Genomic DNA, 57,671 nt, shown 5'->3' on the forward strand with positions numbered 1-57,671 from the left:
ATTGGTAAGACATATTTCAGTATGCAAGATTCTATGAAGCAGGAACCCTGTGACTTTAGTCATGGGAGGTTCAGGTATCTTAAATGAGAATAATATTGTAAAACTAGGAGGTAAAAAATGAAAAGCATCAAAACATCAAGTACAAAAGAAAAGATAGATGAAAAGGTTTTAAGAGAGCAAGTAAGTTCTATAATAGAAGATATAAGAAGAAATAAGGATGTTGCACTTAGAAAATACAATGATAAGTTTGATAAAAATACAAGATATGAATTTAGAATTACTAAAGAAGAGATAAAAGAAGCTTATAAACATGTAGATAATGAATTTATAAATAATCTGAAGATTGCTGCTGAAAATATAAGAGAATTTGCTAAAGCTCAAAAATCAAGTTTTGAAAATTCTTTTGAAAAAGAAATTTATCCAGGTGTAATCTTAGGTCAAACTAATATTCCAATAGAATCATGTCTTGCATATGTTCCAGGTGGGCAATATCCATTATTTTCAACAGCACTTATGCTTATAATACCTGCAAAAGTTGCAGGTGTAAAAAGAATAGTAGCATGTTCGCCAACTATGAAAAGTACTGAAGATATAAATCCTAAAACATTGGTAGCTATGGACATAGCAGGGGCTGATGAAATATATGCAACTGGAGGTGTCCAAGCTATAGCAGCATTTACATATGGTACAGAAAAGATTAATCCAGTTGACATAATTGTAGGACCAGGAAATAAATTTGTAACTGAAGCTAAAAGACAGTGTTATGGTCAAGTGGGAATTGATTTTGTAGCTGGTCCAAGTGAAGTTCTTATAATAGCTGATGAAACTTCAAATCCAGTTTATATTGCAGCTGATTTATTAGCACAATGTGAGCATGATTTAAATGCAAGAGGTATATTATTGACAAATAGCTTAGAAATAGCAAATGAAGTTGAGAAAAATATAAAAATTATGTTAGAAGATTTGCCAACAAAGGATATAGCATCTAGTTCATGGGAGAATAATGGAGAGATAATTTTAGTTGATGATATTGAGGAAGCCATTAAAATAAGTAATTTTTATGCACCAGAACATTTAGAAGTTGCAGTAGAGAAGTATGATGAGATTTGTGATAAATTAATTAACTATGGTTCTCTATTTATTGGAAATCTTTCTGCAGAAGTATTTGGTGACTATGTTTCAGGTACAAATCATACATTACCAACACTTAAAGCATCAAGATACACAGGTGGTGTTTGGGTTGGTACATTTATAAAAACTTGTACAAAGCAGATATTGAATGAAAAGGCTATAAAAGCGTTAGCTCCTGTTGCAGAAAAGTTAGCAAAAGAAGAGGGACTGTATGCTCATGCAAAGGCAGCTGAAGTTAGGTTTAAAAAATAGATTTTAAAAGACCTGTTTTTTAATTAGCTATTTCAATAGAAACGTCATTTCATAATAATTTTGGATTATATTGAAATGGCTTTTTTATTGAAAATTTATTGACAAACTTGTATTACAGATATTATACTAAACTTAATAAATAAAGTTTATAAAGTAAGGTGTTGTTTATGAAAAATATAGTTGGAAAGCCACAAACGATAAAAAAAGTAAATGAAGATTTAATAAAAAACATTATAAAAAATGAAGGTCCTATAACGAAGCCAGAAATTTCAAGTATTACTGAATTGAGTTTAGCTACAGTTAATAAAATTGTAGAACAATTAGCTTTAAAAAATGAGGTCAAAGTACGTGGATTAAGTGAGTCTACTGGAGGAAGAAGAGCACAATTATTTGAAATAAATGCAAATTTGGAACACATAATAGCTTTATATTATTATAGAAATAGCTGTATAGGAGTAGTTGCAAATTTATTAGGGGAGATAACTTATCAAGAGGAATTTGACATAAGAATGGATACCTATGAAAACGTTAACCAAGATACTTTTTTTGTTATAGATACTTTAATAGAAAAGGTAAGAGAAAACAGTATAAGAGCTATTGGGATTGGAGTTCCAGGAGTTGTAAAAAATGGTGTGGTTAAGAATATACCAACTATAAAAAGTTGGGAAGGTATAAACCTAGAGACTTTAATAAAGAGTAAATACAATACTAAAGTATTTATAGAAAATGATACAAATATTACTACTATTGGAATTTACCAAAAACAGTATAAAGATGAATATAAAAATATGGCTCTTATGTATTTAGAAGATGGTATTGGTTCAGGGATAGTTATAAATGGCGAGTTATATTTAGGTTCCACAAATTTTGCTGGAGAATTAAGTTATTTAAATATGGAGTTTAATAAGTATAATTATGAAAACTTAAATATTGAAGATTATATTTTAAGTTTAAGAAAAAGATATTTGGAGAGCAAGGATAATAATTTTAAAAAAGAAGTCTTATCAATAATATCAAATTTTGTAAGAACTCTTGTATGTGTCTTAAATCCACAAGCTATGATTATACAATGCAGTATATTAACTGAGGCTGATATGGAATTTATAGAGAAAGATGTAAGTAAGAGTGTGGGAGAAGAAAATTTCCCTAAATTAATAAAAGTAGAGTCACTGAGAGAAGGAAGTATAAATGGAGTAATTAGTATGTGTTTAAAAGAAACTGACTATCAATATTCCTTGTCTAATAAAAAAGGAGGATATTAATGTGAGATATTTGATTTCAATAGATGGAGGAGGAACAAAAACAAAATTTTGTGTAAGTGATTTAGATGGAAACATACTTAAAGAGTACACTACTGGTTCAACTAATTACAAGTCAGTTGGAATACAAAAAACATATGAAAATATTAATAATGGGTTTGAGAAAATATTAAAAGATTTGCATATTAATTATGATGATATTGAGTACACTGTATTTGGGATATCAGGATGTGATTCTCCTAATGATTATAAAATTATAATGGATGAAATATTAAAAATTGGACTTAATAAAGAAAAAATGTATCTAGTAAATGATGCAGTGTTAGCCTTTTATGCACAAACTGATACTCCTGGTTTAGTAATTGTAGCTGGGACAGGTTCGATTGTATTAGGAATTAGAGAAGATGGAGAAATATATAGAGTTGGTGGATGGGGATATAATTTTAGTGATTTGGGTTCTGGATATGATATAGGAAGAAAATTATTAAAGAAGGTCTTACTTTATTGTGATGAGTGTCATGAGTATAGTGATTTATTTAATTGTGTCTTATATTTCTTTAATGCAGATAGCTTTGAAAAACTTACATATATGATTACTGAAATAAATAACAATGTTGAAATAGCAAATTTAGCTTCATTAGTGATTGATTGCGCTGAACAAGGAGATAAATTAGCTATTGAAATATTAAGAGAGTCATCAATTGAATTATCTAAATTAGCTCAAGTAATATTAAGTAAAATCTATAATTCAATGAAAAAGGATAAAAATGAAATAAATATAGTCTTGTCTGGTGGAACATTAAACAGAACTATATATGCTCAAATGTTAATGAATAATTTAAAAGCAGAAAACATAGATAAAAAATTAAACTTTATACTTCAAGAAAATCAGCCTGTATATGGAGGTATAAGACTTGCTATGGCATTAGCTGATAGGAGGGTCAAACATGGATAGAAAAAAAGTGATAGTACAAATTTTTACAGGTGGATTTAAAAATAAAGAAATAAAATTTAATGATATAAAATGTAAGCTATTAGAATTGATGGAATATATTGATGTAGAAAAGGTTATCATGGGTTGGAATGTAGATAAAGAGTTATATATAAAAACTAAAAAATTGTTAAATAAATATAGTGTTGAATTATATCTTTGGTTACCATGCTTTTCGGAAATAGGATTGCTTGAAAAAAGTAATTTACTAATTGATTATACTGGAAAAGAAGTTAAGGGATATACTTTACAAGAAGATGAGAACTTTGAATTTTATTGTCCAAATAATAAGGAAAATATAGAAAATGTAAAGAAAATATATAGTACTTATTTTAGTGAAATTGAATTTGATGGAATTTTTCTAGATAAGATAAGGTATGGTTCTTTTTCGAATAAGTTAAATGGTGTTTTTAATTGTTTTTGTAAAGATTGTTTAAATATATATGAAAAAAATAATATAGATAAAAAGTCATTAATAATAGAAATGAATAATGTATCTAATAAAGTGATAAGTAATAAAGATACTCCATTTGGCATAACAGAATACATTAATGGAAAATACAAATTTAAAAATAAAATATGGGAAAATTTTTTCGAAATAAAAAATCAAAGTATATACAATGCATTAGTAGATATAAGTAGTTATTTTAAAGATAAAGGATTGAAAATAGGCATAGATACTTTTTCTCCCTTTATTTCTTACTTTACAGGTCAAGATTTAGAAAGGCTACAAGAGGTAGCTGATTTTATAAAACCAATGATGTATAGAATTACAAAAGCTCCAGCAGGTTTACCATTTGAATTTGAAAAACTTATTGATGAATCTGTACAGGAAAATAAAGAGATTGTAAAACAAAAATTCTTAGATATTTTAGGGATTACAGAGTATGAAGGGGATGTATATCCCATAAAATTTGTACTAGAAGAAATAAATTTTATGACAAAAAATCTTACTAAAGATATATATGTAGGCATTGAAATTAATAAAAAAGAAATTATAGCTCCTGTTACACCTAAATATATAAGTGAAAATATTTTAAATATAAATAAGACAGCAGTAAAAGGATATGTTTTATCTTGGGACTTGTTATCAGCACCAAAAGAAAATATTGATGAAATTATAAAATGGTTTAGGAATTAGTGGGGTGATATAGTGAGTAAAATATTAGAAATGCAACAAATATTTAAAAGTTTTGGAAAAGTAGATGTTTTAAATGGTATAGATTTCGAATTAGAAAAGGGAGAAGTAAGAGCTCTTTTGGGAGCTAATGGTGCAGGAAAATCTACACTTATTAAAATTTTAGGAGGAGTTCATGCTCAAACTAGAGGTAAAGTAATCCTAAAGGGTAAAGAAATTATGTTTAAAAATCCACATCATTCTAAAGAAAATGGTATTAGTATAATTTATCAAGAATTAAGTTTAATACCAACACTTACAGTTATAGAAAACGTTTTTCTTGGTAGGGAAACTTTAAAGGGAATTGTGTTTTTAAATAAGAAAGATATGCTAGAAGAATATATGAAGATTTGTGAAGATTTTGATTTTAATATAGACCCACATATAGTAGTGTCCAATCTGAGCGTAGCAAATCAACAAATGGTTGAGATAATGAAAGCAGTTTCATGTAATTCTGAAATTATCATAATGGATGAGCCAACAACATCACTTACTAATAATGAAAAAGAAGGACTGTTTAAAATAATAAACAGATTAAAATCTAAAGGTAAAACTATAGTTTATATTTCTCATATATTAGAGGAAGTGTTTAAGGTATGTGATAGTACAAGTATAATGAAAAATGGAGTTATGATTGGAACTTATGATGTAAAAGATTTAAATAAATTAAAAATAACTCAACTTATGACAGGTGATGATAATCACAAACTTATTGAGAAAAAGGATTATACATTTGCAAAGTATGAAGAACCCCCAGTACTAGAAGTTGAGAATATAAGTTGGTCTAATAAAATAAAAGATGTTTCATTTAAAGTTTATAGAGGTGAAGTTGTAGGTCTTGCAGGTCTTGTAGGTTCAAGAAGAACTGAAATAATAAATTTGATATTTGGGATAGAGAATAAAGATAGTGGAGATATATTTATTAATGGTAAAAAAGTAGATATAACATCTCCTAAAATTGCTATAAAGAATAAAATAGGATTGATTCCTGAAGATAGAAAAAATCTGGGGTTAATTTTAGAGCAGGCTATATATACTAATTCAGCATCAGTACAAATTGACAAATTTAAGAAACTATTGTTTATAGATAGAAATAGAGAAATTGAATTTTCTAAAAAAGGAGTTAAAGAACTAGGAATAAAAATTAGTGATGTAAAACAAGAGGTAAAGGAACTTAGTGGTGGAAACCAACAAAAAGTAGTAGTTTCTAAATGGCTGGACAAAGATTTAGATTTAATAATATATGATGAACCGACAAAAGGAATAGATATTGCTGCGAAAGAAGATATTTTTAATACAATAAAGGAATTTTCAAGTAAAGGAATAGGAGTAATATTTATATCTTCTGATTTAGAAGAAGTAATAAGAGTAAGTGATAGAATTTTAGTAACTAGAGAAGGTTCTATTGTAGATGATTTAAAAAATGAAAATATAAAGGTTCAAGACATAATGAACAGTATATTTAATGTATAAAAAATGAAAATGGAGGACTGAGATGAAAAAGGCTTTTGAGAAATTGAATTTAAGAGATTATGGAGTATTGCTAGGTTTTTTGGCTTTATGTATAGCCATAAGCATTGCAACTCCATCATTTTTAGGTAAGCAAAATATACTTAATCTTTTACGACAATCTTCTATAATTGGAATAATTTCAGCAGGTATGACTTTTGTTATAATATCTGGCAACTTTGATATATCAGTTGGAGCAGTAGCAGCTCTTGCAGGTGCTATAACAATGAAATTTGCAACTGGTGGAACTAACTTGCTTGTATCTATGTTTTTAGGTATAGCAATTTGTGCAGTAATAGGATTAATCAATGGGATAGTAGTTGCCAAGATAAATGTACCATCGTTAATAGCCACTATGGCTATGGTCACTATTGTAAGAGGATTACTATTGATGCTTACAGGAGGATATCCAATTACTGAAAATATACCAATACTTGATTACATTGGAAATGGATACTTGTTTAATATACCAATACCAGTAGTAATTTTCTTTATAGTAGTGTTAGTTTCATTTATTGTACTTAATAAAACTAAGTTTGGTAGATATGTTTATTCTGTAGGGGGAAATCAAGAAGCAAGTAAACTTAATGGTATAAATGTAGATTCTCATAAAATAAAAGTATTTATTATTAATGCTATACTTGCAGGGATAGCTGGTATTGTACTAACTGGAAGACTTGGGACTGCAACTGCAATTGCAGGTGAAGGGTATGATATGGATGCAATTGCATCTGTAGTAATAGGAGGTACATCAGTAGCAGGAGGCTCTGGCTCTGTACTTAAAACTGTTATAGGTGTGTTACTTATGAGTGTTATAAACAACAGTTTTAACCTTCTTGGAATAGATGTATATTTCCAATACATATTTAAAGGATTAATAATTTTAGCAGCAGTTGGATTTGATTCTTATAGCAAGAAGAAGCTTGCTTCAAGATAAAAAATAAGGAGGGATTTTTTTATGAAAAAATTAATGAAACATTTAGCATTGTTGCTATCACTTGTTATGATATTTGGTTTGGTTGGTTGTTCAAATGGTGGTGACAAAGAAAAAAATGGAGAAAAGAAAATAGCAGTATTACTACCAGGTTCAACGGGTTACTTTGTAGCAACTAAACAAGGTATAGATGCAAAATCTAAAGAATTAGGTGTAAATGTAGAATATGCAGATGCTCAATGGGATGCTAGTAAACAATTGTCACAAGCTGAAGATTTTATGGCTAAAGGTGTAGATATGATTGCATTGTGTGGAGTTGATTCTGCTGTGAGCGAGAGAATAGTTAAAGCTGCTAATGATTCAGAGGTTCCTATAATAGCATTTACAAATTCTATAGGAAGTAACCCAACAGGAGAATTTAAAGGTTTAGTTACATATATAGGACAAAATGAGGAAGAGACAGGAGCTTTAACAGGTAAAATTGCTAAAAACTTGTTAGGAGAAGCTGGTGGAAAAGCTGTGTTAATAGAAGGTGTTCCAGGGACTACTCCACAAGTATTAAGAAAAAAAGGTCTTGAAAAAGAATTAAAAGATAGCAATATACAAATAATTTATAATCAAACTTCAAATTGGGAAAAAGAACAAGCTTTAAAAGTAACAGAAGACTTAATTCAAAAGAAAACTGATTTTAATGTTATAATATGCCAAGACGATAACTCTGCTACAGGAGCAGGACAAGCCTTAAAGGATGCTGGTCTTAAAGATAAAGTTAAAGTTATAGGTTTGGGTGGAAGTAAAGATGGATTAAAAGCTATAACTGATGGATTAATAGATGGAACAACATATATGTCTGCAGTGGAAGAAGGAGCATTAGTTGTAGAAAAAGCATCTAAGATTTTAAAAGGTGAAAAAGTAGAACCTGTTACACAAATTAAGCAAGTTGAAGTTAACAAGGATAACATTTCAGAATTTAAAGGTGAGTGGTAAAAGATAGTAAATAAAATTTGTAGAGTTACTTTATATAGTTTCTAAAGTAACTCTTTTTTTGTGGACTTAGTTATAGATTGTTGGATAGTATTTCTAAACAAATAAAAAATTAATATAAACAAAGACTTAATTATACTAAATTATAAGTCAAATTAATATAAACTTTTGTAAAAAAGGAAAACGTCTGAGGTGTTGGAATGACTGTGTTATATACATAGGTTGAAAAAAACATGAAAAAACATAAAAAAATTGTTGAAAAAAACATAAAAATTTTGTATAATTAAAGATTCGAAAAGTGCGGTATACAAAGCCATTTCTTTTGTATATAATATATATAAATTAAGAAAAAGGAAGGGATATGTATGGCCAGGCGGTTATTTTTAGAAAGGATTGGACTTATATTTTTAGGTTCAGCAATATTGGCATTTGGAGTTTACAATTTTTATTATTTAAACAACATAACAGAAGGTGGAGTGTTAGGTATTTTACTACTGCTAAAAAATTTATTCAATATACAGCCAGCAATAGCAAATGTTGTAATAGATGGTTTACTACTTTTAGTAGGATATAAATTTTTCGGTAAAAAATTCCTTATATATTCAATAGTAGCTTCTATAACTTTTTCAGTGTTATATGATTTATTTGAAGCTATAGGACCTCTGGTACCACAATCACAAAATATGCTTTTATCAACTATTTTGGCAGGTGTAACTGTTGGAACTGGTGTAGGTATAGTAGTAAAAGCAGGTTGTGCATCAGGAGGAGACGATGCTTTAGCATTAGTAATTTCTAAGACTACATCTTTGAACATAGGGCAAGTTTATTTAGCAACAGATGTTATTGTATTGTTGTTATCATTATTTTATCTATCAGCATTTGATATATTTTATTCGTTAATTGCTGTTACAATTAGTGGTAAAGTAATTGATTTTATTTATTATCATGGCAAAAGTTTAGATATGGATATAAGTAATGACATAGTTCCAGAATGTTAATATAAATTAAATAACATTAGCTTTTATTAAAGATGGCAAATTTGCCATCTTTTTTTGCGTTTATATATTTGTAGTAGGTATTTCTTAATCGAGATTTTTATAAATTTAGGATAAGAAATTGTATTGAAATTGCTAGGAATACGGTTGCTAGATGTATATTTTAAAAACTCAATTTTATATTTATGAAATACTAATCAGTAACAGATGTTTCTTAATCCTATCTTTATACCTAAAATGATAAGATAAATGAAGTAGCAATACAAAGCTAAAATTTGTAAAAGAAATTAAAGTAAATGGAGGAGTTAAAATGTTGGATATAGTTATGATAGCATTGTTACTCATAGGATTTATTTCCATGAAGTTGCTTGCTGATTGGTGTGGGAAACAAACAGAAAAAAAATAATGTAATGTATGGAGGGATTACCTATGTGGTTTCTGGCAGTTGTAATTATAATGTTAATAATATATTTGGTGTATGCGCTTATTAATCCTGAAAAATTTTAAATAGTATAAGGCTAATAAGTAAGCTGAATTGGGGGGAACAATTTTTATGGTGCAGATAGTAATAGTGTTAGCGATTTTTATGATTTTAGTAATACCTATGGGCAAGTATTTATACCATATAGCTACTAATCAAAAAACATTTGGAGATAGACTATTTGATAAAGTAGACAATTGTATATATAAGGTATGTAGTATAGATAAGAAAAAAGAAATGAACTGGAAACAGTATGCCTTAGCTTTAGTATTTACAAATGCAGCTATGGTATTTATAGGATATATCATACTTAGAACTCAAAGTATGCATATCTTTAATCCAAGTGGAATTAAAGGTATGGAACAAGGTTTATCATTTAATACAATAATAAGTTTTATGACAAATACAAACCTTCAACATTATTCAGGTGAATCAGGTCTTTCATATTTTAGTCAGATGACAGTAATAATATACATGATGTTTACATCAGCAGCAACAGGATATTCAGCAGCTATGGCATTTGTAAGAGGTCTGGTTGGCAAAAAGAAAACATTGGGAAATTTTTATGTAGATTTAATTAGAATAACAACAAGAGTACTTTTACCAGGAGCTTTAATTGTTGGAATTATATTAGTTACACAAGGAGTACCACAAACTTTTGCTGGAACAGAAACAGTGACTACTATAGAAGGAAAGCTTCAAGATATAGCTAGAGGGCCTGTAGCAGCTCTTGAATCAATCAAACATTTAGGAACAAATGGTGGTGGATTCTTTGGTTCAAATTCATCACACCCATTTGAAAATCCAACTATTATATCAAATATAGTAGAAATGTTGTCTATGATGATATTACCAGGAGCTTGTGTTGTTGCATTTGGGCATATGATAAAGAATAAAAAACAAGGTTGGGTTGTGTTTGGTGCAATGTCAATCATATTTTTAATAGGTCTAGTAGTTTGTTTTAAAGCAGAGAGTGCAGGAAATCCTATTTTATCACAATTAGGACTTAGTCAAAGTATGGGAAGTATGGAAGGTAAGGAAGTTAGATTTGGTATAGCACAGTCTGCATTATTTACAACAGTAACTACTTCGTTTACAACAGGTACAGTTAATAATATGCATGATACCTTAACTCCTTTAGGAGGTTTAGTACCACTTTTGAATATGATGTTAAATGTCGTGTTTGGTGGTAAAGGTGTAGGTCTTATGAATATGTTGATGTACGCTATAATAGCAGTATTTTTATGTGGATTGATGGTAGGAAGAACTCCAGAATTTTTGACTAAGAAAATAGAAGGAAAAGAAATGAAGCTTATTGCTTTACTTATTATATTACATCCACTTTTGATACTTATGTTTTCTGGTCTTTCAGTTGCATTACCAGCAGGGCTTGAAGGAATTTCAAATCCTGGATTCCATGGATTATCACAAGTATTATATGAATTTGCATCTTCAGCAGCTAATAATGGTTCAGGATTTGAAGGTCTAGGAGATAATACTATGTTTTGGAATATAACAACAGGCATAGTTATGTTCTTTGGAAGATATGTATCTATTATAATACTACTTGCGATATCAAGTTTATTGGCATCTAAAAAAGCTGTAAGTGAAAGTATAGGAACACTTAGAACAGATAATTTCACATTTACAATAATTTTAGTACTGGTTGTTTTAATTGTTGGTGCTTTAACATTTTTCCCAGCCTTAGCGCTTGGACCTATTTCAGAGCATCTAGTGTTATGGCACTAAAAAATTGGGAGGGAGTAAAGTTTTATGGAAACTAAAAAAACAAAGTTTATTACAAAAGATATATTCAAAACTTCCATTATAGAAGCTTTTAAAAAGTTAAATCCTAAATATATGATGAAAAATCCAGTTATGTTTGTTGTAGAGATTGGATTTATAGTAACATTGATACTTACAATAATACCTAGCTTGTTTGGTGATGAAGGTAATAATTTAAGAGCATATAATGGGATTGTGACAATAATATTATTTATAACAGTTCTTTTTGCGAATTTTGCTGAAGCTGTAGCTGAAGGTAGAGGAAAAGCCCAAGCAGATACATTGAAGAAAACTAGAAAAGACACAGTAGCAAGGGTTTTCGATAAGCTAGGAAATGAAAAAATGATAAGTGCAAGTGAATTAAAACTTGGCGATATTGTTTTGGTAAATGCAGGAGAAGTTATTCCAAATGATGGAGAAGTTATAGAAGGAATAGCTTCTGTGGATGAATCAGCAATAACTGGAGAATCCGCACCTGTTATGAGGGAATCTGGTGGAGATTTTGCTTCTGTTACAGGAGGTACTACAGTTGTAAGTGACTGGTTAAAAATAAAAATAACAACAAAACCAGGAGAATCGTTCTTAGATAAAATGATAGCTCTTGTGGAAGGTGCTTCAAGACAAAAAACACCAAATGAGATTGCCTTAAATACCTTGTTAGTAGGCTTAACACTTATATTTATGGTTGTTTTAATCTCTCTTTATCCAATGGCAAATTATGCAGGTGTAAAGATTCCAATTTCTACTATGGTAGCACTTTTGGTTTGCTTAATACCAACTACTATAGGAGGCCTATTGTCAGCCATTGGTATTGCAGGTATGGATAGAGTAACTAGATTCAATGTAATTGCAATGTCAGGAAAAGCAGTAGAAGCTTGTGGTGATGTTGATACTATGATTTTAGATAAGACAGGTACCATTACTTATGGAAATAGACTTGCGTCAGAATTTATAGCAGTTGGAAATGCAGATTCAAAAGATTTAATAAATTATTCTGTTATGTGTTCATTAAAAGATGATACACCAGAAGGAAAGTCTATAGTTGATTTAGGTGTGAAGTTAGGTTCAACAGGTAAAACAAAAGAGGCAGCTGAAGCTGAATTCATAGAGTTTTCTGCACAGACTAGAATGAGTGGAATTAATTTAGCTGATGGTAGAGCTATAAGAAAAGGTGCTTATGATAGTATAATAAAACGAGTAAAAGAATCTGGTGGGGTAGTACCAGAAGATTTAGAAGAAAATGTAAACAGAGTGGCTAAATTAGGAGGAACACCTTTAGTAGTGTGTGTGGATAATGAGATATATGGGATTATCTACTTAAAGGATACTGTAAAATCAGGGCTTGTAGAAAGGTTTGCTAGACTTCGTGAGATAGGAATAAAGACAATAATGTGCACAGGGGATAATCCCTTGACAGCAGCTACAATTGCAAGAGAAGCTGGAGTAGATGGATTTATTGCAGAATGTAAACCAGAAGATAAAATAGATGCTATAAAGAAAGAACAATTAGAAGGTAAAATAGTAGCTATGACAGGTGATGGAACAAATGATGCTCCTGCACTTGCTCAGGCGGATGTAGGTCTTGCTATGAACAGTGGTACAACATCTGCAAAAGAAGCAGCAAATATGGTAGATTTAGATTCAGACCCAACTAAGATATTAGAAGTTGTTGAAATAGGAAAACAACTTTTGATAACTCGTGGAGCTTTGACAACTTTTAGTATAGCAAATGATGTTGCAAAATATTTTGCAATTATACCAGCTATATTTACTCTTGCGATACCTCAGATGGAGATATTAAATATAATGAAACTTTCTACATCATTTAGTGCGATATTATCAGCTTTAATATTTAATGCTATAATAATCCCTTGTTTAATACCTCTTGCAATGAAAGGTGTAAAATATAGACCTATGAAGTCACAAGCTATGTTAATGAGAAACATGATTATATTTGGTCTTGGTGGGGTTATAGTACCATTTTTAGGAATAAAATTAATTGATTTATTAATTACACCTTTAGTAATGGTTCTTAATTTAGGTTAATAAATGGAGGATATAAAAATGAAAACATTAAAACCAGCATTGCTTGTAAGTCTTGTATTGTTAGTTGTTTGTGGACTTGTATATCCACTTGCTTTAACAGGTGTAAGTCAAGTTGCATTTAGAGATAAAGCTAATGGAAGTATGATAGAAGTAAATGGTGTAAAAGTAGGTTCAGAACTTATTGGTCAAAACTTTACAGATGCAAGGTTCTTTAAGGGAAGAGTATCATCAATAAACTATAATACTTATACAAAAGAAGATTTAATACCAGATAAAGATGGAAATACATCTTATGGAGGTGTTTCATCAGGTTCTTTTAACTATGGAGCAACAAATCCAGAACTTCATGATAGAGTACAAAAAGATATAGAAAAATTTTTAAAGGATAATCCAACTATTAAAAAAGAGGATATACCAACAGACTTGCTTACAGCATCAGGTTCAGGACTTGACCCTAATGTAAGTCCAGCTTCTGCAAAAGTTCAGATACCTGCTGTAGCAAAAGCATCAGGAATATCAGAGAGTAAATTGCAAAAAATTGTAGATGATAATACTTCTAAAAAACTTTTTGGAGTATTAGGTGAAGATAGGGTAAATGTGTTAAAGGTTAATGTAGAGATTGCAAAGATATTAGGTCTTATATAGTATTTTGTAGAGGTTCTATAGCAAAGTACTGCGTATGGCTTAGTTTAAAGCTTTATATTTAAAAGGTGAAAATCGATAATGATTTTCACTTTTTTTGTTTGAACATTACTAATATTTGGAATAAAACGATTGTAAGTATAAAATCCAAAAAAAGGTTGCATTATCAAAATGATAATACTATAATATATTTATCGTTATCAATTTGATAATAGATTTAGACATATAGGAGGAAGTAGTATGTTATATAATAACGCATTAGAGTTGATAGGAAACACACCTGTAGTAAGGTTGAACAATTTAGGATGTACTAACGGGTGTTCTAACATATATGTAAAATTAGAAAAAGTAAATCCAGCAGGAAGTATAAAAGATAGAGCAGTGTATGAAATGCTAGAAGGATTAGAGAAAAGAGGAGAATTAAAAAAAGGAGATGTATTAGTAGAAGCAACTAGTGGAAACACTGGTATTGCATTATCTATGATAGGAAAATTAAAAGGATATGAAGTAGTAATAGTAATGCCTGAGACTATGAGTGTTGAGAGACGAGATTTGATGAAGGCTTATGGAGCAAACTTGGTACTTACAGATGGAAAAGCTGGTATGGCAGGTTCCATAGAAAAAGCAAATGAGCTTTTAAGAGAAAATCCAAACTATAAGAGTTTAAAGCAATTTGAAAATAAAGATAATCCAAACGCACATTATAAAACAACGGCAGTTGAAATTATGAATGATGTTAAAGATTTAGATATATTTGTATGTGGAGTTGGAACTGGGGGCACTTTAATAGGAACTGCGAGATATTTAAAGGAGCAAAATCCAAATATAAAAATAATCGCGCTTGAACCAAAAAAATCTCCAGCTATATCAGAAAACAAAACTGGACCTCATAAAATACAAGGAATAGGAGCTAATTTTGTTCCTGAAAATTATGATTCCAGTGTAGTTGATGAAGTAATATTAGTAGATGATGAAGATGCATTTGACACAGTTAAATTACTTGCAGCAAAAGAGGGGATTCTGGTAGGTATATCTTCTGGAGCTAATATATTTGGTGCTATGGAAATGGCGAAAAAATATCCAGATAAAAAGATAGTAACAGTAGCTCCAGATGGAGTAGATAAGTATATGTCCATGGGACTATTTTAAAAATTTTATTTGAGGGAGTGAATACTTTGTTTAAGAAAATAAATAAAGATATTGAATATATAATGAAAAATGACCCAGCAGCTAGATCTAAAGTAGAAGTCTTTTTACTTTATCCATCAGTACATGCAATGATAATGCATAGGATGGCTCATGCTCTTTACAAGAAAAAGATGCTTTTTACAGCAAGATTAATATCTCAGATATCCAGATTTATGACTGGTATAGAAATACATCCTGGAGCTAAAATGGGAGAAGGTATATTAATAGACCATGGAATGGGTGTTGTAATTGGAGAAACAGCAGAAGTAGGTAACAGAGTAACAATATATCAAGGAGCTACTTTAGGAGGCACAGGAAAGGATACTGGAAAGAGACATCCAACTGTTGGTGATGATGTATTGATTGGAGCTGGAACAAAAATACTAGGACCTTTAAATGTTGGTTCTAATTCAAAAATTGGTGCAAATTCAGTTGTTGTCAAGGATGTACCTAATGGAGCAACCGTTGTTGGAATACCTGCAAAAATAGTAAAAATAAGAAATTTAGAACCTGTAAAAAAGAATAAAAAAGAAGTGTCCTATGAGTATGATGAGTTAGATAATGTGTATTATATATAGATTTGATATGACTATAAAATAAATTTTATGAAAATTATTTTAAAAGGTATTTTTTTCAAATCTGAGGACATAATAAAAAAGAACTAAATGTTAAAGTTTTGGTTCATAAATCTTTGACAAATAAGATTTTAAATTTGTAGCGTTTAGGAGGATTTTATTATGAAAGCAGATGTTAATCAAGATACTTGTATAGGTTGTGGATTATGTCCATCAATATGTCCAGAAGTATTTGATATGAATGATGATGGTAAATCACATGTTATAGTTGATGAAATACCAAGTGATGCTGAAGAATCAGCAAAAGAAGCTAGAGAAAGCTGTCCAGTTGATGCAATAGATGTGCATTAATAAAATAAATGCCTATAAAAATTGAATTTTCGATTTTTATAGGCATTTTTCTTTTATTGGGTTAAAATTTCAAATCCTGTTTCTGTAATTAAAACCATACATTCCCATTGAGCAGATAATTTACCATCTTCTGTATAGATAGTCCAATTATTTTCTTCATCAACAAAAATTTCATGAGTACCCTCATTTACCATTGGCTCTATTGTAAATATCATTCCAGGAACTAATAACATTTCAGTTCCTTTTTTAGATACATAACTTACAAATGGGTCTTCATGGAAGCTTAATCCAACTCCATGACCACCAATTTCTCTGACAACAGAGTATCCATTTTCTTGAGCATAGGAGTTAATAGCATCACCTATATCACCTAAGAATCCCCATGGTTTAGTAGCCTCAAGACCTTTTTGAACACATTCTTTAGTGACCTCTACTAATTTTCTTGCATTTTCTTTAACATTTCCTATCATAAACATTCTTGAAGCATCTGAGTAGTATCCATTAAAAATAGTAGAAACATCTACATTGATAATATCTCCATCTTTTAAAATAATATCTTTACTAGGAATACCATGACAAACTTCATTGTTTATAGATGTACATACACTCTTAGGAAATCCATTATAGTCTAAAGGAGCAGGAATAGCTCCATTTTGTAGTGTAAAGTCGTGAACTAATTTATTTATATCTTCTGTAGACATTCCAATTTCAATTTTATCTGAAATATAATCTAAAATTTTTGTATTTATTACTGCACTTTTTTTTATTTCTTCAATTTGCGTTGGATTTTTTATAATGTCATGGGTTGGCACAATATGACCTAACCTTGCAAATGAATCTATTTTATTATCCATATCCATATGGCATTTTTTATATTTTTTAGTACTTCCACACCAACAACTATCATTTCTATTCAACTTCATAGCTCTTCATCCTTTTTCTATTATTTATTTAAATTATGGGTCACATAAACTATTTTAAAACATAGCCACCATAAATATTATAACATAAATAATAAAAATCTTTTAATGATAGTACTTTATTAAAAATATAAATTGTATCATTGTGTCATTATTGATAAAGAGAATATAGTTAAATGTATTATTGGAAGTTAGAGTATTTAATATTCTAATTCAAGCTGTTCAAGAAAATCATATGTTAAAGGACAATTTTCTTTTAAAGTATTTCTTGAAACATCATCGAGATAGTAGTGTACAAATGATTCTGCAAAAAATTCTTCTATAAACTTACTAATGTAGGCATGTGCAACTTGTTTTGGGTCGTAAAGTTTATATCTTTCTTGAGCAAATATTTCCATAAATTCCTCTGAACTCGATTTTTTGTTTAAAACATTTTTATCTATAGCATGTGCAGTCTCATGTAGTTCTAAATTTTTAGCTGAATGTACATTTGCATAACTAGGATTACTGTAGCCTATTTTAACTACTATAGAATTGTTTCTATATATGCCAGGCACATCTTTCCAAGTTTTACCTGATTTTACCCAGCATGGTGGTAATTGATGCTTTAAATCTTTAAATTCTGGCTCATCAGTTAAGTTTGAATTTATCAATTTTATTTTTATATCCTTTTCTTTAAGTGTTTGCAAATACTTAATATTTATATTTGCAAGCCTATTTTTCATATTTTCGACTTCATCTTTATCATAGTCTAAATCGTTTGGAAGTATAAGCATTTGTTCAATTATGCCTAGGTTATTTTCTTTTATATCTTTATCTTTTTCACCAAATTCAGATTGAAGAGTATCATTTTCATATATAGTTATGTTTGTACTGTTTTCTATAGTATAAGAGTGGATATTTTCTAAATCTAAAATATTCATTTGATGTAAAATATTTTTTGTTTCACCACTCCAAAATACTAAAGAAAGTGAATTAAAGTCAATCAAAGGATTTTCTTTTAGTTTTGTCTCATGACTTATATCAACATCAAATACATATTCAATACAGTCTTCTATACTAAGAACATCTGTATTCTTTTTAATGTATAAATATGCTTGTTTTAATTCTATATAAATGTCATCTAAAGATTCGTCATAAAATTCTGATAAATTTTTTCTGAAGAGTTCTTCACTTAAAAGTTCATTTTTATCAGTTATACTTTCGATTAAAGTGTTAATTTCTTTTATCATATAAGAGATACTTATTTTTCTATTTGCTTTTTCATTAGATACATTGCATGGCGCAAGAGCAATGCAATAAAAATCTTTTTCTTTTTTGTAAAAGGCTTTAAGTGATTTTGACAAAAGTGTAAAATCTACACCTATCTGTAGATTAACTTTAATTAATTCCTTTTGAGTTAATTTAGTATTATTGCTTTTAGCTATAATTAAATTGTTTTCCATAATCATTGCCCCCTTTTTATTAGGGTATCATAATTTTTTTATATGTGTCAATTTATTTTTTTGAAAATTATAATTTTTTTGAAAATTTTATTTTTTATAATTTGTGAATTTTTTGTTACAAAAATAAATACGTTATTATTATGTCAAAATTTAGCGTTAGACTTATATAGAATAGATTTTATACACATGTATTAGATAAAATTAGTCCTAAGAAGATTGCATATGCAAAATACATACCATTTCATCAATTTTATAATATAATGTTTATATATTTAATAAGGATGTGATTTGAAATGTATTTTACATATATTATAAGATGTAAAGATGACTCTCTATATACTGGATATACCAGTAATATAATCAGAAGAATGAATGAACATAGGTCGGGAATTAATTCAAAATATACAAGAGCAAAAGGATTTAAAAAACTAGAAGTTTATTTTGTAACCAACACGAAAAGTAATGCAATGAAATTGGAATGTTATATAAAGAAATTAACTAGAAATAAAAAATTATATATAATAAAAAATCCAGAAACGTTTATAGATTCAATTGATAATAAAGATGCTTATCTTGTTGGAAAAGAAATAGAACAATTAATGTAAACATTAATATTATAATAAGTGTATATTATGTAAAAACTTGACAATAAATACTATTGTACTATAATGAAGTTATAAATAGAATAAATTAAAGTAGCTAGGGGAGCCAAGAGCTGAGAGGTATACCGACCCTTACACCTGATCTGGATAATACCAGCGTAGGAAAGCTTAGTATAAAACTTAAGTGTATATTATTTACTATATATGCGATTTATAAGCTATACCTATTGTAGGTATAGCTTTTTTAATTAAGTTATTTAAATTAAACTTTAGGAGGGAATAAATGAGTAATTATAAAATACCAACACTTACAATAGCTGGGTCAGATTCATCTGGAGGAGCTGGAATTCAAGCTGATTTGAAGACTTTTAGTGCAATTGGTACTTATGGTATGAGTGTAATAACAGCTATAACAGCACAAAACACTCAAGGGGTTCTTGCAGTAGAAGATTTAAGTAAGGACATAATAAAAAAACAGATAGAGGCAGTATTTGAAGATATACCTCCAAAAGCTGTAAAAATAGGAATGGTTTCAAGTCCTGAGATTATACTTGAAATAGTTGAAAATATAAAGAAATACAATCCAAAATATTTGGTAGTAGACCCAGTAATGATATCTAAAAGTGGATATTATTTATTAAAGCCAGAAGCAAAAGAAAATTTAATTAAATACTTGATGCCACTTGCATACATAATTACACCAAACATCCCAGAGGCAGAAGAAATCACAGGAATAAAAATAAATAATATAGATGATATGAATAGAGTAGGAAAAGAAATACTAAAGCTTGGTCCTAAGTTTGTCCTTATGAAAGGAGGACATTTAGATGGAGAAGCAGTTGATATTTTAGTTGGTAAAAATATGTTTAAAGTTTATAAAAGTGAAAGAATTGATAAAAAAAATACACATGGAACAGGATGTACATTATCTTCTGCAATAACCTCTTATTTAGCTTTAGGTTATGAAATAACAGAAGCAGTAAATTTAGGCAAAATCTATATAACAGAGGCAATAAAAAATAGTTTTGATATAGGTCATGGAGTAGGACCAGTGCATCATTTTTATAAATTTGAATAATAAAAAATTGTTGGAGGTAGACTATGTATAATTTAATTGAAGATGTAAAAGAATCAAATCCACTGGTAATTCATTACACTAATAATGTAACCATAAATGATTGTGCTAATGTAACCTTAGCCATAGGAGCAAGTCCTCTTATGAGTTTTTCATATGAAGAAGTAGAAGAAATGGTGAGTATAGCGAACTCTGTAGTAATAAATATAGGAACAATGAATTCAAATATGTTAGATTTATTTTTATTAGCAGGAAAAGCGGCAAATAAGTACAATAAACCTGTTATATTAGACCCAGTTGGAGTATTTGCAAGTAAAGCTAGGGCAGAACTTACAAGCAAACTCTTGAATGAAGTCAAATTTAATGTAGTTAAGGGTAATATGGCGGAAATAAAGTTTATAGGTGGTTTTGATGTAAGGGGAAAAGGTGTAGATTCATTTGATGAGGAAGACGATTCTACTGATATAATAAGAAAAGTTTCTGAAAAACTTGAATGTATCGTAGTAGCAACTGGAAAAATAGATATAATAACAAATGGTAAAGATACATATAAAATAAACAATGGAGCTGATAAATTAAAAGGCATTACAGGAACTGGATGTATGACTGCTAGTTTAATTGCAAGTTTTATGGCTGTTACTGAGCATACATTAGAAGCAGCTACAATGGGTGTTCTTACGATGTCTTTAAGTGGAGAGTTGGCAAATTTAGACAATCCACCAATAGGAACATTTAAAGAAAATCTTATGAATACTATTTATAAAATGAATATAGATACTTTAAGCAAAAATTCTAATATTGAATTTTTAAACGAATAAGGCTTTAAGAGGAGAATTAAAATGATAGATAAAGAAAACTTAAAAAAAGACTTAAAATTATATTTAGTAACTGATTCTGAAATGCTTGAAGGTAGAGATTTCTATAAGTGTATTGAAGATGCAATAGCTTCTGGAATCACAACCGTACAACTTAGAGAAAAAAATGCTCCTGGGAGAGAGTTTTTGAAAAAAGCTATGAAACTTAGAGAAATAACTAAAAGATATGGAGTTAAGTTTATAATAAATGATAGAGTTGACATAGCACTTATCTGTGATGCAGATGGAGTACATGTAGGTCAAAGTGATATTGATGCGAGAGAAGTTAGAAAGCTTATAGGAGATGGTAAGATACTAGGAGTATCAGCAAGAACTTTAGAAGAAGCTATATGTGCAAAAAATGATGGAGCGGATTATTTAGGTATAGGGTCTATATTTACAACATCTACTAAATTGGATGCAAAATCCGCTTCATTTGAAACTGTCAAAGAAATTAAAGAAAAGGTAGATATACCATTTGTACTAATTGGAGGCATAAAACTAGACAATGTAGATAAACTTAAGAGCTTAGATAGTGATGGATATGCTATAATATCTGCAATATTAAAGGCTAAGGATATATCTAAAGAAGTGGAAAAGTGGACATTAAAAATATAAAATTAGTTCTAATAGTGTAAAAAATGGAAAAATTTGATATAATTTAAGAGTGAAATTTAAAAAGTTATAAATGATAAACTTTTCTACATATACTTTTTAATCAAGATATATGTAGATTTGATTAAAAGGAGTTATGAATGATTAGGATATTGTTAGTATGTGTTGGAGGTATGTCTTCTACTCTATTGGTAAATAAAATGGAGAAAGATGCAAAAAAAAGAAATATAGATTGTAGAATATGGGCAATTGGAGAAGGAGATATAAAATCAGAACTTGATAATTTTGATATTTTACTTCTTGGACCACAGCTTAGATTTATGTTTGATGATGTAAAATCTATAGTAGGAGATAGAGCTCCAGTATCTGTAATAGATATGGTGAACTATGGAACTTGTAATGGACACGCTGTGTTAAATTCAGTTTTAGAAATATTAAAATAAAGCATCTAAAGTGAACTCTACATAATAGAGTTCACTTTTTATTATAGATTAGTAAATTAACTTACCATTTCCTTTTTTAGCCTCCACATAGCAAGTGAGAAACTTGCACAGCATAATATTAAGAATAGTAGAATAACAGGTAATATATCTCCAATAAGAATAGTCTCACCAAATATTAAACTACGTAAAGCATTAATAATATGAGTAAATGGATTGAGCATAACGGCTATTTTTAATCCTCCAGATAAGTTTTCTATAGGGAAAAGAGCTGAGCTTAAAAAGAAAATAGGAAGTACAATTGCAGTCATAATTGTTTCATAAATTATTTCATTTGGTAACAATAGACTTATAGAATATGCTAGACTTGATAAAAAAAATGCAGTCATAAATATTAGTACTATCATAAGCATAATTCCTCCAATACCAGATTCTATCTTTACTGAGAAGAATATACTTACTACACATAAAATAGTCACTTCTAAGAAAGAAACTAAGATAGCTTCTAGTAATTGACCAAAAACAATGGAATATCTACTAATCGGTGCAATCAAAACCCTATAGAAACTTCCACTGTTCTTCATTATGAAGTTGATGATACCACTACTACTACATGAGGAAAATACAACTAGTATAATAATACCTGGTAGTATAAAAGCGGTATAATTACTAATATTCATATTATTCATAGTTTGATTTGCAATAGAACTATAAAGTACAAGCCAAAGAAAAGGTTGTAATATAGTAACTATAAATGATATTGGATTTTTAAAACGCCATTTCATACTACGCCATAAGATATTTAACATTCCCATTCCTCCTTTAAGCCTTTTTTAGAACTTGTTAATGCTAAAAAAACATCTTCAAGACTTGGTTCTACAATTTCTATTGCATCAAATTTTATGTCATGTTCTAAAAGCCACTTATTTATTGAAGTAAAAGCAACTCTACTATCCTGTACACTTATAAAAATAGAATTTTCTCTTATACTCATAAACTTGACCAATCCAGTATTTTTAATTTCATCTTTATATTTTTTTATATCTTTTATATCATGAAAAACTATACGCAGTATATTTTGTCTAATGTAACTACGTAAACTGGATGGCGTTCCATGTGCCAAATCTTTTCCATTTTTCATAATACAAATGCTATCACTCAATTGTTCAGCTTCTTCAAGATAATGAGTAGTTAGAAATATAGTTGTGCCATATTCATCTCTAATTTTTAATAACATATCCCACATAGCTTTTCTTGAATCTACATCCATACCAACAGTTGGTTCATCCAGAAATAGAATTTTAGGAGATGATACCATATTCATAGCTATATCTAATCTACGCTTTACTCCACCAGAATATGATGAAGTGGGATATTTTAAGTAGTTAGATAACTCAAATTTATCAATTAAAGATTCTATTCTTTGTTTTGCAATTTGTGGTTCTACTTTATACATCTTGCTTTGAAATACCATATTTTCCATAAGAGACAGGTGTTCATCAATAGAGACTTGCTGTGCTACACAAGCAATTTGAGTACGTATCCAAGAAGGATTATCTACTAAATCTTTTCCAAAGACTGTTACATTTCCAGATGTAGGTTTATAAAAGGTGGTCAAAATGTTGATAAGAGAAGATTTACCAGCTCCATTAGGACCAAGTAAAGAAAAAATCTCTCCAGCATTTACATTAAAACTTAGACCATTTAAAGCTTTTACACCATTTTTATACTCTTTTACTAAATTGTCTATTTTAATCGCTAGCATATGTTATTCCTCCTCTTTAAGTGGAAATATGATTTCTGTAATATATTTATCTGGATTTCCTTTTATCAGCATACCTGGTCCTTTAATGAATACTTCTCTCCAAGGAGTTTGTATTTCTATATTATTTTCATGAATATATTTAAATATCATTTCATACGTTTTTTGCAAATTACTATAGGCTCCTATGTGAGTAAAAAACAAAGCTTTTGTTTTAGGAAATTCTTTTATGGTTACACCAATACGATTTGGAGTTTCTGAAGTCGGAACACATAGTTCCATTTCTCCAATACCAGTTTTTTGGTCAACATTATAGTAGCAAAAGAAAGGAGCTCCATTAGATTTTCCTTTTATAGATTTAAATACATTTGGAAAGTATTTTGTTGCTTCAGTCATAGGGCCATTATAACGCATAGTAGCTACTGTGACTGGTTCAATATTTTTAATTTCAATTTTATAACTCATTTGTTTACCTCCTAATATATACCAATATTCTTATTAGATTTTTAATTGTTAATACATATAAAACTTTTAAATGATTGATAACATATAATCTTATCTCATTCACTTGTTTTCAAGTCTAACATAACATAAAATATATATCCTCTCATTTGATGCTCCATTTTGTAAAGTTATAATTCAAGCTTTACTTTCAATGCCTTAATAAATTAAAATAAAATGTAAATTATAAAAAGGTGTTTACAAACTAAGTGTATTAATCGTATAATACACTTAATAGAATATTAAATAAAATACGAGCTAAAGGTGTATTTTTTTAAAGCAAGTGTACTAACGTATTAATACACTAGAATAGGAGGAAGCATGAATTTTGAACTAGATAATACAACACCCATTTATTTGCAGATAATAAAATATATAAAAAGACAAATAGTAATTGGAGCTTTGAGACCAGGAGAGACGATACCATCGAGAAGAGAAATGGCACTTAATCTAAAAGTAAATCTAAATACTGTTCAAAGAGCATATAAGGAGATGGGTGATATGAATATAATAAATACTTTTAAAAACTATCAAAGTAGTGTAACAGTTGATGAAGATATACTAAAAAACTTAAAATTAGAATTGATAAATGAATCTTTATCTATTTTTATAGAAAATATGAAAGCAATAAAGGTTACTAAAGAGGAAGTTTTAAAGATAATAGAAGAAGAATACTAGTCTTTTAACAATTATAAAACTTAATTAAAAAAATTTATTGTACGAGCATATTAAATATGGAGGGTACTAATTATGATAGAAGTAAAAAATGTCAGTAAAACATATAAAAGGATGCAAGGTCTTAAAATAAGAAAGATAAATGCTTTAAAGAATGTAAGTTTCAATATAGAAAAAGGTAAAATAACTGCATTACTTGGGATAAATGGTGTTGGTAAATCAACAATGTTAAAAGCAATAGCAGGTCTTATAAATATTGATAGTGGAGAGATTCGTATAGATGGAGAAAAAATAAATGAAAAGATATATAATAAATTAGCATTTGTTCCAGATGTAGAATCTCACTTTAGTAATACGACAATAAAAGAAACCTTTGAATTTATGGAGATTTTTTATCCAAAATGGAATAAAGAGAAGTCAAAAGAAATGATGAACATATTCAAATTAGATGAAGATGAAATAATAGATAATTTATCAAAGGGAAATATTGCAAGAGTAAAATTAATTCTTGGATTTTGCCAAGACCCAGAATATATACTACTTGATGAACCATTTACAGGAATTGATTTATTTAAGAGGGAAGAATTTATAGGAGTAATAGCACAATATATGGAGGAAAATCAGGCTATTATCATCACTACTCATGAAATAGTAGAAATAGAAAGTTTAGTTGATGAGGTTGTAATTCTTGATGAAGGTAATGTTATAACTTCATTTAATGCAGAGGAATTAAGAGAAATAGAAGGTAAATCTATATTAGATAAGATGAGGGAGGTATATAAGAATGAATAAACTTCTATATCTAATAAATGTAGATTTAAGAAGAAGTAATAAATTTTACATAGCTTATATATCATTTTTTTCATTAATTACGCTTAGTTTAAATTTATACGAAATGAATAAACTTAAGAATTCTAAATTTATTCTAAACTTAGCAGTAGAGAATTTTGGTGGTATATTTTATGGAATAGGGATACTTAGTAATATTAGATTTATCCAACATATTCTATTCTTTGGGATGTTGGGAATGTTTGTATACTATGTTTTTATGTGGAAAAGAGAGTTTTTTTCCAAAAATCAAAGTATTTACACTCTTATGATGCTACCTCAGAATAAGTTTAAGATTTGCATATCTAAGTCAATTGCTTTGATAACAATGATATATGGTTTTTTGATAAGTCAGATAGCGACATTGTTTGTATGTAAGTGTATATTTAATTTTATCTTTAAAAATGTGCCAATAATAAAGGTGCCTTTTGCGCAAGATTTATATTATTCAACTTTGAGGAGTATACCTGTTGATTTTATATCTTTCATGGTGATTTATGTATTTTTATTACTTATAGCCATTTCTCTTGTAAATTGTTGCATATTATTTATATTTTCTTATATAAATAAGTTTTATGTGCTTTTAGTTACTTTTGTAGTTCTAATAGGTCTATATTTTTCAACAGTATATATAAATATAATCAATTTATTTAGGAAATATTATGTGTTCATTGGAACACAATTTAATACTTTAGTAGCTGGTGTGCTAAGTTTTTTAATTATAATGTTTATTCTAAATGGAATATCTTATTTACTAATTAAAAAGAAAGTATCTCTTTAGGAGGGGTGGTATGAAATTAAAATCTAAAACACCTATACTTATTATATTTTTGACCTTAGTAATATATTTTAGTATAGGTTTATTAAATAATGAAGACAATTTGAAGATAAAAACTATAAAAGGTGACCCAGATGAATTAGACTATATAAACATAAAGTTTGGATATAATTTTAATGGATATATAAATTCATATTATACAATAAATGGAAGTAATAAAATTAAAAAGACTGAATTAGTAAAACCACAAAAAGAGAGTGAGAATATAAATAATTTAATTGATGTATCTAGTGGTTCCGATTTAATTACTCATGTTGGTTTTGAAATGAATGATAATTCAAAAGATATAAATTTTGTTATAGATGAGAAAAAAGAAGATTTGGATAAAGGAGTATTTGCATCTGAAGGAAGTGATAAAGACATTGAATATGAAAAATTAGATATGAATAATTTTAAAAGAACAAAATATAAGGTAGATAAAAGTACTGATGATTATTATACAAAGGTACTATCATCAAAAAGATATAAAAAAGACTTATATGTGTCTGTATTTTATGGCGCGATAGGCGATTCGTCAGAAATCAATAAAAAAGGCTTAAGCACCATAGATATAATAAAAATTAACCCAAAAAATAAAAAAATACAGACGGTAAAAAGTATAAATTTAAGTAATTATTTTTTTGAAAAATACTCAGATGTTGATACTATTCGTGTAGGTTATGCTAGTAAAGGACAAGATAAAATGTATATTTTAATAGAAGTATTAAAGGCAGATATGGATGGTAATAGTAACTCTGAAATTACTTTACTTGAGCATTTACTTGAGTATAATGTTGAAGAAAATAAAGATAAAATAATAGAATTAAAAACTGATGATAGAATGAATAATTTAGTAAAAGCAAGTCTAAAAGATAATAAATTATATATGGTAATGTCAAATGATTATGATGACAGTCCAGGCACAAAGTTAAGTTTATTTACCTATAATGTGATTGATAACAGCATGAGTGAAGATAAGTATGTTTTAGAGGACAAAGAAAAAAGAGGTATTAAAAATGTTGAAATAGACTCAAATAAAATCATTGTATATACATCAAAACTAGACCCTGTGTTACATTGGGATGATAAATTTATGTTGTATATAATAAATAAAAACTCTAAGGAAATAGTATACGAAGGAAAATTACAGTTTAACACTTCAAATAGTAATTTAGAATTTGAAATAAAGTAGGTGAATTAATGAAAGATTTAATGAGATTATTCGAATTTGAATTAAAAAGAAATATAAAAAATTATATACTTATAATTATTTGTTGCTGTTCTTTTGTAATTTTAAATATAGTAAAGAATTTAAATGACTATAATTATATAATAGAAAATGCAGTTAAAGATGAGCAATTAACGAAAGTAGGAAATACAATAGAAACAATAAATTTTACAGGTTTCTCAAGCTTTAGAAATATAATGAGTTCTACAGAAGCATGGTTTATGTTTGGTATAATTGCATGTATTTGCTATGCTTTTTTTATTTGGTATAGGGATTTTGATGGTAAAAGTAAATCTATATATACACTTATAATGCTTCCAAAAAATAGAATTAATATTTATACATCTAAGTTATTAAATATATTATTTCTAGTGTATAGTTACACAATAATATTTACAATAATTTTATTTGTTTTAAATAAATTATTACCTAATTATATGCTTGGAAATATTGCAAGCTACGGTTTTGTGCAAGATACAATATATAAGTTAAAAATGTTACTTCCATATAGTTTTAAAATACTATTTGTGGAGTATATATTTTTACTGATAGGATTTGTGTCTGTAGTGTTTACATCAATTCTTATAAATAAATCTATTTATAAACTAAGAACTTTAATAAGTTTCATGTTTTTAGCTTTGGAGATTTTAGTATTTATAATCTCTGTGGAATTTGTTATACCTTATGAATGTAGTAATATATTTATTGTCCTGTATTCAAGTATAAACATATTTATATGTAGTTTTATATCCAATAAACTTTTGAAACAGAAGATTGATTTTTAGGGGGTGTATTATGAAAGAAAAAAATATAGGAAAATATACAATATGTTTTATAATAGTGTGTTTATTGATGATTATAATGACTTCAATATTGAGTTATTTTAATAAGGACAAACTATCTGTAAATACTTTAAATGGTAATATAAAAGATATAGGAAAAGTAAGTTTAGTATATACACCTAATATAAATAAATTTTCTTATGAAGAGGTAATTGTAAGTAAGAATGGAATAAAAAATGATACAAGTCCTAAATCAAGAATTGGAAATGATTATTTGAATATCGATAAAAAATACAGTGATTTTATTAATAATAAAGGATATGAATTTGTATATAAAGATGATTTAAATATAGGAGAAGCATATACCTATATTAAGCCTACTTTGGGACAAGAGAATAATAATTTAAATGATTGTATAAAGATTTCAAATAAAAATTTAAAAAATGGTGTAGAAGAAAGTTTTGATATTAGTTTAAAACAATCTGATTTTAAAAAAAATAGTTGGCAAACTGTGTTTAATAAAATATATAAAGGAAACTTATATATGGTAGTTAGTGAAACTAATCTTTCAGGCTCTAAAGTCAATAATATTTGCATATTAAAGATAGATATAAAAGATAAGTCTTATAAATTATTAAATAGATTTGATTTAAACTTACATAATGACTATAAACAAAATATACATGAAATTAAATTTTCTATAGGAAGCAAAATCTATTTGGAAATGGTAAGTAATAAGAGTACAAACGGAGATATTGAAGGGCATGATAATTATTCTAACCTTATTATATATGATATAGAAGATGATACTTTTAATATTAGTAATAAATTTATGGATAATCTAAATCAAGAAAAAAATGCCAATTCAAAAGAAATGGGTTTATTAAGCAAAACGAAGTTAGATTATATTGTTAAGAACAATAAGTTAAATCTTATAGCTACAGATAGGAGTAATTTTGTAATCAATCTTGTTTATGATATCAACTCGAATGATATTAAGCTAGAGGATTATGAGATACTTGATTTTAAAGTAGATTATAGTGATACATCATCTGGAATTAGGAAAGTTAAGTTATTAGATGATAAGATATATTCTATTTCAAGCATAAAAGATACTCTATCAGGAGGAAGAAAGGGAAGTAAAGAGGTTTTTGATGTAATTGGAACGAAACCAGTAAAATTTCAGGTATTCGATAAGAAACTTAAAAAGACATTATATGAAGCTGAGTTAATAAATGGAGATGTAAATATACACGATAAGTTATTTTTTGTTGCAAATTAGATGATATTATTAATTGCATTTCTTTAGATTGATATATATTTGCTATATATTAAATAGAAATAAGATGGGATAATCTTTGATTATTTCGTCTTATTTTTAAATTTAATATAAAGGTGCTTTTTAATATTTTTTTATATTGTATATCATCATTTAACTTGTATTTAATTTACTTAGATTTGAAATAGGATGAGTATAGTGGTAAAATTAATTATTAGAATATTAAAAATAATAAATAAATAAATAATACATTATACTTAAAAAGGGGGAGCACTTTAAAATGAACAAAAAATATATTAAAGCAGGAAATCTAATTGATGGAACAGGAAATAGCATTATGAAAAATAAGGGGGTAATTATTGAGGGAGATACTATAGTTGAAATTGAAGACATAAGAGAAGATTTGGATGGATATGATGTATATGATTACTTAGATAAAACTGTTATGCCAGGAATTATGAATTGTCATGTTCATTTGACAATGGAGCCAGTTGGAAATCCAAAAGTTTATTATGAGAATGTATCAGATGTAGAGCTTGTGGTAAATACAATAAAACAACTTGATGCTTACTTGGATTCAGGAGTAACATATATTAGAAGTTTAGGTTGTCCTAAATATGTGGATGTACAACTTAAAAAACTTGTAGACAAAGGGTCTATAGATGGTCCTGGTATAGTTGCTTCAGGTCCAGTTATATGTATGACAGGAGGACATGGATATTACTTTGGGATTGAGAGTGATGGTATAGATGAATGTAGAAAATCAGCTAGAACAGTCTTAAAGAATGGAGTAGACTGTGTAAAGATAATGGCAACTGGAGGTGTAACGACTGATGGTGTTGAGCCAGGTTCACCACAATTGACTTTGGAAGAAATGAAGGTTGCTGTAGAGGAGGCTGTAAAAGCAGGAAAAATAACTGCTACGCATGCACAAGGTAGAACTGGTATAAAAAATGCAGTACTTGCAGGAATAACTTCTATAGAACATGGTGTTTATTTAGATGATGAGATAATTGATTTGATGCTAGAAAGAGAAACATACTTAGTTCCAACTGTGGCTGCTCCATATTTTATTCTAAATGCAGGAAAAGAAAGTGGAATAACTGAGGCGACTCTTAGAAAGTGTGAAATTGTCGCTATTCCACATAAAGAATCATTCTTAAAAGCGTATAAAAAAGGAATTAAAATTGCAGTTGGCTCTGATGCAGGAACTTCTTACAATGAACATGGGAAGACATATTATGAAATGAAACTAATGTCAGATTATGGTATGGATAATATGGATGTAATAGTGGCTGCTACAAAAACTGCATCTGAACTTTTAAGAATTGATAAAAATTATGGAACTTTAGAAAAAGGAAAGAAAGCAGATGTTATAGTTGTAGATGGAAATCCTATAGATAATATAGATGTATTAGCTGATGTATTAGCAGTATTTAAGCTTGGTAAAAAAGTTAGATAGAAGTAATATAAAAATAAAAAAGAGCGTCTAAAGTTATTTTTACATAGACACTCTTTTTTATTAACAATAATCAAATATTTTATATTTTAAAAACCATATGCCATTTTATATTTAAATATAGTACTTTAAAATTGTTTTATGCAATATAATCTATAGAATCTACACATACAAAGTATATTCTTGAGTCATTAGAGTTTCCAAGTACTAAAACATCATTTTTCTTACCTAAAACTTCAACACCAGTTAGAACTAAACTACCAGCTACTACAGTAACTTGATTATTTATTTTAGAAGTATAAAGGTTGTCAAGTATACCTTTATTACAACAACAATCATCACAATCACAGTTGCAATTACAATCTTTATATTGTTTTTTATCAAGATAATATCCTAAAGCTGCCACAAAATCATTATAATCTCCAGGTGCAACATTAAAAGCAACAGCTTTAAGAGAACATAATGATGCTAAATCTACAGTTGTTAGTGGATTGATTGTAGCAACTATATAATCAATTATATCATCAAGTATTGAATTTAATATACCTCCTAGGTCTATATTAGCAGGTACTGCTGCCTCTATAAGAGCAACTAATTCAGCTATACCTGGAATAGTGCCAATTGAACTAACTAATCCGCCAAGTGTCAATGGAATTGGTTTAGGATAATATATTTGACCAGATATATCTATTAAATCGCAGTTACAAGCTGAAAATCTTTTAAAAGTAGCATTAAGTCCAGATAGATTATCTTTTGGAGGTAGAGAGTAATCTATACCTACTAAATAAGCACCAACTATAAAGAAATCTGAAATAAAAGCAAACTGATTAAAATTAACAAAAGGTCTTATAGCATCATATCTTAAAAGTTCTAATGCATCTTTCATACTTTTTTTGCAGCAGCAATGTTCAGCTACTTTAGGTTCTTTACATTTGTTTGGATAATTATAGTATCTATCCTCTGTTTGATAATTGTCATAATATCTATCCTCTATTTGATAGTTGTCATAGTATCTATCATTTGTATTTATATAACCTTCTTCATATTCTTGAGAAAATCTAAAATTTTCTCTACATTTATTATTTTCCATTAAATGAACTCCTTTTATATTTTGATTTGAATATATAGATGATTAAGTTTATCTATATAGTAATATTATATTTAATATGTAAAAAAATGTTACAAAATATATTATAAAAGAATAAAAGAAGGTAATTTGTCAAATGATAGTGTGAATTTCTAGGGATACTATATTTTAAAACAAAAAACTTTATATAAAAAAGGTTTATATGTTATATTTATATAAATATATCTATAAACAAGAAGGGAGCAATTTAATAAATGATTGAGGTTAATAAATTATGCAAGTCTTTTACAAGGGTCGTAAAAGATGATAAGAATAAAAATTCAATAAGAAAGTTAAAGAAAATAAAAACTAGAAAAGAAGAGTTTCTTGCTGTGAATAATGTTTCTTTTAAAGTTGCAGAAGGAGAGATTGTGGGAATATTAGGTCCAAATGGTGCAGGAAAAACGACTTTGCTTAGAATGTTAGGAGGAATATTAACACCAACATCAGGAGATATAAGTGTTTCTGGATATGATTATTCAATGGATAGAAATTCAGCAAAAAAAGAAATAGGATATTTGTCTGGAAACACAAAGTTATATGGAAGACTTTCTCCTAGAGAGCTTCTAACAACTTTTGGAAGTTTATATGAAATGACAAAAGAAGATATAGAAGAATCGATTGAAAATGTTATAAAAATAATGGATATGAGTGAATTTATAGATAATAGAATTGAGAATCTATCAACTGGTCAGACTCAAAGAACGTCTATAGCTCGTTGTTTAATACATTCTCCAAAGGTGTACATTTTTGATGAACCAACATTAGGGCTTGATGTTTTAAGTAGTGCATCTATAATAGACTTTATGAAGAATGAAAAACTAAGAGGTAAAACAGTTCTTTATTCAACTCATTATATGGAAGAAGCAGAAACTTTATGTGATAAGATTTTTATGATTCACAATGGAAAAATAATTGCATCAGGAACACCAAATAGTTTGAAAGAGGAATCTGGAGTAAACAACTTGAGAGACGTATTTATAAAACTTGCTAGAAAGGAGGAAGTTTAGATGAGAAGTAAGATTGTAAAATACATATTTAAAAAAGAAATGTTGGATATATTGAGAGATAAAAAGACATTATTTATGATGATTGTTTTACCACTTCTTTTGTATCCTTTACTTATGCTATTAATGATGCAGGTAATGAATATGTCTGCAAATAGTATGAATAGCAAGGATATTAATATAGCCTTTGATAATAAACCAAATAAAGTATTAGTATCGATGATTGAAGATAATAATTTAGGTAAAGATACTGAAAGCAAAGATAATGTAAATGATAAAGGAAAAATAAGAATACTTGATGTTGATGATTATAAAAAGTCATTAGAAGAAAATAAAATTGATGCTTATATAAAGATAGAAGAAAAACAAGCATCTACAAGTTATAAAATATATATGAATTCTTCTCAAGAAAACTCTTCTAATGCAGTAAAGAGAATAGAAACTGTTTTAGATAAATACAAAAGACTTACTGTAGAAAAAAAATTATCTGATAAAGGTTTAGATGTACAATCTACATTAGAGCCTTTAACATATAGCACTGTAGATGTTGCAAAGACAGAAGAAGTAGCAGGCTATTTTTTAGGACAAATATTGCCATTCATACTGATAATAGGAGTCTTGCTTGGTTCAATATATCCAGCAATAGATGTTATGGCTGGGGAAAAGGAAAGAGGTACATTAGAAACTCTATTTACGCTTCCAATATCAAATTTAGAATTGGTTATGGGAAAATACATGGCTGTTTCTCTTAGTGCAATAGTAACAGCAATTTTAAATATTTTATCTATGGGATTGACTATGGCATTTATTTTAATTAGTGGAGGTCTTAGCAGTCAACTTGGCTTTGGAAATTTCAATTATGGAGATTTAATTTTACCAATTGTAACTACTTTAATCTGTATATGTCTGTTTTCAATGGTAGTAGCAGCAATAAGTATGTGTGTATGTTCACTTGCAAAAAGTTTTAAAGATGCTCAAAACTACATAACTCCTCTTATGTTAATTATTATGATACCATCATACGTCTCTATGATACCAAATATAGTGTTGGATAGGGTAACATCTGTAATACCTGTGGTAAACATATCACTACTTATAAAAAGTGTATTATCTTTTAAAAGTGATTTAAATTTAATAGCTTTAGTTTTGGTATCAAATATAGCTTTTGTTATATTGGCAATCATATTACTATCTAAGATGTTCAATTCAGAGGAAATACTTTTTGGTAATAGTAAGAGTTTTTCTTTTTTAGAGAAAAGATGCAATATAAAAAAAGGCTCTATACCAACTATAAGTGATGGTATTATTTTATACGCAGTGGGATTAGTTCTTTTAATTTATGTTGGTTCTTTAGTACAAATTAAATTTGGTATGGGTGGTATCATAATAACACAATTTATGATAATTTCATTACCATTAATATTTGCATACTATATTAAAGCTGATTTTAAAGAAGTGTTTAGCTTGAGAGTTCCTAAGTTAAAACATATACTTGGCAGTATTGTACTTTGGATTGGTGGATATATTCTTATTATGATTATAACACAACTAATTTTATTCTTGTTTCCTCAAAACATGGAAGTTGCTGAAAGTTTAAACGAAACCCTGTTTATGAAAGATAAGTTTTTATTAAATTTACTAACAATAGCTTTATTACCAGCTATATGTGAAGAAATATTTTTTAGAGGATTTATATTTTCTTCATTTAGTAAATCAAAGGATAAGAATAAGTCTGTTAAGTTGGCTATAATATGTAGTGGAGTATTATTTGGTATTATGCATATGGATTTTATAAGAATAATTCCAACATCTATACTGGGTATTATATTTGCATATAGTGTATATAAATCTGGTTCCATATTTGTATCGATGTTATTACATTTTTTAAATAATGGTATAGCAATTGTAGTAAGCCATTATACAACTGGAAATGTAGCCAATCTGTATAAATTTATTGAGGTCGATTTTGCCAATTTAAATATACTTAAATTTGTCTTAATTCTTTTAATAAGTTTTATATTAGTTGCATTGGGAGTAAGAATTTTATATAGAAAATCTTTAAAAAGTTAAATGTAGATTTACTATATATATTAAATATTGATTAGCACTAAAGTATATAAATATATCTTATATATAAAATACTTTAGTGCTATTTTATATATTCTCTTTATCTTTTAATTATATAAACTCTTTATTGTTTCATTTATATAATATTTTCATTATATAAATGAAACAATAAAGAGTTTTAATTTTATAGATTTATAGTTAAAAAATCAATTATGAGGAGATATATTAAAAAAATTAAATTAGATATTTTTTAATTTACTTAGGGATAAAATTTAAAAATTAGTTTGTCGAAATAAATATAGAAAGAAAAAACAGAAAAAATAAAGTATGAATATGTTGCAAATACTATATTTTGGAAAAAAGTAGTCATTTCTTGTAAAATGGATAGTTTATATTTATTTTAAATTTCATGAAATTTTCAGTTACTATAATTATAGAATGTAGTATATTAGTTGTCTTAACTATTGATTTATACATTTCATATCGGTATAATATAAAATAAATTGGATTATTTTGGTATATAATTATTGATAAAAGATACTTATTTTTCTTCGAATTATCTGAAAAATTTTATTTTTATATTATAATTTTACTATTTTCTTTTCAAAACTATCCATTTTACAAGAAATGGAAACTTTTGGGATATGCTTATTTGCTAATGGTTTATAATAAAATAGAGGTGTTTTAATGGGAGGAAATTTTTATGAGGAATTTACAAAAAAAATTAATGTTTTTTTTATTTATATGTATAATTTTACAGATTATACATACAATACCAGTTTATTCTTTAAATGAATTTTATCAAAATAACTCCCTAAGCAACTTTGAATCTATTATGTTTAATAATCAATTTATTAGCAAATATTCATTACAGATAATATGTATTATGGCTATGATATGTATAATGCTTATACTATATATAATATATGATAAATTAAGGTTTAGAATTAAATTGCAAAAGGTAGCTTATACAGATGGTCTTACAGGAGCAAGTACTATGGATAAGTTTGTGATTGATGCTAATAAGATATTATGCAAAAATACTCAAGAGAAATATGCTTTATTGTATATAGATATTGATAAATTTAAATATATAAATGACCTATTTGGATATGAAGTTGGAAATGAGATTTTACGTAACTTAACTAAGATTATTAAAAATAATATATTTGAAGATGAGATATTTGCAAGAATATCTGCTGATAATTTTACTATAATTATGAAATACATAGAAGAAAAAGATATAACAAATAGATTGAACATTATATTTGAAGAACTAGATTTATTTAATAATGATCAAGAGGAAAAGTATAAACTGGTTTTGAGTTGTGGAATCTACTTTATACTTTCAGAAGATAGAGATATTAATTCAATTATAGATAGGGCTAATATACCTCATAAAATGGCAAAAGGAGGACATAAAAGTTCCTATGCATTTTATGATAATAAGATTCATGACCAAGAAATAAAAGAAAAAGAGATGGAAAATACGATGTTTTCAAGTTTGGAAAATAAAGAATTTATTGTACATTTGCAACCAAAAATAGAACTTGATACAGGAGAAATACAAGGTTCAGAAGCTCTTGTTCGATGGAAAAGTTCTAATAAAGGTTTAATACCTCCAAATGAATTTATTCCATTTTTCGAGAAGAACGGTTTTGTAATAAACTTAGATTTATATGTACTTGAAGAAATATGTATACAGCTTAGAAAATGGATTGATGCAGGTATAAATCCAGTTACTATTTCGGTTAATGTCTCAAGGATACATTTATATTGCAATAATTTTATAGAAACATATAAAAATATAATTGATAAATATGAAATACCTGCAAAGTATATAGAACTTGAACTTACAGAAAGTATTATATTTGATAATTTTGACATCTTAATTGATATAATGAATAATTTAAAAAAAATAGGATTTTTGATATCTATGGATGATTTTGGTTCAGGGTACTCATCATTAAATATGTTAAAAGAAATTCCTATGGATATTTTGAAGCTTGACCAAAAATTTATTATGGAAACTTATAATAGCAATAGAAGTAAGATAATTGTTACTAAAGTTGTAGAAATGGCAAAAGAATTAGGAATGAAAGTGGTATCAGAGGGTGTTGAGACAGAAGAGCAGTTTCAGCTCTTAAAGGAAGTAAAATGTGACATGGCACAGGGATATCTGTTTGGAAAGCCAATGCCAATTGAAGAATTTGAAAAATTGATTATGTATAGCTCAATAAAATAGGAATTAATCTATATTATAAAAAATCTAATAAATTATGTTAAAAATGAACTCTAATACAGTGTTCATTTTTTTGTGAACTTTTTTATATACTTTTTAAGATAGTAAAATTATTTAAGATTAAAAGGAAATTAATATAAAGATATTGTGCTAACTAAAAAGTAAATTGATAAATCTTTTAATATATGGATGAATCCATTTTAAAAGGAAATAATTATAGCTTTGATTATAGTTATATAGTAGGCATTTTTATAAAAGCATAGTATGAAAAAATATAAAGAAATATTTTCATAATTTTATTTAAAAGTAATTGACATATAAGCTGTATTATTATATTATTGTATTAAGTTATTAATACAATAATATAAACAAGGAGGTATAAACATGGAATGGGAACTTGATAATAATAAGCCTATATATATACAATTAGTAGAACATTTAAAATTGAAAATAATTTCAGGTGAGATTGAAATAGGATCTAAACTAGAAACAGTAAGAGCACTAGCAGAAGATGCTGAAGTAAATCCAAATACAATGCAAAAAGCTCTAACAGAGCTTGAAAGACAAGGATTAGTTTATAGCCAAAGAACTAAAGGAAGATTTGTAACAGATGATAAGGAAAAAATAAAAGCTATGAAAGCGGAAATAGCTAATGTTGAGATAAATACATTAAAAGAGACTTTAGAAAAACTTGGGTATGATAAAGATGAAATGATAAAACTTATTACAGAAAATTTGAAAGGAGAATTATAAAATGGATAAAAATATAAATAATATTTCTCAAGATGGAATAGTTGAATTTAAAGGTGTAAATAAAAGTTATGGAACTAAAAAGGTTTTGAAAAATGTTGAATTGAATATACCAAAGGGAAAGATAGTGGGATTGTTAGGTCCTAATGGAAGTGGCAAAAGTACAATGATTAAGCTAATAAATGGATTATTACAGCCTGATAATGGTGAAATTGTAATAAATGGAATGAAACCATCAATAGAGACTAAGAAAATAGTATCTTATTTACCAGAAAGAACTTATTTAAATGACTGGATGAAGGTATCAGATTTACTGAAATTTTTCTATGATTTTTATAGTGACTTCGATGTTAGAAGAGCAAATGAGATGATTAAAAGTTTAGATATTGATGTGAATGAAAAGCTAAAAACAATGTCTAAAGGAACCAAAGAAAAGGTTCAACTTATCTTAGTTATGTCAAGAAAAGCAAGTATATATATCCTGGATGAACCTATTGGTGGTGTTGACCCAGCTGCAAGGTCATATATACTTAAAACTATATTAAAAAATTATTCTGAAGATAGTACTTTACTAATCGCTACTCACTTAATAAGTGAAATAGAGAATATATGTGATGAAGTAATATTTATATCTAAGGGACAAATAGTATTGCAAGGAGATGTTGAAACAATAAGAGAAGAAAAAGGAAAATCTATAGATGCATTATTTAGGGAGGAATTCAAATGTTAGGTAAATTATTAAAATATGAATTAAAGGCAAGTGGAAGAACATTTATACCATTATATATAGCTATATTGGTAGTAGCTGTATTCAATGGAATATTTATAAACACAGATATATTCCAAATACAGGGAATAGGAATACTGGTATTGACGAGTCTTTTCATGGCATTAGGTGTTTTAACTATTGTAGTTACAATTCAAAGATTCAGAAAAAATCTTTTGGGTGATGAAGGGTATTTAATGTTTACTCTTCCTGTTAGTACTAGTTCACTTATTTTATCTAAATGTATAACAGCACTTATATATGCTGTACTTAGTTTTATAGTTGCAATGTTCACATTTGGAATGCTTATGCTTTTTAGTGCTTCTGGAATACACTTACCTGAATTTTTAGATTTTTTTAATACTGTTTTTACAAAAGGTTCTGAATATTTTTTAGATGTTTTATTATTTTTAGTAACAATGCTTATTTCATATTCATCATTTATTTTGTTATTATATACATCAATTTCAATGGGTCAATTGCCAAGATTTAACAAGCATAGAAATATAGTAGCATTTGTTTCTTTTATAGCTATAAATATAGTAATATCAAGTATTGGAAATGCTATAGAAAGAATTTTACCACATAAAGATACAAATATGATATACCATTTTTATCAAAGTCCTCATTTTGCACTCGCAATGCTTGGGAGTATTGCAGTTGTAGTAATATTATTTTTCGCTACAAAATATATATTAGATAAAAAATTAAATTTAGAATAGATATTTTTATAGAGAGCCATCTTTTGAGTAATGTTCAAAGATGGCTTTTTATATTTAAGGAGTTAATTTATATATATAACAGGAATGAAACTTTATTTCTAGTTAAATATGTATATATGTAGTATAATGAGACTATATGTTAAAATTTGTAATAAATAGATGTATACTTGATATAATTACTTAGAAAGCATGAATTTTATAGAGTATATAAAGAAAATTTAAAGCTATGTAGATTTGAGGGAGAAAATATGAAAAGTTATACAAAGGCTAAATGGAGTGTTTGGGGCATAATTACATTTTCATTCATTTTAGTCTTATTTTTAAGGATGTCAACTGCTGTTGTTTCAGATAATTTATCAAATGAGTTAGGTTTTAATTCTATACAAATTTCAAATATAGCATCTTTTTGCCTCTATGCATATGCATTTATGCAAATACCAGCAGGAATCTTAATTGATAAATATGGAGCAAGAAAAATTAGTAGTCTTGGAATAATAATGGCAAGTTTAGGTTCTATTTTATTTGGATTGATTCAAAGTATAGAGTTAGCATATATTTCTCGTATAGTTGTAGGTGCAGGGACATCAGTAATATTGCTTTGTATTTTAAAAATTCAGGGTAGATGGTTTAATAAATCAGAATTTGCTTCTGCAACAGCTAAATTTTCATTTGTAGGGAATTTAGGGGGAGTTCTTGCTACTTTTCCACTTGTATTTCTATCTGAATTTGTTGGCTGGAGAAATTCATTTTTATTGATAGGCATAATTGGTGTTGTAATCGGATGTTTTATGTATATTATTGTTAGAGATACTCCAAGAGAATACGGATTCAATATAGATATGGAACCTAATGAAGAGCCAGAGAAGATTGGTATTGTTGATGGAATTAAGTCTGTTATAAAAAATAAATCAACATGGTATAACTCAATGATAATGTTCTCTTTTGTAGGTCTGACAAGTGCATTTACAAGTCTATGGGGAGTGAAATACATAATGGATGTTTATGGGGTTAGTAAGAGTTTTTCTGCATTTATAGTATCATTTTTTACATATGGATTTATATTTGGTTCAATAATTATGGACTTTGTATTTGCTAAAATAAGCTCTAGTAAATTTAATATAATCAAATATGGAGCAATAATAGATTTATTTATATGGATTCTAATTGTAGTTGTATATAAAGTAAAACCACCAATAATGATTTTACCAATAGCATTTTTTATTATGGGATGTATAGTGATGTCTCATTTACAAGTTTTCAATGATGCTAAGTATAAAAATAAAGAAATTTATTCTGGATTGGCAACTAGTGTCATTAATACTTTCGAATTTATAGGGAGTGGTATTATTAATTTAATTATAGCAGTATCTTTGCAAGTAAATTCACATAATGTAGTTGATGGATATAAAAGAGGATTTGTGATATTTATAGTACTCAGTATTATAACTATAACAGCATCTCATGTAGGTGTAAAAAATGATAATTCTAAGACTGAATAGAATATTATTATTGATTCAATTTAATGCAATATTTTGTAGATAAAAAAGAATTTATATTTATTACAAGGATATATACCAAGATATAATTGGAATATAAATCTTGTTTACTATGTCGAAATGATATTGTATTATATTAAATAGAAAATAAGAACTTTAAACTATAATATTGGTTCTAAAAATATAAAGTAAGGAGTTTTTTATGGATACGACAAAAATAGATGATATAAGCAAGTTGGATTTAAACAATCTAGATATTAATAAAATGGATATGGGAGGTATAATGGAAAGCTTTTTAGAATGGGCTACTACGAGTGGAGTAAAACTTATAATAGGTATACTGATACTTTCCATTGGATTTAAAATAATAAAGAAATTTGTAAACCATGTAATGTTATTACTTGGAAAAAGGGATATTGATTTAACCCTAAGAAGGTTTTTGAAATCTCTTCTTTTAAGTGTGCTTAAAGTTGCTGTTGTAATCATTGTTTTAGAATATTGGGGAATGAGCTTATCTAGCTTTGCTGCTGTGATAGCATCAGCAGGGGTAGCTATAGGTTTAGCATTACAAGGTAGTTTATCAAATTTTGCTGGAGGATTTATCATACTTTTGATTAGACCTTTTAAAGTAGGAGATTACATAGAAGCAGCAGGTCATGGAGGAACAGTTGAGCAAATAGGACTTTTTTATACACAATTGGTTACTCCAGATAATAAGCAGATACTTATACCTAATGGCTCTGTATCAAATGATAGCCTAACAAACTATTCAGCAAAGAATACTAGACGAGTTGACTTAACTTTTAGTGTAGGATATGAAGATGATATAGTACAGGTGAGAAGAGTATTGAAAGAGATTGTGAATAGCCATAAATTAATAATAAATGAACCAGAACCATTTATAGGAATAGTGGAACATGGAGATAATGCCATTAAATTTGCTGTTAGAGTTTGGTGTAATACAGAAGATTATTGGACAATTTATCTTGATTTATTGGAAGAGGTTAAAGTTAGATTTGATGAAGAAGGAATTACAATTCCTTATCCTAAGATGGATTTAACATTAAGAGAGCTAAAAAGAATTTAATATTATAAAGTCAAGGCACCTTTAGATTTAATCTTTGGGTGCCTATTTTTCATTTTTTTCTTATGAAGGCTGATTTAATATCTATAAGAATCTTATGTTTTGACTTAAAACAATTAACTACTTATATATTATATATAAGAGTTTTTTATATTTTATTAAAAAAATATTTTGTTTTTATACAATTTAATGTCGTTAAATGATTGGAAATAGTTTTTGTTTTCGACAACATATAATATGTGCTTGTTATACAATTTAATTATGAAGTATTAATAAGGGGGGGAATATTGTGAAATCAAAGAAATTATTATCGTTAGGGATAGCTATGTCAATGTTTGTTGCTGGTTGTCCTATATCTGCAAATGCACTTGATAAAATTCAAGGTGCAGATAAATATGAAACTGCTGGACTTATTGCAGATAGAGAAAACTATACTACTGCAATACTTGTAAATGCAGATAGTACTATGGCTGATGGATTAAGTGCGAGTGGTCTTGCAGGAGTAACAAATGCACCAATTCTTTTAACTAAAAAGAATAATATACCAAGTGCAACTATGAAAAGAGTTGAAAAAGCTAATAAAGTGTACATAATTGGTGGTGAAAGTTCTATTGATAAAGCAACTGAAAACGTTTTGAAAGGTAAGAATATAGAAGTTAAAAGACTTCAAGGTAGTGATAGAATTAAGACAAGTTATAATGTAGCAAAAGAAATAGGAGCTATTAACAAGGTTAGTAAGGTTATATTAACTAATGCTTTTAAAGGTGAACCAGATGCTATGAGTATTGCTTCTGTAGCTGTTAGAGATAAAGCACCTATAGTATTAACTGATGGAAAGAGTGTACCATTTAACACTACTGGAACAGAAAGTTATATAATAGGAGGTACTTCATCAATGAGTGATAACTTAGTAAATGATACTAATTCAACTAGATTGGGTGGAGTAGATAGATATGATACTAATAAGAAGATAATAAATAAGTTCTATAATGGAGCAAAAGAGTTTTATATAGCTAGCGGAACAGATTTAGTGTATGCACTTGTTGGTTCTACAATAGCTAAAAATACTCCAACAGTTTTAGTTGATGATAATAGCAATAAGATTGTATTAAAAAGTGCAACTAAAATAACAGCAATAGGAAATCTAAATGATAGTATATTACAGCAGTGTTTAAATGTAACAAAAAATATAGGAAATTCAGATACTGGAAAACAATATACAGTAGATGATGCTGCCAATGCTGTGAAAAAATTGCTAGGTGTTGATAAACTTTATTATAATGAAAATTATCCAGAAGATGAAGACTTAATATTTTTATTAGATACTAGCTTTGAATATTCAGGAAAACAATTCTACATATTTGGTTATGTCACAGAGAATTCTGAAGGTGATGTTAGATATTGTGTAGAGAAAAATGATATGAGCAAAGTATATACATACAATGTTAGTGGCATTATGGAAGTATGTAACCCAGCTGACTATGAAAATAGAAAAATGATAAAAGAAGATAAAGCAAAAGAATTAGCATTAGCAGAATGTGCTAGAAAGCATAAGGTTAGTGTTAATTTATTAAGAGTAAATACTGCTTGTATCGATGATATTAATAATATAAAAGTATATGCTGTAAGAATAGATTCAAAGCCACAACCAAAACAGACTTATGGATGGTATTTCATAGATGTTTATAGTGGATATGCTTATAAAGATATTTGGAATAACATTTAAAAAAGTATTTTTAAAAATAATTACAAATATATTCCTTCTGTAAAAGATAATAAAGCAATAATTAAAAGTATTAATCGAATAATTTTATAATTACAATTAAGCATTCTCATACTGGGGAATGCTTTTTTTATTTATACAAACAACATATTTTGTTTTAGTAAATTTATTTTAGTAGATATAAATTTTATAGTCTTAAAACTAGCAAAGTAGGAAGTAAATTTAATATAAAAGGGTAAATAAAGGGTTTAGAGGGCATAATATAGAATAAATTAAGTATTTAAGGAGGTTTTTTTATGTGTAAAAAAACATATTTATTAGTAGTAAGTATACTTGTTGCAGGTTTATTGACTGCATGTAGTGGAAATCCAACTACAGATTCAGGACAGGCACAAGATAATACGAAGAAAGAGACAAATGCGTCAAATAAGGATTTAAAAGATGAAAAAAATAATGAAAATTTAAATGAACAAGATTTTAAAGTACCATATACAGATGCAGTAAGCATATTTAAAGATAAGTATAAAGATGCTGATATAGTAGATTTAAGCCTTGAAAGAGACTTAAATAAATTTGTTTATACTGTTGAAGGTGTAGATGATAATAATGAGTATAAGATGAAAATAGACGCTAATACAAAAGATGTACTACAGGATAAAACAGAAAAATTGGATTCAGAAGATTTAAATGGAGTAGCTAGAAAAGAAAAATTAGACTTAAATGATATAATAACACCTCAAAAAGCTATGGAGATTGCATTAAAAGAACAAAATGGAAGGGTAAAAAAATGGAGTTTAGATAAAGATTTAGATGTTACTTTTTATAAAATAAGAATAGATAAAGATAAAAATGAATATGACATAAAGGTAGATTCTAAAAAGGGAACTATATTGGAGGTAGAAAAAGAAGATTAGAAGCTTTAAATTACTTTTGTAATAATTTCTTTTTTAAATAAAATTTGTTTAAAATATAACAAGCAGGGTATAAAAAGATTAAATAACTATTTTAGGAGGAGTACGGTATGTCATTGAAATCATTAAAAATAAAAGAAAATTTATATTGGGTAGGTTCACTTGACCCTGACTTAAGAGTATTTGACATAATTATGTATACACCTTATGGAACTACTTATAATTCATATGTATTAAAAGGAACAGAAAAAACAGTTTTATTTGAGACAGTTAAAGATAAGCATTTTGACAATTATATTGAACGATTAAATGATTTAAATATAGATTTTGAAAAAATAGACTATATTGTTGTAAGTCATACTGAACCAGACCATGCAGGAAGTGTTGAAAAACTTTTGGATTTAGCTAAGAATGCAAAAGTAGTAGCTTCAGAAACTGCAATTAAATATCTTAAGGAAATAGTAAACAAAGATTTTGAGTATATTGCAGTTGCAGATGGAGATGCATTATCAATTGGAGACAAGACTTTAGAATTCTTCTCTGTTCCTATGCTTCATTGGCCAGATACTATATACACATATATTAAAGAAGACAAGACTCTTGTAACATGTGATTCATTTGGTAGTCATTATAGTAATGATAAGATAGTAAACACACTTGATGAAGACGAAGAAAAGGATTACTTAGATGCTTTAAGATACTATTATGATTGTATAATGGGACCATTCAAGCCATCTATGGTAACTGCTATAGAAAAGATAAGAGACTTAGATATAGATACTGTATGTCCAGGTCATGGACCAGTATTAACTGAAAATCCTAGAAAAATTATAGACCTTTATTATAACTGGAGTGTAAATGAACAAATAAAATTAGAAAAAGAAGTTACAATTTGTTATGTTTCTGCACATGGATATACAAAGATTATGGCAGAAGCTATAAAAGCATATATTGAACAAAACAGCAATTATAAAGTAAACTTATTTGATGTAATAGAGAATAAACAAGAAGATATTTTAGCAAAGATAGCAGTATCACAAGGTGTATTGTTTGGTACACCAACAATATTAGGAGACGCATTAAAGCCTATATGGGATATTTTAGTATCCTTAAATCCAGTTATTCATGGTGGAAAGGTTGCTTCAGTATTTGGTTCATATGGATGGAGTGGAGAAGGTATAGAAAATGCTATGGAGAGAATAAATCAGCTTAGAATGAAAGCTGCAAAACCATTTGCTGTTAACTTTAAACCATCAAATGAAGAGTTAGAAAAATTACATTCTTATACAGGTAAATTCTTGGATAAATTAAATTCTACTTTTGGAAGTAAAAAGAAAACTAAGAAATTTAAATGTGTAATTTGTAATGAAGTATTTGAAGGGGATAGTGCTCCTAGTGTATGTCCTGTATGTGGAGCGAAAGAAGACCAATTTATAGAAGTTGAAGAAGATGAAGTTACTTTTAGAAAAGATACTGATGAATATTTTGTAATAGTAGGAAATGGAGCAGCTGGTTTTTATGCAGCAGATGCTATAAGAAAAAGAAATAAAACTTGTAAGATAACTATGATTTCTAATGAAGATGAATTAACTTACTATAGACCTGCACTTTCTGATGGCATAAATGAAGAGCTTGGTTCAGATTTTTATATGGAAGATAAAGCTTGGTATGACGAAAACAATATAGTAGTAATATTAGGAACAAATGTAGATAAGTTAGATGAAGTAAATAAAACTATTATAGTAAATGATGGTGCCATTAAATTTGATAAACTTGTAATAGCTACAGGAAGTAGAAACTTTATACCACCAATTAAAGGGCATGATTTAGAAAATGTGTTTACTCTTAGAAATATAAAAGATTTATACAGTGTAAAGGAAGCCTTAGAAAAATCTAAGAAAGTTGTGGTAATTGGTGGAGGTCTATTAGGACTTGAAGCTGCATGGGAATTTAGATTAAAAGGATTAGAAGTAGTAGTAGTTGAAGCGATGGATGGTATACTATCAAAACAACTTGATAAAGAAGGTAGTAAAATATTAGAGCAATGTGTAAGAGATACAGGAATAGATGTAAGATTAGGTGTAGCAGTTGATGGTGTCGATGGAAATGGAAAAGCACAAAAAGTTATATTCAAAGATGGAGATAGTGTTGAATGTGATATGGTAGTATTTTCTATTGGTGTAAGAGCAAATACACAAATAGTTCAAGATACATCTGTAAAAACTGACAGGGGTATTGTTGTAGATAAGACATTACAGACAACTGTTAAAGATATATATGCTTGTGGAGATGTTGCACAAGTAGAAAATACTAGTTTAGCAATATGGCCATCCTCAGTGGAAATGGGAAAAATAGCAGGTGCAAATGCAAGTGGAGATAATTTGACATTTGAAAGTGATGTGTATCCAGTTTCATTAGATGCAATGAATGTAAAAGTATTTAGTATTGGTAATATACAAAATTTTGATAAAGAAATTTCATCAAAAGATGAAGGAAAGAGAATATACAAAAAATTATTTATTAAAGATGGTTCATTAGTTGGAGCTATACTTATAAATGATTTAAGTTGTACTGTTAAATTGATAAGATTAATATCTGAAAAGGGTGATTTTGAAGATATTATGAAAGCAGATATACTATAGTTTAAATATAAGACCGAAAAAGTCTTAAAATATGACAATTCATATTTTAAGACTTTTTTGTTATAATATATAATAAAATAATCATACCTTAACTGTAAATTTATATAGATTGTTTACTTTTTAATGTTAGATTCCTTTTTTGAGATTGGTATATAATAACAATATAGAGTATATAATAATAGTTAAAGTTAAAAAAGGGGAAAAGCAATATGCAGTATATACAAGAATTACTTGATTTGACTCAAAACTATTGGGTACTAGCTACAATAATTGGTTTGTTAAGTGCATTTATAGAAAGCTTTATACCAGCCCTACCACTTGTTGCCATAGTTACAGCAAATGCTGCAATACAAGGGTTATTTCTTGGATGTTTGTTATCATGGATTGGCTCAGGACTTGGGACAACCTCATTATTTTTATTAATAAGCAGATTTAATGACAGTAAGCTTTTTAATAAGTTGAGAAATAGTAAAACTGAAAGGGCAATAAGTTGGATGGATAAACAGGGATTTAAGTTATTGTTTATAGCATATGCCTGTCCATTTATGCCTGGTTGTTTAGTTACTATTGCATCAGCTTTTGGTAAAAAAGATATAAAAGATTTTGTGCCAGCAATGTTGGCAGGCAAATTTGTAATGTTTATAGTAATAAGTTATGTGGCAAGTGACATAGAAGGATTTATAACAAGTCCTTTAAAGATAGCATCATTTATATTGCTGGTGTTTTTATCATGGAAGATTGGAAATAGAGTCAATAAAAACCTTGAAAATCATAATTATGAATTTCATCATAAAAAACACAATGATGATAGAGATAATAGAAAAATTTAGTTTTCTAAAAAATAAAAAGTATCAAAAAATAATTAACTTACAAAGCATTATTTTAAGATACTTTTTATTTTTTTGTTTATTAGGTACAATATCTTTTAAGAACTATTAAACAAAATATGAGTTGACAAACGTAACTATAGTAAAATATAAAATTGATATCCAATCAAAAAAATAACTATGAAATTTAAGAGCTTAGATATGAATTTTTCTGTTTTTGAGTTAGTTTTTATAGGGAGTAAAGAAATGTTTATGGTAATGGGGTAAAACAGTTCAATACCTTCTTTAGTAATAAGGTCAAGGCACAGGTGAGATAGATACCCTATTATAAATCCACTAGACAAACATGAGAAAACTATATTGTTGTGAGTAAAGATTGTTAGAGATTTAAAAAAACTATAAAGAAGCAATAAAGCAATTAGGCTATGGGTAAATCCTCTATGTCTAAACCTGCTTCCAAATAATTTGTATATCAATATAAATTTTTTACTTATATGAGAACCTCGCATATCTATATCTGGAAACAAAGACCCTAAATATGCAAAATAAATATAAACCATAATTAATACTATTTTATATGTAATATCGTATTTGACTAGATATATATTGTTTATAAAGGGGAGTATCAAAAGTGCAAATATATATCCTCCCCTTTCATGTGTTTCTTTTATCATATAAAAATCCTCCTGAATCGTCACTATAAACATAATATTGGTAAATTTAGACTATCTTTTATTCTATTATATAGCAAACATAAGTTTTTTTCAAAAGGATTTTAATATTTAATTAATCTTGAGATTTTAAATTTTTATAGTTTTCTAAAGCTCCATTCCAATTTATTACATTAAACCAGTTGTCAATGTATTCATTTCTTCTATTTTGATATTTTAAATAGTAAGCATGTTCCCAAACATCAAGTCCTATTATAGGAGTTAAGTTTTTACTTATAGGACTATCTTGGTTTGGAGTAGTTATAATGGATAATTTACCATCCTTAGTAGCTACAAGCCAAGCCCAACCAGAACCGAAAACATCTAAAGAAGCTTTTTTGAATTCTTCTTTAAATTTTTCAAAAGAACCAAAGTCTCTATCGATTGCTTCTTTTAAAGATTCAGAAGGGATAGTTTTTTCAGGAGTCATTATATCAAAAAAGAATTTATGATTGTAAGCACCTCCTGCATTGTTTCTTACTGCTGTAACAATATCTTTAGGCAAAGAGTCTAAATTTTGCAATAATTCACATAAAGAATAATTGTAAAGCTCAGGATATTTTTCAAGAGCAGCATTTAATTTATCAACATAAGCTTGATAGTGTTTATCATGATGCAATTTCATAGTTTCTTTATCTATATAAGGTTCAAGTGCATCATATGCATAAGGTAATGGTTTAACCTTAAACTTATTGTTTTCAGGTGTAAAAGCAAATGAAGTTATACACTGTGAAATTATAAATAAAGACATAATAACTGGTATTAACATTTTTTTCTTCATAAAAATCACCTCCTAATATAGTATTTCTAGAAATAAAAAAAATATGAAAGATTAGCAAATAATTTATAAAAATTTGATAGTAATTTTCTTTTAAATTGAATAAGTTTTAAATCTAAAGACAAAACTATGAGATATAGAACAAGACTAAAAGATAGGAAGGAATTTTGATAGTATGGATGGCAATATTTCAATTTATTATAAAGGAGATATATCTAAAAAAGAAGATATTAAACTTAAAAAAAAAGAGTCTATAAATAATATTAATAATGTAAATCTCGATAGTAGAGAAAAATTTAAAAATGATGAAAAAACTTTTGATTTTGAGAGATTTGATGTAATAGATGTTATTTGTGGGAATAAACCATTTGAAAAGGATGGAAAAGTTATTGTTTTTAATGGAAGCATATATAATTGTCATGAAATAAAAGCAGAATTGATTGAAAAAGGGCATACTTTTACTACTGATGATGATATTGAAATCTTATTGGCATCTTATATAGAGTTTGGTAAGAATTGTGTACATAAGATAAAAGGTATGTTTAGCTTTATAATATATGATAAAGTAAGTGAAAGTATATTTGGAGCGAGAGATTTATTTGGAATAAAACCACTTTATTATATAAATAATGAAAAATCAATCATTTTTGCCTCAGAGTATAAATTTATGCTTGAATATATAAAAAATCTAAATATAAATGAAAGAAGTTTGCAAAGCTATTTTTCATTTCAATATGTACTTCCTGAAGATACTATGATACAAGGAATAAGGTTGATACCAGCAGGTCATTTTTTTAGAGTGGAAAATGGAATATTATCTTTAAAAAGATATAACAAACTTGAATTTAGAAGTAGTACAAAATTTTTTTATACTAAGAATCATTTAGGGAATAGAGATGTAAGCGAAGAAGATGTAAGAAATGTGATAATGGATTCAGTAAAAAGTCATATGATAGGAAATAGAGCAATTGGAACATTTCTATCTAGTGGTATAGATTCATCTATTATAACTACTTTAGCTTCACAAATTAATCCAAATATAAAATCCTTTTCTGTAGGATTTAATGTTAAAGGATATAGTGAGTTAGAAATAGCAAAGAAAACAGCTGATAAGTTAGGTATAGAAAATATTCAAATTAATATAACACAAGATGAGTATATAAAAGCATTACCAAAAATAATTTATTCTTTGGATGACCCTGTAGCAGACCCTTCAGAAGTAGGACTTTATTTTCTAATCAAAGAAGCAGGTAAACATGTTGAAGTAGCATTGTCTGGAGAAGGTGCAGATGAATTATTTGGAGGATATAATATATATAAGGAATATAATAATATGAAATCCATTGTAAACTCACCTACGTATGTTAAAAGTATATTAGGAAGAGTTTCAGAACTTATGCCTAACATGAAGGGAAAAAATTACTTTTATAGAGCTACAACACCACTAGAAAAAAGATATATAGGAAATGCAAAGATTTTTGAAAATAGTGAAGTAAAAAATTTCTTTTATAAATATAAAGAGAAAAATATATATGAGTACTTGTTATCTAACTTGTATAGAGATGCACAGAAGCATAATTATGATTATATAAGCAAGATGCAACATATAGATATGAATACATGGCTTCAGGGTGATATACTTCAAAAAATGAGTAAAATTTCTATATGTGAGCAACTTGAACTTAGAGCTCCATTTTTATATAAAGATGTATTTGATGTAGCAAAGAACTTGAGGATGGATCAAAAGACAACAAAGAGTAATACAAAAGTTTTACTTAGAGAAGCATTTAAAGATATAGTTCCAGAACATGTTATCCAAAGAAAAAAATTAGGCTTTCCAACACCAATAAGAATTTGGTTAAAAGATTCTTTAGGAGAAGTTGTAAAAGAAACTATTTCTAATTCAAATGTAGATGATTTTATAGATAAAAAATATGCAATAAATCTTTTAGAGGAACATTTTAAAGGACATAAGGATAATTCAAGAAAAATATGGACTATATTCATCTTTTGTATGTGGTATCAAATATTTATGGAAGATAAAAATATTAAATACTAATCTTGTGTTAGATTTTTCTTGTATTGTATTTTAGAAATAGCCAGAACTAAATTTCTGATATATATTATTATCAAAAACTTAGTTCTGGCTATTTTATTAAAAGTTTATCCAGATACATTTATTTTATTATTTCAATAAAATTGTTGGCAAACATTTTGACAAGGTTACTTTCTACTGCTAAATTTAGATTTTGCCCATCATCATAACCAGCAGAAATCAACCCTAGTAAATTTCCAAACATATCTAAAAGTGCTCCACCTGAACTACCACTAGAGATTGGAGCTGTAAATTGTATCATTTGAACTGTTTCAAAATCACGAAAAGCTGAGATAATTCCATCTGAAACTGTATTGAAAAGACCTAAAGGGCTTCCGATTGCAACTATTTTTTGACCTCTTACAGGTTTTTTACTAACATTGATAGGTATTGGTTTACATTTTCTATCAACCTTTATTACAGCTAAATCATAATCTGTATGATACTTTATAATTTGGTAAGAAGTATAAACATTATCATCATTTTCAAATCTAACCAAAAATGAGTACCCATCATTAACTACATGAAGATTTGTAAGTATATAACCTTCGCTATTTATTACTACTCCAGAACCACTCTTGAATGGTTTTTCCTCACTATTACACACAACAATCATAACGATAGAAGATGATAACATTGCAAGTTCTTCATAAGAAAGTTCTATTTCTTTATTTTGTATAGGTTTTTTAGATGTATGTTTTGTGTTAATAAAAGTACTTTCAGAGTGAGGTCTATCTGTAGAAGTGTAGATTTTATTGGTATCTTCTTTATAGTTTATATTCGAAACAGATTTTTCAAAAGGTATTTCTAATATATCTGTACTCTTTTTAGAAAGCTCAAATAGAGTAGAAAAATTTGAACATTCAGGATATAAATCAATAATATCTTTACATGGGTTTATATATAAAATATCACATCCAAGTTGTGATAAAAAATATAAGAAAAAAAGTTCTTGTCTCTTAATATTTCCAAAGTACACTATTTTTGGTGAGATATTAGTTTTTGTTTTATTATAAAATAACTTAGGTAGAAAGTATTCTATCCAACACAAAAGTTTAACAGCAAAGTTTTTAACAATAGAAGGTGTTGAATTTGGCATACTTGTATCAAATAAATCTAAGGTATTTTTAAATGCAATTTTTTTAGTCCAATCTAAAGTATCATTTTCTATCTTGCATGGAAAGTCAATACTATATAAGTTCCAGCTATTAAATTTAACTTTATCATAAGTATTAAAAATCTTAAGCATATTATCTGTTTGTGATTTGTCAAAACTCATATTTAAATTACTTAATCTAATATAAGGAATTTTTGGATTATTAAAAAAATAATCGTCTATCTTTTTGATTTTTTCTATGTACTTATCAATTGAATATTCAACACCTATATATCGTGTAAAGTAGACTTCCTTAATGTATGAAGAACTTTTACTTGTATATGGCATATTAGACATAAATTCAATTAGAGGTTCATGTGATTTTTTTATTAAAATCTTTAATGGTTTAATAGTACAAAGCATATTTTTTCTCCTATAAAATAAGATGATATAATCTATTATAAAACAACTTAAAACAATATAGTACAAGAATTTTGTAGTTTCAAAATAAAATATGTACTTGTTCATACAAATGATATATAATTACATATTAAACATAGATTTTACATATTTAATAAAGTATGTAAAATCTATGTAAAAAGTAAGAAATATAAACATTTTTTTAATTATATTTTAAAAATATCAAGTAAGTTTTCTTCACAAATGAATAAAAAATGATATAATATGATTAAAGAAAAAGATAAATAATTAGCAAGATTTGTTTAGCTAAAATTAACAAGGGAGCGATAAATTATGGGTATAACATTATCAAAAGGCCAAAAGGTTGATTTAACTAAAGGAAATCCAGGCCTTAAAAATATTTTAGTTGGTTTAGGATGGGACACTAACAAGTATGATGGTGGATTTGACTTTGATTTAGATACAGCAGCATTTTTAACAGGAGCAAGTGGAAGTGTTACTAATGATGGAGATTTTGTATTTTACAATAATTTAAAACATACATCTGGAGCAGTTGAACATTTAGGTGATAACAGAACTGGTGAAGGTGATGGAGATGATGAACAAATAGTTGTTGATTTATCTAAGATTCCTGGAGAAATAAGCAAGATTTCTTTTACAGTTACAATTCATGATGCAACTGAGAGAAGACAGAATTTTGGACAAGTAAGTAATTCTTATATAAGAATAGTAGATAAAGATACGAATGAAGAGCTAATAAAGTATGAATTAGGAGAAGATTTTAGTATAGAAACTGCTATAGTAGTAGCTGAAATATATAAGCATAATGGAGAATGGAAGTTTAATGCACTAGGCTCTGGTTTTGAAGGTGGTCTTGCTGCACTATGTGGAAACTTTGGAATAAACTTATAATTTCAAATATAATAATAAACTAGAGGGGGTATTTTCCATGGCTATAGTATTAAAAAAAGGACAAAAAATTGATTTAACTAAAGGAAATCCAGGTCTTAAAAATATAAAACTTGGATTAGGATGGGATACAAATTCATTTGATAGTGGATATGATTATGATTTAGATGTAAGTGTTTTCATGGTAGGAGAATCACAAAGAGTTGAAAAAGATGAAGATTTTATATTCTATAATAACTTAAAACATACATCAGGAGCAGTTGAACACTTGGGTGACAATAGAACTGGTGAAGGTGATGGAGATGACGAGGAAATACTAGTAAATTTAGATGTAATGCCAAAGCATATTCAAAAGATAGCTGTAACAGTTACAATATATGAAGCTGCCGAAAGAAGACAAAATTTTGGACAAGTAAGTAACTCATATATAAGAGTCTTAAATTCTGAAAATGACGAAGAAATATTAAGATATGACTTGGGTGAAGAATTTAGTATAGAAACTGCAATTACAGTATGTGAGATATATAAGTATAATGGAGAATGGAAGTTTAATGCAGTTGGAGCAGGTTTTGAAGGTGGCTTAGAAGCACTTTGTAGAAATTATGGATTAAATGTTTAATTTGAGTAATATAATATATTAAATATAAATAACCTATACAAAAATGTATAGGTTATATTATATAAAATTTTGTGGAGGTTTAGTATGTCGATTAATTTATCAAAAGGTGATAAAATAGATTTGAAAAAATCGAACCCTGGACTGAGTAATATACTTGTAGGTTTGGGATGGGACCCTGTGCAACAAGCAGGGGGAGGATTTTTTAAAGCTCTGTTTGGTGGAGGACAAGCTGATATAGATTGTGATGCATCTGTATTTATGCTTAATCAAGAAGGAAAATTGAGTGGAATAAAAGATTTAATTTATTTTGGAAATCTAAAAAGTGCCTGTAAGTCAGTATTGCATACAGGAGACAATTTAACTGGTGAAGGTACAGGAGATGATGAACAAATCCTAGTTAATTTGGATAAGGTTCCATCAAATATTCACAAATTGTTATTTGTAGTAAACATATACAACTGTGTGGATAGAAAACAACATTTTGGTATGATAGAAAATGCCTATATAAGAGTTGAAGACCAAAATAATAAGAAAGAGATAGCTAAATATAATCTATCTGATAATTATTCTGAAAAAACTACTCTTATAGTGGGAGCTATATATAGAAAAGATGGAAGTTGGCAATTTAAAGCAATAGGTGAAGGAACAAAGGATGCGGGTCTTAAGGAAGTAATGCAAAATTTAGACAGGATTGAGTGTGCATATGGAATTTAATAATGATATCAAATATTATAATGTAGATAAAGAAGAGGTAACAGAAGACTTATCTGTTAACCCTGAAAAAGGTTTATCAGAACCAGAAGTCAAGAAAAGAAGAGAAAAGTATGGTTTAAATGAGTTTACACCAAAAGAAGAAGGAAGCTTTTGGGATGATTTAAAAGACAGTTTAAGTGAACCAATGATAGTTATTTTGATTATTGCAGCAGTAGTAAGTGCAGTAATTGGAGAAACTCATGATGCAATAGGTATAGTAGGAGCTATAGCAATAGGTATAGCAATAGGTATGATTACAGAAGGTCGTTCTAAGAAAGCAGCAGATGCTCTTTCTAAATTGACTGAAAACATAGAAGTTAAAGTATTGAGAGATGGAGAAGTACATCAAATCTCTAAAAGTGAATTGGTACCAGGAGATATAGTATATATCGAAACTGGTGACATGGTACCTGCTGACGGTAGACTTATAGAGACTATAAATCTTAAAGTTAGAGAGGATATGTTAACTGGGGAATCTGATGATGTATCTAAAAAGTGTGATGTAGTAGTTTCTATGGAAGAAATAGAATCTAAAGGAGCATTAGTAGTACAAGAGCCAATACCTGCAAAACAAATAAATATGGTATTTGGTGGTACACTTGTAGCCTATGGTAGAGGAACTCTAGTTGTAACTTCAATTGGAGATAGTAGTGAGATGGGTAAAATAGCTCAAAACTTATCAGATACAGATGAGCAAACTCCACTTCAGATAAAACTTGGAAATTTAGGTGGATTGATAGCTAAAGTTTCTAGTGCAGTAGCAGGATTATTATTTATATTTATGGTTTTTCAAATGGTAAGTAAGAATGTATTAAATGTAGATATGTCTGGAATATTACCATTTTTAGAATCAATAGACCCTGTTAAAACGGCATTTACAGTATGTGTTGCGTTAATAGTTGCAGCAGTACCAGAAGGTCTTCCAACTATGATAAATATGACACTTGCAATAACAATGCAAAAAATGGCCAAAATAAATGCATTAGTTACTAAAAAAGAAGCTTGTGAAACTATAGGTTCTGTTTCTGTAATATGTTCAGATAAAACTGGTACATTAACTGAAAATAGAATGACTGTAGAAGTTGCATATATTGATGGAAGATATATTGAAAGTTCAGAAGAAGAAATAAATAGTTATTTTGAAGAAAACTGTATGATAAACTCTACAGCTGATATAGAGCATAACGATGGTGATGTTAAGTATTTGGGAAGTGCTACTGAATGTGCATTACTTTTATACTATAAAAACGTAGACTATAGAAAATTTAGAAAAGATTGTAATATAGTAGCTCAAAATCCTTTTACTTCTGACTCAAAAAGGATGACTTCTGTTATGGGTAGAGATA

General features: G+C 27.7%; 53 protein-coding genes and 1 riboswitch (1 of these 54 running past the window's edge). Of the genes, 44 read left to right on the forward strand and 9 right to left on the reverse strand.

Annotated elements, in window-relative coordinates:
* The first annotated feature begins 117 nt into the window (after positions 1–117).
* The 15 genes from hisD to Q3287_RS10995 all read left to right on the forward strand — a co-directional run bounded on the left by hisD (position 118) and on the right by Q3287_RS10995 (position 16,300).
* A complete protein-coding gene (hisD, locus tag Q3287_RS10925) occupies positions 118–1,383 on the forward strand; it encodes a histidinol dehydrogenase (RefSeq protein WP_407964071.1) in 1,266 nt (421 codons plus the stop codon).
* A gap of 167 nt (positions 1,384–1,550) precedes the next feature.
* Complete coding sequence (locus Q3287_RS10930) at positions 1,551–2,645, forward strand: ROK family protein (protein ID WP_407964072.1); 1,095 nt, start codon at positions 1,551–1,553, stop codon at positions 2,643–2,645.
* A 1-nt stretch (position 2,646) separates the two neighbouring features.
* Positions 2,647–3,597: an N-acetylglucosamine kinase gene (locus tag Q3287_RS10935; protein WP_054270072.1), complete on the forward strand. Its 951-nt coding sequence runs from the start codon at positions 2,647–2,649 to the stop codon at positions 3,595–3,597.
* A complete protein-coding gene (locus Q3287_RS10940; protein WP_407964073.1) occupies positions 3,590–4,774 on the forward strand; it encodes a hypothetical protein in 1,185 nt (394 codons plus the stop codon). Before Q3287_RS10935 ends, Q3287_RS10940 begins: the two co-directional genes overlap by 8 nt.
* A gap of 12 nt (positions 4,775–4,786) precedes the next feature.
* Positions 4,787–6,283, forward strand: coding sequence for a sugar ABC transporter ATP-binding protein (locus Q3287_RS10945; RefSeq protein WP_407964074.1), 1,497 nt, complete (start codon positions 4,787–4,789; stop codon positions 6,281–6,283).
* Positions 6,284–6,305: 22 nt separating this feature from the next.
* Positions 6,306–7,256, forward strand: coding sequence for an ABC transporter permease (locus Q3287_RS10950; RefSeq protein WP_054270075.1), 951 nt, complete (start codon positions 6,306–6,308; stop codon positions 7,254–7,256).
* Positions 7,257–7,277: 21 nt separating this feature from the next.
* Complete coding sequence (locus Q3287_RS10955) at positions 7,278–8,240, forward strand: sugar ABC transporter substrate-binding protein (RefSeq protein ID WP_223195520.1); 963 nt, start codon at positions 7,278–7,280, stop codon at positions 8,238–8,240.
* Between the two features lie 362 nt (positions 8,241–8,602).
* Positions 8,603–9,235, forward strand: coding sequence for a YitT family protein (locus Q3287_RS10960; protein WP_003420189.1), 633 nt, complete (start codon positions 8,603–8,605; stop codon positions 9,233–9,235).
* A gap of 426 nt (positions 9,236–9,661) precedes the next feature.
* On the forward strand, positions 9,662–9,739 hold the full coding sequence (gene kdpF, locus Q3287_RS10965) for a K(+)-transporting ATPase subunit F (RefSeq protein WP_100852713.1): 78 nt from the start codon (positions 9,662–9,664) through the stop codon (positions 9,737–9,739).
* A gap of 46 nt (positions 9,740–9,785) precedes the next feature.
* The gene (kdpA, locus tag Q3287_RS10970; RefSeq protein ID WP_407964075.1) at positions 9,786–11,462 is read left to right on the forward strand and encodes a potassium-transporting ATPase subunit KdpA; all 1,677 of its coding nucleotides are present in this window, start codon (positions 9,786–9,788) and stop codon (positions 11,460–11,462) included.
* Positions 11,463–11,486: 24 nt separating this feature from the next.
* Entirely contained in the window at positions 11,487–13,544 is a 2,058-nt protein-coding gene (gene kdpB / locus Q3287_RS10975; RefSeq protein WP_054270078.1) for a potassium-transporting ATPase subunit KdpB, read from the forward strand.
* 18 nt (positions 13,545–13,562) lie between these two features.
* Positions 13,563–14,189, forward strand: a complete 627-nt coding sequence (locus Q3287_RS10980; RefSeq protein WP_054276552.1) for a K(+)-transporting ATPase subunit C — start codon at positions 13,563–13,565, stop codon at positions 14,187–14,189.
* 237 nt (positions 14,190–14,426) lie between these two features.
* Positions 14,427–15,335 carry a cysteine synthase A gene (gene cysK / locus Q3287_RS10985; RefSeq protein WP_054270080.1) on the forward strand — a complete coding sequence of 303 codons (909 nt, stop codon included), beginning with the start codon at positions 14,427–14,429 and terminating at the stop codon, positions 15,333–15,335.
* Positions 15,336–15,361: 26 nt separating this feature from the next.
* Positions 15,362–15,952: a serine O-acetyltransferase EpsC gene (gene epsC / locus Q3287_RS10990; protein ID WP_074179035.1), complete on the forward strand. Its 591-nt coding sequence runs from the start codon at positions 15,362–15,364 to the stop codon at positions 15,950–15,952.
* 159 nt (positions 15,953–16,111) lie between these two features.
* On the forward strand, positions 16,112–16,300 hold the full coding sequence (locus Q3287_RS10995) for a ferredoxin (RefSeq protein WP_021384372.1): 189 nt from the start codon (positions 16,112–16,114) through the stop codon (positions 16,298–16,300).
* Positions 16,301–16,353: 53 nt separating this feature from the next.
* Here Q3287_RS10995 and Q3287_RS11000 read toward each other — a convergent pair whose 3' ends face one another.
* Both Q3287_RS11000 and Q3287_RS11005 read right to left on the reverse strand, forming a co-directional pair.
* Complete coding sequence (locus Q3287_RS11000; RefSeq protein ID WP_054276554.1) at positions 16,354–17,223, reverse strand: methionyl aminopeptidase; 870 nt, start codon at positions 17,221–17,223, stop codon at positions 16,354–16,356.
* Positions 17,224–17,420: 197 nt separating this feature from the next.
* Positions 17,421–18,665 (reverse strand): anthrax toxin lethal factor-related metalloendopeptidase, encoded by a 1,245-nt coding sequence (locus Q3287_RS11005; RefSeq protein ID WP_407964076.1) that lies wholly within the window; start codon positions 18,663–18,665, stop codon positions 17,421–17,423.
* 293 nt (positions 18,666–18,958) lie between these two features.
* On the opposite strand from Q3287_RS11005, the gene Q3287_RS11010 reads away from it, so the two are divergent.
* The 5 genes from Q3287_RS11010 to Q3287_RS11030 all read left to right on the forward strand — a co-directional run bounded on the left by Q3287_RS11010 (position 18,959) and on the right by Q3287_RS11030 (position 22,254).
* On the forward strand, positions 18,959–19,270 hold the full coding sequence (locus Q3287_RS11010) for a GIY-YIG nuclease family protein (RefSeq protein WP_407964077.1): 312 nt from the start codon (positions 18,959–18,961) through the stop codon (positions 19,268–19,270).
* Positions 19,271–19,356: 86 nt separating this feature from the next.
* Positions 19,357–19,449: riboswitch (TPP riboswitch) on the forward strand.
* A gap of 101 nt (positions 19,450–19,550) precedes the next feature.
* Entirely contained in the window at positions 19,551–20,345 is a 795-nt protein-coding gene (thiD, locus tag Q3287_RS11015) for a bifunctional hydroxymethylpyrimidine kinase/phosphomethylpyrimidine kinase (protein WP_054270084.1), read from the forward strand.
* 23 nt (positions 20,346–20,368) lie between these two features.
* Positions 20,369–21,160, forward strand: coding sequence for a hydroxyethylthiazole kinase (gene thiM / locus Q3287_RS11020; RefSeq protein WP_407964078.1), 792 nt, complete (start codon positions 20,369–20,371; stop codon positions 21,158–21,160).
* Positions 21,161–21,181: 21 nt separating this feature from the next.
* Positions 21,182–21,814 carry a thiamine phosphate synthase gene (gene thiE, locus Q3287_RS11025; RefSeq protein WP_407964079.1) on the forward strand — a complete coding sequence of 211 codons (633 nt, stop codon included), beginning with the start codon at positions 21,182–21,184 and terminating at the stop codon, positions 21,812–21,814.
* Between the two features lie 137 nt (positions 21,815–21,951).
* Positions 21,952–22,254: a PTS sugar transporter subunit IIB gene (locus Q3287_RS11030; RefSeq protein WP_054270087.1), complete on the forward strand. Its 303-nt coding sequence runs from the start codon at positions 21,952–21,954 to the stop codon at positions 22,252–22,254.
* Between the two features lie 56 nt (positions 22,255–22,310).
* Here Q3287_RS11030 and Q3287_RS11035 read toward each other — a convergent pair whose 3' ends face one another.
* Genes Q3287_RS11035 through Q3287_RS11045 form a run of 3 tightly spaced genes read right to left on the reverse strand, consistent with a single transcriptional unit; the run spans position 22,311 to position 24,478 of the window.
* Positions 22,311–23,060 carry an ABC transporter permease gene (locus Q3287_RS11035; RefSeq protein ID WP_407964080.1) on the reverse strand — a complete coding sequence of 250 codons (750 nt, stop codon included), beginning with the start codon at positions 23,058–23,060 and terminating at the stop codon, positions 22,311–22,313.
* On the reverse strand, positions 23,054–24,016 hold the full coding sequence (locus Q3287_RS11040) for an ABC transporter ATP-binding protein (RefSeq protein WP_054276561.1): 963 nt from the start codon (positions 24,014–24,016) through the stop codon (positions 23,054–23,056). Before Q3287_RS11040 ends, Q3287_RS11035 begins: the two co-directional genes overlap by 7 nt.
* Positions 24,017–24,019: 3 nt before the next feature.
* Positions 24,020–24,478 (reverse strand): GyrI-like domain-containing protein, encoded by a 459-nt coding sequence (locus Q3287_RS11045; RefSeq protein WP_407964081.1) that lies wholly within the window; start codon positions 24,476–24,478, stop codon positions 24,020–24,022.
* A 357-nt stretch (positions 24,479–24,835) separates the two neighbouring features.
* On the opposite strand from Q3287_RS11045, the gene Q3287_RS11050 reads away from it, so the two are divergent.
* The 7 genes from Q3287_RS11050 (at position 24,836) to Q3287_RS11080 (ending at position 31,585) form a co-directional block, all read left to right on the forward strand.
* On the forward strand, positions 24,836–25,192 hold the full coding sequence (locus tag Q3287_RS11050; protein WP_054270091.1) for a GntR family transcriptional regulator: 357 nt from the start codon (positions 24,836–24,838) through the stop codon (positions 25,190–25,192).
* A 72-nt stretch (positions 25,193–25,264) separates the two neighbouring features.
* On the forward strand, positions 25,265–25,981 hold the full coding sequence (locus Q3287_RS11055; RefSeq protein WP_054276563.1) for an ABC transporter ATP-binding protein: 717 nt from the start codon (positions 25,265–25,267) through the stop codon (positions 25,979–25,981).
* Complete coding sequence (locus tag Q3287_RS11060) at positions 25,974–26,798, forward strand: ABC transporter permease (RefSeq protein WP_407964082.1); 825 nt, start codon at positions 25,974–25,976, stop codon at positions 26,796–26,798. The genes Q3287_RS11055 and Q3287_RS11060 overlap by 8 nt, the downstream gene beginning before the upstream one ends.
* Before the next feature lie 10 nt (positions 26,799–26,808).
* The gene (locus Q3287_RS11065) at positions 26,809–28,026 is read left to right on the forward strand and encodes a hypothetical protein (protein WP_407964083.1); all 1,218 of its coding nucleotides are present in this window, start codon (positions 26,809–26,811) and stop codon (positions 28,024–28,026) included.
* Between the two features lie 8 nt (positions 28,027–28,034).
* Positions 28,035–28,847 carry a hypothetical protein gene (locus Q3287_RS11070; protein WP_407964084.1) on the forward strand — a complete coding sequence of 271 codons (813 nt, stop codon included), beginning with the start codon at positions 28,035–28,037 and terminating at the stop codon, positions 28,845–28,847.
* A 10-nt stretch (positions 28,848–28,857) separates the two neighbouring features.
* Entirely contained in the window at positions 28,858–30,126 is a 1,269-nt protein-coding gene (locus tag Q3287_RS11075; RefSeq protein ID WP_407964085.1) for a hypothetical protein, read from the forward strand.
* A gap of 277 nt (positions 30,127–30,403) precedes the next feature.
* Positions 30,404–31,585 carry an amidohydrolase family protein gene (locus Q3287_RS11080; protein ID WP_407964086.1) on the forward strand — a complete coding sequence of 394 codons (1,182 nt, stop codon included), beginning with the start codon at positions 30,404–30,406 and terminating at the stop codon, positions 31,583–31,585.
* Positions 31,586–31,721: 136 nt separating this feature from the next.
* Here Q3287_RS11080 and Q3287_RS11085 read toward each other — a convergent pair whose 3' ends face one another.
* Positions 31,722–32,672, reverse strand: coding sequence for a CotA family spore coat protein (locus tag Q3287_RS11085; protein WP_054270101.1), 951 nt, complete (start codon positions 32,670–32,672; stop codon positions 31,722–31,724).
* Positions 32,673–32,923: 251 nt separating this feature from the next.
* Here Q3287_RS11085 and Q3287_RS11090 point away from each other — a divergent pair, with 251 nt between their 5' ends.
* The 12 genes from Q3287_RS11090 (at position 32,924) to Q3287_RS11145 (ending at position 48,948) form a co-directional block, all read left to right on the forward strand.
* Positions 32,924–33,718 (forward strand): ABC transporter ATP-binding protein, encoded by a 795-nt coding sequence (locus tag Q3287_RS11090; RefSeq protein ID WP_167641101.1) that lies wholly within the window; start codon positions 32,924–32,926, stop codon positions 33,716–33,718.
* A complete protein-coding gene (locus tag Q3287_RS11095; RefSeq protein WP_054276572.1) occupies positions 33,719–35,785 on the forward strand; it encodes an ABC transporter permease subunit/CPBP intramembrane protease in 2,067 nt (688 codons plus the stop codon). It abuts the gene before it with no gap.
* A 700-nt stretch (positions 35,786–36,485) separates the two neighbouring features.
* Positions 36,486–38,027, forward strand: a complete 1,542-nt coding sequence (locus tag Q3287_RS11100; RefSeq protein ID WP_407964087.1) for a putative bifunctional diguanylate cyclase/phosphodiesterase — start codon at positions 36,486–36,488, stop codon at positions 38,025–38,027.
* A gap of 381 nt (positions 38,028–38,408) precedes the next feature.
* Positions 38,409–38,777 (forward strand): GntR family transcriptional regulator, encoded by a 369-nt coding sequence (locus tag Q3287_RS11105; protein ID WP_074179812.1) that lies wholly within the window; start codon positions 38,409–38,411, stop codon positions 38,775–38,777.
* Between the two features lies 1 nt (position 38,778).
* Positions 38,779–39,504, forward strand: a complete 726-nt coding sequence (locus Q3287_RS11110; RefSeq protein WP_054270106.1) for an ABC transporter ATP-binding protein — start codon at positions 38,779–38,781, stop codon at positions 39,502–39,504.
* Positions 39,498–40,262, forward strand: coding sequence for an ABC transporter permease (locus Q3287_RS11115; protein WP_407964088.1), 765 nt, complete (start codon positions 39,498–39,500; stop codon positions 40,260–40,262). The genes Q3287_RS11110 and Q3287_RS11115 overlap by 7 nt, the downstream gene beginning before the upstream one ends.
* Before the next feature lie 248 nt (positions 40,263–40,510).
* Complete coding sequence (locus Q3287_RS11120; protein ID WP_407964089.1) at positions 40,511–41,761, forward strand: MFS transporter; 1,251 nt, start codon at positions 40,511–40,513, stop codon at positions 41,759–41,761.
* Positions 41,762–41,960: 199 nt separating this feature from the next.
* On the forward strand, positions 41,961–42,845 hold the full coding sequence (locus Q3287_RS11125; protein ID WP_074179809.1) for a mechanosensitive ion channel family protein: 885 nt from the start codon (positions 41,961–41,963) through the stop codon (positions 42,843–42,845).
* A 286-nt stretch (positions 42,846–43,131) separates the two neighbouring features.
* The gene (locus Q3287_RS11130; protein WP_407964090.1) at positions 43,132–44,568 is read left to right on the forward strand and encodes a cell wall-binding repeat-containing protein; all 1,437 of its coding nucleotides are present in this window, start codon (positions 43,132–43,134) and stop codon (positions 44,566–44,568) included.
* Between the two features lie 293 nt (positions 44,569–44,861).
* On the forward strand, positions 44,862–45,479 hold the full coding sequence (locus Q3287_RS11135; RefSeq protein ID WP_407964091.1) for a PepSY domain-containing protein: 618 nt from the start codon (positions 44,862–44,864) through the stop codon (positions 45,477–45,479).
* A gap of 107 nt (positions 45,480–45,586) precedes the next feature.
* On the forward strand, positions 45,587–48,118 hold the full coding sequence (locus tag Q3287_RS11140) for an FAD-dependent oxidoreductase (protein ID WP_407964092.1): 2,532 nt from the start codon (positions 45,587–45,589) through the stop codon (positions 48,116–48,118).
* A gap of 209 nt (positions 48,119–48,327) precedes the next feature.
* Entirely contained in the window at positions 48,328–48,948 is a 621-nt protein-coding gene (locus tag Q3287_RS11145; RefSeq protein WP_054276579.1) for a TVP38/TMEM64 family protein, read from the forward strand.
* Positions 48,949–49,082: 134 nt separating this feature from the next.
* On the opposite strand, the gene Q3287_RS11150 is transcribed toward Q3287_RS11145, so the two are convergent.
* Positions 49,083–49,619 carry a metal-dependent hydrolase gene (locus Q3287_RS11150; RefSeq protein ID WP_054270113.1) on the reverse strand — a complete coding sequence of 179 codons (537 nt, stop codon included), beginning with the start codon at positions 49,617–49,619 and terminating at the stop codon, positions 49,083–49,085.
* Positions 49,620–49,731: 112 nt separating this feature from the next.
* Positions 49,732–50,436, reverse strand: coding sequence for a superoxide dismutase (locus Q3287_RS11155; protein ID WP_054270114.1), 705 nt, complete (start codon positions 50,434–50,436; stop codon positions 49,732–49,734).
* A gap of 172 nt (positions 50,437–50,608) precedes the next feature.
* Between Q3287_RS11155 and asnB the strand changes: the two genes are divergently transcribed.
* Positions 50,609–52,492 (forward strand): asparagine synthase (glutamine-hydrolyzing), encoded by a 1,884-nt coding sequence (asnB, locus tag Q3287_RS11160; RefSeq protein WP_407964093.1) that lies wholly within the window; start codon positions 50,609–50,611, stop codon positions 52,490–52,492.
* A gap of 118 nt (positions 52,493–52,610) precedes the next feature.
* On the opposite strand, the gene Q3287_RS11165 is transcribed toward asnB, so the two are convergent.
* A complete protein-coding gene (locus Q3287_RS11165; protein ID WP_407964094.1) occupies positions 52,611–54,047 on the reverse strand; it encodes a trypsin-like peptidase domain-containing protein in 1,437 nt (478 codons plus the stop codon).
* A 330-nt stretch (positions 54,048–54,377) separates the two neighbouring features.
* Between Q3287_RS11165 and Q3287_RS11170 the strand changes: the two genes are divergently transcribed.
* From Q3287_RS11170 to Q3287_RS11185, 4 genes are all read left to right on the forward strand, one after another.
* Entirely contained in the window at positions 54,378–54,956 is a 579-nt protein-coding gene (locus Q3287_RS11170; RefSeq protein ID WP_003420269.1) for a TerD family protein, read from the forward strand.
* A 37-nt stretch (positions 54,957–54,993) separates the two neighbouring features.
* Positions 54,994–55,572, forward strand: coding sequence for a TerD family protein (locus Q3287_RS11175; RefSeq protein WP_054270117.1), 579 nt, complete (start codon positions 54,994–54,996; stop codon positions 55,570–55,572).
* Between the two features lie 84 nt (positions 55,573–55,656).
* Positions 55,657–56,286 carry a TerD family protein gene (locus Q3287_RS11180; protein WP_407964095.1) on the forward strand — a complete coding sequence of 210 codons (630 nt, stop codon included), beginning with the start codon at positions 55,657–55,659 and terminating at the stop codon, positions 56,284–56,286.
* Positions 56,276–57,671: the 5' portion of a calcium-translocating P-type ATPase, PMCA-type gene (locus tag Q3287_RS11185; protein WP_074179803.1), read on the forward strand. The gene runs 1,364 nt beyond the window's last position; 1,396 of the gene's 2,760 nt are visible here — the first part of the coding sequence; its start codon is at positions 56,276–56,278; the stop codon falls past the right edge of the window. Before Q3287_RS11180 ends, Q3287_RS11185 begins: the two co-directional genes overlap by 11 nt.

This window comes from Clostridioides sp. GD02404, assembly GCF_045898275.1.
Lineage (GTDB): Bacteria > Bacillota > Clostridia > Peptostreptococcales > Peptostreptococcaceae > Clostridioides > Clostridioides difficile_A.

Bases quoted from the DNA above. Each gene is read 5' to 3' on its own strand.
- hisD (WP_407964071.1), top strand. From the start codon at position 118: ATGAAAAGCATCAAAACATCAAGTACAAAAGAAAAGATAGATGAAAAG.
- Q3287_RS10930 (WP_407964072.1), top strand. From the start codon at position 1,551: ATGAAAAATATAGTTGGAAAGCCACAAACGATAAAAAAAGTAAATGAA.
- Q3287_RS10940 (WP_407964073.1), top strand. From the start codon at position 3,590: ATGGATAGAAAAAAAGTGATAGTACAAATTTTTACAGGTGGATTTAAA.
- Q3287_RS10950 (WP_054270075.1), top strand. From the start codon at position 6,306: ATGAAAAAGGCTTTTGAGAAATTGAATTTAAGAGATTATGGAGTATTG.
- Q3287_RS10955 (WP_223195520.1), top strand. From the start codon at position 7,278: ATGAAAAAATTAATGAAACATTTAGCATTGTTGCTATCACTTGTTATG.
- Q3287_RS10960 (WP_003420189.1), top strand. From the start codon at position 8,603: ATGGCCAGGCGGTTATTTTTAGAAAGGATTGGACTTATATTTTTAGGT.
- kdpF (WP_100852713.1), top strand. From the start codon at position 9,662: ATGTGGTTTCTGGCAGTTGTAATTATAATGTTAATAATATATTTGGTG.
- kdpA (WP_407964075.1), top strand. From the start codon at position 9,786: ATGGTGCAGATAGTAATAGTGTTAGCGATTTTTATGATTTTAGTAATA.
- kdpB (WP_054270078.1), top strand. From the start codon at position 11,487: ATGGAAACTAAAAAAACAAAGTTTATTACAAAAGATATATTCAAAACT.
- Q3287_RS10980 (WP_054276552.1), top strand. From the start codon at position 13,563: ATGAAAACATTAAAACCAGCATTGCTTGTAAGTCTTGTATTGTTAGTT.
- cysK (WP_054270080.1), top strand. From the start codon at position 14,427: ATGTTATATAATAACGCATTAGAGTTGATAGGAAACACACCTGTAGTA.
- Q3287_RS10995 (WP_021384372.1), top strand. From the start codon at position 16,112: ATGAAAGCAGATGTTAATCAAGATACTTGTATAGGTTGTGGATTATGT.
- Q3287_RS11000 (WP_054276554.1), bottom strand. From the start codon at position 17,223: ATGAAGTTGAATAGAAATGATAGTTGTTGGTGTGGAAGTACTAAAAAA.
- Q3287_RS11005 (WP_407964076.1), bottom strand. From the start codon at position 18,665: ATGGAAAACAATTTAATTATAGCTAAAAGCAATAATACTAAATTAACT.
- Q3287_RS11010 (WP_407964077.1), top strand. From the start codon at position 18,959: ATGTATTTTACATATATTATAAGATGTAAAGATGACTCTCTATATACT.
- thiD (WP_054270084.1), top strand. From the start codon at position 19,551: ATGAGTAATTATAAAATACCAACACTTACAATAGCTGGGTCAGATTCA.
- thiM (WP_407964078.1), top strand. From the start codon at position 20,369: ATGTATAATTTAATTGAAGATGTAAAAGAATCAAATCCACTGGTAATT.
- thiE (WP_407964079.1), top strand. From the start codon at position 21,182: ATGATAGATAAAGAAAACTTAAAAAAAGACTTAAAATTATATTTAGTA.
- Q3287_RS11030 (WP_054270087.1), top strand. From the start codon at position 21,952: ATGATTAGGATATTGTTAGTATGTGTTGGAGGTATGTCTTCTACTCTA.
- Q3287_RS11035 (WP_407964080.1), bottom strand. From the start codon at position 23,060: ATGTTAAATATCTTATGGCGTAGTATGAAATGGCGTTTTAAAAATCCA.
- Q3287_RS11040 (WP_054276561.1), bottom strand. From the start codon at position 24,016: ATGCTAGCGATTAAAATAGACAATTTAGTAAAAGAGTATAAAAATGGT.
- Q3287_RS11045 (WP_407964081.1), bottom strand. From the start codon at position 24,478: ATGAGTTATAAAATTGAAATTAAAAATATTGAACCAGTCACAGTAGCT.
- Q3287_RS11050 (WP_054270091.1), top strand. From the start codon at position 24,836: ATGAATTTTGAACTAGATAATACAACACCCATTTATTTGCAGATAATA.
- Q3287_RS11055 (WP_054276563.1), top strand. From the start codon at position 25,265: ATGATAGAAGTAAAAAATGTCAGTAAAACATATAAAAGGATGCAAGGT.
- Q3287_RS11060 (WP_407964082.1), top strand. From the start codon at position 25,974: ATGAATAAACTTCTATATCTAATAAATGTAGATTTAAGAAGAAGTAAT.
- Q3287_RS11065 (WP_407964083.1), top strand. From the start codon at position 26,809: ATGAAATTAAAATCTAAAACACCTATACTTATTATATTTTTGACCTTA.
- Q3287_RS11070 (WP_407964084.1), top strand. From the start codon at position 28,035: ATGAAAGATTTAATGAGATTATTCGAATTTGAATTAAAAAGAAATATA.
- Q3287_RS11075 (WP_407964085.1), top strand. From the start codon at position 28,858: ATGAAAGAAAAAAATATAGGAAAATATACAATATGTTTTATAATAGTG.
- Q3287_RS11080 (WP_407964086.1), top strand. From the start codon at position 30,404: ATGAACAAAAAATATATTAAAGCAGGAAATCTAATTGATGGAACAGGA.
- Q3287_RS11085 (WP_054270101.1), bottom strand. From the start codon at position 32,672: ATGGAAAATAATAAATGTAGAGAAAATTTTAGATTTTCTCAAGAATAT.
- Q3287_RS11090 (WP_167641101.1), top strand. From the start codon at position 32,924: ATGATTGAGGTTAATAAATTATGCAAGTCTTTTACAAGGGTCGTAAAA.
- Q3287_RS11095 (WP_054276572.1), top strand. From the start codon at position 33,719: ATGAGAAGTAAGATTGTAAAATACATATTTAAAAAAGAAATGTTGGAT.
- Q3287_RS11100 (WP_407964087.1), top strand. From the start codon at position 36,486: ATGAGGAATTTACAAAAAAAATTAATGTTTTTTTTATTTATATGTATA.
- Q3287_RS11105 (WP_074179812.1), top strand. From the start codon at position 38,409: ATGGAATGGGAACTTGATAATAATAAGCCTATATATATACAATTAGTA.
- Q3287_RS11110 (WP_054270106.1), top strand. From the start codon at position 38,779: ATGGATAAAAATATAAATAATATTTCTCAAGATGGAATAGTTGAATTT.
- Q3287_RS11115 (WP_407964088.1), top strand. From the start codon at position 39,498: ATGTTAGGTAAATTATTAAAATATGAATTAAAGGCAAGTGGAAGAACA.
- Q3287_RS11120 (WP_407964089.1), top strand. From the start codon at position 40,511: ATGAAAAGTTATACAAAGGCTAAATGGAGTGTTTGGGGCATAATTACA.
- Q3287_RS11125 (WP_074179809.1), top strand. From the start codon at position 41,961: ATGGATACGACAAAAATAGATGATATAAGCAAGTTGGATTTAAACAAT.
- Q3287_RS11135 (WP_407964091.1), top strand. From the start codon at position 44,862: ATGTGTAAAAAAACATATTTATTAGTAGTAAGTATACTTGTTGCAGGT.
- Q3287_RS11140 (WP_407964092.1), top strand. From the start codon at position 45,587: ATGTCATTGAAATCATTAAAAATAAAAGAAAATTTATATTGGGTAGGT.
- Q3287_RS11145 (WP_054276579.1), top strand. From the start codon at position 48,328: ATGCAGTATATACAAGAATTACTTGATTTGACTCAAAACTATTGGGTA.
- Q3287_RS11150 (WP_054270113.1), bottom strand. From the start codon at position 49,619: ATGATAAAAGAAACACATGAAAGGGGAGGATATATATTTGCACTTTTG.
- Q3287_RS11155 (WP_054270114.1), bottom strand. From the start codon at position 50,436: ATGAAGAAAAAAATGTTAATACCAGTTATTATGTCTTTATTTATAATT.
- asnB (WP_407964093.1), top strand. From the start codon at position 50,609: ATGGATGGCAATATTTCAATTTATTATAAAGGAGATATATCTAAAAAA.
- Q3287_RS11165 (WP_407964094.1), bottom strand. From the start codon at position 54,047: ATGCTTTGTACTATTAAACCATTAAAGATTTTAATAAAAAAATCACAT.
- Q3287_RS11170 (WP_003420269.1), top strand. From the start codon at position 54,378: ATGGGTATAACATTATCAAAAGGCCAAAAGGTTGATTTAACTAAAGGA.
- Q3287_RS11175 (WP_054270117.1), top strand. From the start codon at position 54,994: ATGGCTATAGTATTAAAAAAAGGACAAAAAATTGATTTAACTAAAGGA.
- Q3287_RS11180 (WP_407964095.1), top strand. From the start codon at position 55,657: ATGTCGATTAATTTATCAAAAGGTGATAAAATAGATTTGAAAAAATCG.